We start from the raw sequence: 54,343 nt of genomic DNA on the forward strand, positions 1-54,343 counted from the left end.
ATCTCAGCCCAATCTTCCACGGCTAGCATCCCTTCGTCCTCCCTGACTCGGTGAGAGCCAGGGTGACCGACCAAGGGGGTCAGTTTTCAGATGCCACGCGGGGGTCAGTATTCACGTTCTGCCGACAGCCGGGACATCGGGCCCCTCACCGCACCGATGGTGCTCGCGGCAACGGCGCTTCGGGCGATGCGTCGAGCACAGAGGTTGGTGACTCGACAACGCGTACTCGACGCGACGGCCACAGAGTTCAGTTCACCCCGACTCCGGTCATAACCATTGGTTGTCGCACTGGTTGTTGGACTAACCGTGGCGGGAGTTACAGAGTGCAGGTGTCGACCCGAGCCGGGTCGGCCGGATCAGACCCGCGAACGGCGATCGCTCGATTCGTCGCGGCCGATACCGGCAACTGCCGCCGAATCCGTACCTCCACTGACAATCGACTTCGGTAAAGGACTATCGGGCAATGACATTCGGCACAATCGCGAACAGCGCCGACGGGCACGACCCAGCGCCGTCCTCGCGGAGCACGGCAAGGCAGTCCGGCACATCGCTGGAGCCGACTCGGCCGCGGTCGGCGGCGTCGGCCGAACGCTACCGCCGGGAGGGATACTGGCTCCAGCCCCAGCCCCTCCGTGCCCCTTACCAGGAGCTCCGCGCGGGCGGGGACCGGACCGCGCTGATCGACAACAGCAGCGCCTGGTCCTATCGGCAACTGGCCGAAATTGTCACATCGATCAGCGCGCGCCTGAGCATCACCGGGCTGCGACCGGGCGATCCCGTCCTGATCATCGCCCCCCTCACCAACGCCGCGGTAGCGGCCTATCTCGGGGTGCTCTACAGCGGACACGTCGCGGTCCTGCTCGACCGGCGCTGCGGCGTCTCCGACGTCCGCCATGCCAATACCGCGGCGCGACCACCACTCACCCTGGCAGGCGCCGCCGACGCCGAGCGACTGGCACTGCGCGATCACGGAACCGTCCTCACCTTCGATGATCTCTCGGCCACCGCCCTCACGACGGCCACCAGCGAACCCGACGACGCGGCACTGCTCGATTTCGACGCGGCGGCCGTGGTGCTGTTCACCTCCGGCACGACCGGAACCCCGAAGGGTGTTGTACACAGCCGCAATACCCTGCGCAGCGGCGCGGCCAACATGGCGAAGGCGCTCGATTTCACCTCCTCCGATATTCCATTCCTGTCCAGCCCGCTCGCGGGAATCACCGGTGTGATCCAGTTGGAGATGGCACTGCACGCGCACGCGACACTCGTCCTGGAAAACGTGTTCGAACCGGCCGCGTCATTGACGCACATTCTCGACCACGACGCGACCATCATCGGCGGAGCGCCGGTCATCATCGAGCAGCTGTTCAAGGAATGCGACAACCGTCAGCTCGATACGCTGCCGCTGCGCTCGATCGCGCTGGGCGGCACCGCGATTCCGCGTCGCCTCACCGACGCCGCCGTGGCGCGCGGCATCGCCCCGATTCGCGTCTACGGCTCCTCGGAGGTGCCGTTCTCGACCTGTAGCCCCGTCCGACGAGATGCCCCCGCGTCAGGCTCCGACGAAGGCTTTCCGCTCCCCGGAGTCGACATCGCCGTGCGCGACGACAAAGACTACGAACTCCTGGTATCCGGGCCGCACCGATTCCTCGGCTACCTCGACCCCGCACACAACACCGACGCCTTCGACGACGAATGGGTGCGCACCGGCGATCAAGCCGACATCATCGAGGGACGACTCACCATCAAAGGCCGCCTCAAGGAAATCGTGGCCCGTAAAGGCATGAAGATCTCACTGGCGGAGATCGACGAAGCCGCGAGCGTCCTCAACGATCTCGGAGAATCCGTCGCCTACGGCGTCCCGGATCCCGAAACCGGTGAGCGGCTCGTCCTCGCCCTACGCTGCGTCTCACCATCCGGACTCGAATTCTCCGAGATCATCGGCCGATTGCTGGATGCCGGACTCGCGAAGTGGAAACTACCCGAGCAGATCGTCCTCTGGCACGTACCCTTCCCCCGCACCGAATCCGGCAAGATCCAGCGCCGCGAAGTCGCGGCCCGTGCTGCGGACAAAGCCAGCCTGCTGGCACCGCGGCTGGAAGCGCCCAGCAGCCGATGACCCACCGGCCACGGTCCGCGAGAAAACTGTATTCAAATATCATGCGGAGGCAAAGATGCTCGAGGAAACTGCCGACGGCGCGGTGATCGACCGACTCTTCACCGCCCTGGGCAACGGCGACGTCGACGCGGCGATCGCCTGCCTGAGCACCGACGCGAAAGTGTGGCACGCTTTCGACCGCGTCGCGCACGACCTCGGCACCGTCCGCGCCGGCTGGGAGAAACTCATCGCCGGGACTTCGGAGCGTTCGGTCACCGACGTGCGACGCGCTCCGACACCGACCGGCTATGTTCAGCAGCACCTGATGACGATGCGAACCCTCGCGGGCACTCGCCTGGCGTGGCCGGTGTGCATCGTCGTCCGCGTCGATGACGGCTTGATCTCGCGCCTCGACGAGTACATCGACCGCGCCGGTCATTTCACGCCGGTGGACGATGAACCGACTATCACTCCCGGCCTCGACCCCGGCCTCGAGCTGTCGCGGGCATTCGACCGGTGATGTATGACTGCCACGGCATAACTACCACTCGGCGTATCCGCTACTGCCCGCCAACGTGTCACGGCAGAACCGGCGTTCGATAGTGCGTTCCGAATCGACTCGGCACCTGGAGTTCGAGGCGATGGTGTTGACGCGCCATCGTCTCGCTATCGAACGCTTCGGCGACGGCATCGATCTCGATCGAAGCGGCTACCTCGTACTGAACTGGATTCGGATGCGGGGACCGATGTCCATCGCTGAATTGAGCGAGGCGTTCGCACTGAACAATTCGACGATTCATCGTCAGACCTCGGCATTGCTGCGCCGTGGCCTGGTCGAACGCATCAGGGAACCCGACGCCGGGATCGCCCGCAAATTTCGCATCACCTCGCACGGCACGCACCTCCTCGATCATGAACGTCAACAACGGATATCGGCCCTGCGCGATGCCCTGCCGGGCTGGGAAGACGACGATCTGGCCCGCTTCGCCACATACCTTCAGCGATTCAACACCGGTATCGAGCAACACCGCCGCGCGGACCGTGTGAGCCGAACTCGGAAGTAGGGCGTACCGCCGTCGTCGTAGGTGGTGGGGTCGACCCACCACCTACGACGACGTGGTGTCACAGCACGATTACGCCGCTAGCCGATCCGAGTGCCGCATCCCGGCGCCCAATTGGGCACGGGAACGAATGCGTCGCCCTTCAAATCGACCAGGAACACGCAATCCTGGTCCGACGACAGCTGCACGAAGTCGGCCTTGCCTGCGAGCAGACCGCCCCCGTCCCAATTGCGGTCATCGCGCAGAGTCGAGAGGAAACTCGCCTGCGACGCGTCGCACCCGGCCGCCTCGAGCCCATGGATGAACAGGTCGGCAGACAACCACCCGTAGGTCTCGGAGAAGGTGGGCACCCCCGACGGTGACCCGGCGAACTGCTTCAGCGCATTCGAGAGCTTCTGCGTCGCGGGCGTATTCGATTCGACGGGCAGTGTCTGACTGACGAAGGTCATACCCTGCGCTGCCTGTACCGCGGGCGGTGACGCCAGCAGATCCGCACCGTATCCGGTCGCCGAGATGATGCTCTTCAGATTGACACCAGCTTGCCTGAGGCCGCCGACGATCGCCAGCGAAACGTCCGGAGTGATCGGCAGATAGAGTGCGTCGGCTCCGGAGTTCTTGATACCGAGTACGATCGCCCCGATGTCGGCCGAACCGAACGCCAGCGTGTCGTTCACGTACGCCCGAGGCAGGCCGGCGGCGTCGCTGGACCGCAGAACCTGGTTCATACCGTCCTGCGACGCCTTGTTGTCATAGGCGACCGAGGCGACCTTGGTGACGCCGAGGCGCTTCCAGTATTCACCGGTCGTGGTGTAGGTCTTGCTGAAATCGGGCACCTTCGCCAACGCGGCGAAGAGGTTGTTGTCGCTATCCAGCCACTGAGGCGCGGAATCGAACGCGCCGCCGATCGTCGGAGTGCCCTTCGCCGACGTCGTCAGGTACTTCGCCGCGCCGAAGAAGTATGAACTTACCTCGAGCAGGCCGTATACCTTGTCCTGCTGCACCAGCTTCTGAGCACCGGCCAACGCCCCTTGCGGACTCGACTGGTCGTCGGCGGTGACGAGCTCGAACTGCCGATCGGAGCATTTGCCGCCCTCGGCCTTGTACGCCTGCAATCGGGCGTTGACGCCCGGTTCAGCACCGACGAAACCGGCACTGGCCGGACCGCTCAGGGTCGTCAGCAATCCGACCTTGATCGGACCGCCTCCTCCGCCGGAGCCACCCGTCGCGGAATCGCCGCCGCCGCATGCTGCGACAGCGAGCATGACGGCGCACAACGTGCCCGCCATCCGAACCGCGTTCTTTCGCAATCCCCTCACCAACCTTCGTTCTCCAATGTGGCTTGAACCACTGGGGGCCGTATGCCGCATGTCACACTGCCTTAAAACTTCGAAAGTGTCACTAGTATCGAAATATTTCCTCGAGATTCGCCGGTCGACAGCAGCAGATTGCGCGCACATGCCGCCGAGACTTGACAACCCCAGTGGTTTAGGTCACATTAACTATGTCTGTTCGACGTTCAAGAAATTACTTCGAGGTTCATCACAGTATCTGCCGCCGACTTGGCGGCAGCTGTGGCACGCGGTGGAACCGTTCTGTGCAAGACAATTCCTCGGAGCTTTGGAGGTTTGGTGCTCTCGTACGTCCTGGCCGGTCTCGCGCTCGGCTCCATCTACGCGATAGCCGCCGGTTCCCTGGTCATCACTTTTGTCGCCTCAGGAATCTTCAACCTGGCCTTCGCGGCGATGGCCTTCGCGGTAGCGCGCTGTTTCTACTTCCTCGATACCGAGCAAGGCTGGCCGCTACTCCCGGCGGCGCTTGTCTCGCTCGGAGTGTTCGCGCCGGCTCTCGGCGTCGTACTCTACGGACTTCTGTTCCGCCACTTGCGACTTCGGTCGACGCTGATCAAGTTGGTCGCGACGATCGGCCTCTCGGTGGCCCTCCCCCCGCTGATCAATCTGATCTTCGGCCAACTCGTGAACGTCACCGCTCCGGGTCTCGCACCACGGCCGCTGCACGTCTTCCACGTCTTCGGCGCCGTGGTCAACGCCGATCAACTCGTCGCCTACCTCGGGCTAGTTCTCGTCCTCGTCGTGGGGGTGGGAGTGCTCCGATTCACCGATGTCGGCCTGAAGGTCCGCGCGCTCGTCGATTCGGAGGCCATGACGTCGCTGAGCGGAATCAGCCCCGGGCGCGTGTCCGTCGGTGTCTGGGCCGCGAGCGGTGTGCTGGCCGGACTGGCGGGAATCCTCGTTGCGCCGACCGCTGGACTGTCGGCGGAATCCATGACCGGTGTCATGGCGACCGCCTTCGCCGCGGTCGTGGCAGCGCGCTTGCGCAGTCTGCCGGTCGCCGTGCTCGTCGCCGTCGCCATGGGCGTGGCGACGGGAGTCGTGCAGAAGTTCATCGATCCCGAGAGCTCCTTCGCCGCGAAGGCCATTCCCAGCGTCCCCTTCGCGTTGATGCTGTTGTTCTTGCTCTACCACGCGTTCCGTGGCCAGGCGGGCGACGTCCTCGCGGGCGGCGGACTCGATCGCTCCATCGGCACTCAGAGCAACGCCCCCACATCTGTGTCGACCAGCGGAAACCGTCTTCGTCGGCTCCGCCCCGGGGTCGTCGCGGCCGGCACCACAATCGTTGTGGTGGCGGCTCTCCCGTTGCTCATGAACGACTACTGGACCGGCTTGGTGACCGCGGGCATCTGCTGCGGCATCGCGCTGTTGTCGTACACCCTCGTCGTTGGTGAGGGTGGGATGGTGTGGCTGTCCCAGATCAGCTTCGCGGGTCTGGGGGCGGTACTCACCGCCGAGTTGGCGACAAACCGCGGTTGGTCGCCCCTGCTCGCCGTTGTCGCCGCCGCCCTCATCGTGACCCCGCTCGGAATCCTGATCGGCGTCCTCACGATCCGGCTCGGCGAACTGTACGTCGCACTGGTGACGCTGAGCTTCGGCCTACTCGTCACGACACTGGTCTTCACCCAGGACGACATCTACGCCTACGGCATCGGTGTGGATATCGAACGTCCGGAATTCGCGACCGATCCCGACACCTTCGCCTACCTCGCGCTCGGCACGTTCCTGGTCATCGGACTGCTCATCGTCAATCTCCGCCGATCGACCACTGGACTGGCGATCGGCGCCGTGCGATGGAGCGAGAACGGGGCCAGGACCATCGGTCTCAGCGTGGTACAGACCAAGGTCGTCCTGACCGCGCTCGCCACCTTCGTGGCCGCGGTCGGTGGTGGCTTCCTCGCGATGAATTTCCAGTCGACACTGCCCGACAGCTTCAATCCGTTCCTCGGGCTGGTGTGGCTGGCCGTGCTGGTGAGCATCGGCTCTCGTTCGATCGTCGCCGCTCTGGTCGCGGGCCTGATGTTCTATCTCATGCCCGGTATCTTCGCGACCTACCTGCCGTCGGATTTCGCACGCGTTCCCGTCATCCTCTTCGGTCTCGGCGCGATCGCCGTCGCGAAGAATCCGGAAGGGGCGATCGCCCAGATCGGCCACGACCTCGGCGGCCTGATATCGAGACTACGAGCAGGCAACGGCACCGCCGACGCATCGTCGGCACCCGAGACAGATCCGCCACGTGCCAACGAGGTTTCACAGCAGTCCCGGTCCGAGGAGATCAAGGTCGGAGGAGGGGCATGAGCGCCGATTCGAATGTATCGATACCCGCTTTCCAGGGTGCAACGCCTCGTATCGAAGCCCGAGGCATCACAATGCGTTTCGGCGGGCTCGTCGCCTTGGACGATGTGTGTCTGAAGGTCCCGTCGCAATCGATCGTCGGGCTGGTCGGCCCGAACGGGGCGGGCAAGAGCACTCTGTTCGGAGTGCTCTCGGGGTTGTTGCCCCCGACTGCGGGCACCGTGCTGATGGACGGTGTCGAGGTGACGCGAAAGTCGGCGCAGGCACGCGCGGCCCGCGGTATGGCGCGGACCTTCCAGCACCCGGAACTCTTTCTGTCACTGACAGTTCGCGAGCACATAGTGCTGGCGGACCGGGTGAAGCACGCGAAACGCAGGGTCTGGAGCGATCTGTTGACCGGGCGCGGCTTCGGCCGGCCGGACACGGCCGAGAACGACCGAGTCGATGCCCTGGTCGACACGCTTGGCCTCGGTCCTATCCAGCATCGGTCCGTGGGTGATCTGCCTCTGGGATCCTGCCGATTGGTCGAGGTCGCCCGAGCACTCGCGGTCGAACCGTCGGTGCTGTTGCTCGACGAGCCCTCCTCCGGTCTCGATATCCGCGAGACCGCCGAACTCGCCGAGGTGCTGCAACAGGTCGTCGCCGACCACGGCGTCTCGCTGCTGTTCGTCGAGCACGATGTCGAACTCGTCCTGCGGATCTGCGATTCGGTGCACGTCCTGGATTTCGGAGTGAAGATCGCCGAGGGAACACCGGCCGAGATCCGTTCGAACCCCGCGGTCCGAGCGGCCTATCTGGGCGAGGAGATCGAAGAGTCCGCGACATCGCACACGGCGGGAATCGCACAGGAGCAGGGAGCAGTCCATTGAGTACGACTTCACCGCTGTTGCGGGTACGCGACCTCACCGTCCGGTACGGATCGGCGCACGCCCTGTTCGGCCTCTCGTTCGACGTGCCTGCCAACAGCGCGGTCGCCGTGCTCGGCCCGAACGGAGCGGGCAAGAGCACGCTCGCGCGCTCCCTGTCCGGACTCATCCCGATCGCGGACGGCACGGTCGAATTCGACGGCGCCGACATCACCGAATCATCGGCGACCAAGATCCGGCGGGCCGGGATGATTCACCTGCCGGAAGGACGAGGGGTTTTCCCACGGCTGACGGTGCAGGAGAATCTGCGGCTGGCTCTGGCCATCGACAAGTCGGATCGGGCCGCGGCCATCGAGCGCGCGTACACCTTCTTCCCCGTCCTGGAAAAACGTCGCAAGCAGGTCGCGGGCACGCTGTCGGGCGGCGAACAGCAGATGCTGTCACTGGCCCGAGCGCTGATGGTGAATCCGAAAGTCGTGATCGCTGACGAGATGTCGCTGGGACTCGCACCGAAACTCGTCGATACCGTCTTCGACGGACTCGCCGCCGCCCGCGAATCCGGAGTGGCGGTGATCATGATCGAACAGTTCGCGGGGCGGGCCATCGCCTTCGCCGATCAATGCCTCATCCTGCAGCGAGGCGGCCTGGCCTGGTCCGGCCCTGCCGATCAGGCCGGGGATGAACTCCTGCACCGGTACCTGGGTACGGCGACGGCCGCATAGGGGACCCGTGGAGGGACTGCCATCGTGCCACCGCTCCCCCCCTTCCGCGGGGAGCGGTGGCGCTGCGCTGGTCCGCCGATACTCGCGCTCAGTGACCGCGAAAACGCGGCAATCTGTTCTCACGGAACGCCAATATCCCCTCGTGGATATCCGCCGTTGTCATAGTGACCGGCTGCGCCAGGGCTTCCCACTGCAGAGCTTGCTCCAGACCTGTGAACGATTGCGCGAGACCCGCCTTGGTCAGGCGCAGCGCGATCGGCCCGGCCTGGGCGATCTCGGCGGCGACCGTCAGCGTGCGGGCCAGTACGTCCTCGGCCAGCTCGGTGACCAAGCCCCACTCGAGAGCGATATCCGGTCCCACCTCTCTACCGGTGTAGAGCAGGTCGCGTGCGCGGCTCACACCGATCGCCTCGGGAAGCAGCCAGGTCGCCCCCATGCCGCTGTGCGTGCCACGATGAGCGAACGGTGTACTGAATCGTGCGGCGGGCCCGGCGAAGCGGACATCACAGGCCAGGGCCAGACATACGCCTGCCCCGATCGCCGGGCCGTTGACCGCGGCGAGAGTGGGGATCGAGAGGTCACGAGGTCGTAGCCAACTCCGGTAGAACGGCAGCATCCGCCCGCGCAGGCGGTCGATCGTGAGGTCCTCCGGCGACCCTTGGTCGAGCCACGACAGATCCGCGCCCGAACAGAACGAACTTCCCTCGCCGGTCACGACGAGTACGCGGACCTCGCCGTCCGCTGCGACATCATCGAGTGCGGCGTCCCAGGCTTCGGTGAGTTCTGTGGTCATCACGTTCCTGACCCCGGGGCGATTCAGCGTCAGTAGGCACACACCGGGTGCCGGTCGCGTGAGGACCACCGGGTCGCGCGACTTCGCCGACATCCCCATCCCTTCCTGGTCGTGAGTAGCAGCGACGTTCAGCGATGCATTCGGAGATGGGACACTTCTACCACGTCAGGAGCTCGGTCACGGAGGCGATGCCCTCACGGTCGGCCGAATCGGCAACGGCGGTCTCGGAGGAAGCGTCCACCAATCGCAGCTCCGGCACCAAAGCCGCGAGACCGGCCAGGATTTCTGCCAATACGTCGCCACGAAGCGAATAGGAGTGGTTGCGCCCCTGCTTGTGTACATCGATGAGACCCGCCTGCGTCAGTATCTTGACGTGGTAGGAAATTGTCGGCTTGGCAACCGGGAGAAGATCTTCGAGCGTGCTGGCCGCGACCTCGATCCCACCGACCATCTGCTGGACGATGTCCCATCGGATCGGATCTCCCAACGCCTTGAAGGCGTCGGCGACCATGGTCACGTCGCGAACCATACCCATCCTCCTCCACTCCACCGCCGCCTACTCGCCCTTCCGCGGTTCCGGACGGCAACGAAGTGAATCGCTTGCCGCCGTTCACCCGGCGCGAGGACCCTCAGTGACTGTGGATCGCAGTTGAATGTACAGCCCGCTCCCGATTTATTTCGATATATTGGCAAATATGCATAAATTTGTGGTCCGTGCGACACCCACGATGGGTGTCGCACGAACGCTGGCGCGGCCGCTGTCGTGCGGCAGAACGCTGATCGTCAGGCGATCCGCTCGAAGATCGCCGTCAGCCCCTGACCGCCGCCGATGCACATCGTCTCCAGCGCGTAGCGCTGCTGGCGCCGTTCCAGCTCGCGAAGAACTGTGGCCAGGATGCGGACGCCGGTCGCGCCGACCGGATGACCCAGCGAGATTCCCGAGCCGTTGACGTTGACCCGGTCGAAATCGCTGTCGGTGAGCTTCCATGCCGCGGTGCACGCGAGGACCTGAGCCGCGAAGGCCTCGTTGAGTTCGATCAGGTCGATGTCCTCGAGCCGCAGATCCGCACGCGCCAGGGCCGCCGCGGTGGCGGGCACCGGGCCGATGCCCATGCGCGACGGCTCGACACCGGCGACAGCCCAGGTCACCAGGCGAGCGAGCGGCCGAAGTCCGAGTTGCTCCGCCTTGTCACGCGTGGTGACGATACACGCGGCGGCGCCGTCGTTCTGACCACTCGAATTGCCCGCGGTGACCGTGGATTCCGCGTCCGCCTTCAGCAGCACCGGTTTCAGCGCGGCCAAGGATTCGACCGAGACATCGGGGCGCGGATGCTCGTCCCGATCCAGCACGACCTCGCCTTTACGGGTCGACACCGTGATCGGCACGATCTCACCGGCGAATCGACCGGACTCCTGAGCGGCGATCGCACGGCGGTGCGAGATCACCGCGAGCTCGTCCTGCGCTTGCCGACTCACCGAGTACTCCCTGCGCAGGTTCTCCGCGGTCTCGAGCATTCCACCGGGCACAGGATAATATTTGCCGCCCGCGGTGACTCTGCCGCGACCGATCCGATCGGCGAGCTGGGTCGAATTCCCGCGTAGGCCGAAGCGCAGCCCCAGCGCGTAGTGCTCGGCCTGGCTCATACTCTCCGCGCCGCCCGCGACGACCAGATCACAGATGCCGGTCTGGATTCTCATAGCGGCGTCGATAACCGCTTGGAGGCCCGAACCACATCGGCGATCGAGTTGCAGACCGGGAACCGTCACCGGCAACCCCGCGTCGAGTGCGGCGACCCGCCCGATACCGGGCGCCTCACCGTTCGGATAGCACTGGCCGAACAGGACATCGTCGACATCGGCCCCGTCGATCCCGGTGCGGCGCACCAGTTCGCGCAGCACCGAGCTGGCGAGGTCCGCGGCGGGCACGTCCTTGAACATGCCACCGTAGCGGCCCACCGGGGTCCGCAGTGGCTCACAGATCACCGCATCACGCATGTGTTCACTTCTTTCGTCGGGTCATGGCTCGGTGGCCAGGATCCCCTCGCCATTCATGAATCGGCATTCCATCCGTCGTATCACCCAGTCCCCGTCGCCGGATCGGGCGACGCGAACGTCGTAGACCGCGAGCCGACGGGGAGCCGAGTCGGCGGGGAAGAAGACCAACTGCATCCGCGCGTCGGCGCCGTCGGCACTCGGCGTCACCGTCGATCTCCCGGCCAGGTGCAATCCCTTGGGCGCTGAGGCGAACATCCGCAGAATTCGAGCGCGACCGGCGAACACATGGCCGTAGGTCTCGAATTCGCCGTCCTCGGCGAACAGCGCCGAGGCGCCATCGATATCGTCGACGTCGAGCCGCAGAGCGTACGCCGACAGCAGGTCATCGATAGCTCGACGGTCCTCGGCCGTGAGCGCGGCCTCAGCCACGGCCACGGCTCATCATGCCTGCGAGATTGGCCCGGAACGCGGGCTCGTCGAAGGATCGGGTCTCGGCGGCGAGAATGTCGTCCAGGGCCGTCTCGATCCGCGCGATCAGCGGCTGATTGAGCACCCTGCGGGTCTCCCGCACGGCCTGCGGGGGCAGCGCGATCAGTTTCCTCGCCAGTTTGCGCGCCTCGGCGACAGCTTCGCCGGGGCCGACGACACGGTTCGCCAGACCGTACGACAACGCCTGTTCCGCCGACATCCGACCGCCGAGCAGCAGCCATTCCTTGGCACGTTGCAGGCCCATGTTCAGCGGCCACGTCAGCGCACCGCCGTCACCGGCCACGAGTCCGAGCATCACGTGCGGGTCCGCGAAGTAGGCGTCCTGCTCCATGACGACCAGATCGGACAGCGAGGCGAGGCTGCAACCGAGTCCGACAGCGGGTCCGTTGACGGCCGAAACGACCGGTACCGGAAAGCTCGTCAGATCGCGCACCAGAGTCGCGGCTTCGGACATGATCCGCGCGCGCAGTTCGAGATCCCGGGTCATCCGGTCGAGCAGGGGCAGATCCCCACCGGCGGAGAACGCCTTGCCCGCCCCGGTGAGGACGACCGCGCGCAGACCGGGCCGGGCGGCGAGTTCACCCCACACCGCGGAAACCGCGACGTGCAACTCTTCGTTCGCCGCGTTCAACGCGTCGGGCCGGTTCAGGGTGACAAGCGCGACACCATCGTCGTCTTGTTCGATGAGCAGGACATCACCTGCGGGCATGGGCACCTCCTCGTACCGTTGTCAGACTGCCAGAAAATATTGGTCGACGTCAATTACAAAACTTTACTCGGCGTGCGGACGATCGGACCGTGGATCGCCCGAGTCGATACCGAGGGAATTGGCCCAGAGCAATGTCAATTGCTCGACGGCCTCGTCGAGGTCGTATGAAGCACCGCCAACGAACATCGTTTCGGCGAACCGGGCGACCATCCCACCCAGGGCCATCGCCGCGTAACGTTTGTCGATCCGCGGATCCGCGGATCCGTCCGCTTGCAGGCGAGCGATCGCCGATTCGAGGCGGAGCCCCAGGTAGTCGTCGCGTTTGGTCCGCACCGCTCGCACGTCTCGGTCGTAGCGGCTGACCTCTTCGATCACCCGCATGATCTTGGCCTCTCGACGGTAGGCCAACAGATACGAGCGGTTCGCCGCGCGGATCCGCTCGACGGCACCGCCCTTGTGATCGCTCTCGTGGGTGATGTCGTCCATGGACACGAGGCGAACCTCGACCTCCTCGGCGATCTGACGGAACAGCGATTCCTTGGAGTCGAAGTAGTGGTAGAACGCACCGTGCGATACCTCGGCCTCATTCGCGATATCGGTGATCCGGGCTTGCAGGAACCCGTCTCGCTCGAACACGCCTTTACCCGCCTCCAGCAAGCGAGCACGAGTACGACGGCCCTTCGCGGAACGCGGCACGGCATCCATCGAAACTTCTCCTCTCCGGCGTGGGCTCATCCAGAGACCGCCGAACCGCAGCGTAGCGACTGCGCCGCATATCGCCACAACCCGCGACATGTGTCTTCCCGGCGTCGATCACATTCGCGATGCGAGGCGCGGATCGGCGTCGATGAAGGCGGACGCCGAGGACTCACATGAAGCGGCCACCGGTGACCTCGAGCACGGTCCCGGTCATGTACGACGACAGATCGGAGGCCAGGAACAGTGCCACAGAAGCGATTTCAGCGGGTTCGCCCGCGCGCTGCATCGGAATACCGGCCAACTTCTCTTCCCAGATCCGCTCCGGCATCGCCTCGGTCATCGCAGTCCGGATCAGCCCGGGTTGAATCGCGTTGACCCGAACGCCGTGGTGGGCCATCTCCTTGGCCGCTGCCTTGGTCATCCCGACGATGCCCGCCTTCGCGGCGGAGTAGTTGGTCTGTCCGGCCATCCCCACCTTGCCCGAGATCGACGACACGTTCACGATCGAGCCGGACTTGGCCTCGCGCATGATCGCCGCGGCCTTGCGGGTTCCGTTCCAGGTTCCCTTCAAATGCACGGAGATCACCTGGTCGAAGTGCTCCTCGGTCATCGTGCGCATCGTCGCGTCTCGCGTGATGCCCGCGTTGTTGATCACGACATCGAGAGACCCGAACGTATCGACGGCCGCCGACAGAAGCGCGTCGACGTCCGCGGACTCGGTGACGTTACAGGCCACGCCGAGTGCTGTTGCAGCGCCGCCGAGCTTCTCGGCGGCGACGGCGGCGAGGTCGCCGTCCAGATCACCGAGGACGACGCGCGCGCCCTCGCTCACGAACAGTTCGGCTATCGCATAGCCGATTCCCTGCGCCGCACCGGTGATCACCACGGTGCGGTCGGCCAGCAGTGGTCGGGTCATGTCGAACTCCATTCAGAGGAATAACTGTCACTTGGATTTCTGTTCGGCACGCACCAGTCCACCGCCGATGATCAGCCGTTGAATCTCGCTCGTGCCCTCGTACAGCCGCAGCAGGCGTACCTCGCGGTAGATTCGCTCGACCGGCACGTCACGCATATAGCCGGTACCGCCGTGGATCTGGACCGCGAGATCGGCGACGTTGCCGACCATTTCGGTGCAGAAGAGCTTCGCCACGGACGGGGCGATCCGACGGTCATTGCCGCTGACATATCGGGCGGCGGCATCACGAACGAGAGCGCGCCCAGCCATGACGCCGGTCTGCTGGTCGGCGATCATCGCCTGCACCAACTGGAAATCGCCGATCGGCGTCCCACCCTGTTCGGCCGACGCCGCGTAGGCGACGGATTCGTCGAGCGCGCGTTGCGCCGATCCGACCGCGAGCGCGGCGATGTGCACCCGTCCGCGCGCGAGTGAGCTCATCGCCGCGCGGTAGCCGACATCTTCGCTTCCTCCGACAAGTGCGGCCGCGGGCACCCGGACCCCGTTGAAGGTGACATCCGCGGTCCAGGCTCCCTCCTGCCCCATCTTCTTGTCCTTCGGGCCGACCTCGAGGCCCGCGCTCTCGGCGGGCACCAGGAATACCGCGATGCCGGGGCCGGAATCATCGGCAGGCCGCGTACGCGCGAACACGACGAACAGGTCGGCCCACGGGGCGTTGGTGATGAACCGCTTCTGACCGTCGATCACCCAGTCGGAACCGTCGCGCACCGCCCTGGTGCGCAGTCCCGCCGGGTTCGAGCCCGCGCCCGGTTCGGTCAGCGCGAACGACGCGACCACATCGCCCGAGGCGATCGACTCCAACCATCGTTGCTTCTGCTCGTCGGTGCCGTAATTGACCAGAACCTGGCCCGCGATTCCGTTGTTGGTGCCGAACATCGACCGCAACGCGAGCGAGGTGTAGCCGAATTCCATGGCGAGTTCGACGTCCTGCGTCAGATCGAGGCCGAGCCCGCCCCATTCCTGTGGGATCGCGTAACCGAACAAACCCATCTCGGCGACTTGCTTGCGAATATCGGCAGGCACCGCGTCGGTGTCGAGGATTTCCTGTTCACGAGGAACGACCCGGGTCCGGACGAACTGACGCACCTGCGCCAGGATCGGGGCGAAGTCTTCGGAGCTCACTTCCGACATGGGAATGCCGTCACTTTCTTTGTACGGAGGACGATCTGCGGCCCGGATTCACGGCTCGGGCGAACACGGGTTCCTTATTGCTCAGCCGGGCAGCGCGTAGTCCTCGAGAAGACGCCGACCCACGATCATGCGTTGTATGTCGGCAGTGCCTTCACCGATGAGCAGCATCGGCGCTTCGCGGTACAAGCGCTCGATCTCGAACTCTTTGGCGAATCCGTATCCCCCGTGGATACGGAACGAATCTTCGACCACATCGCGGCAGTACTCGGAAGCGAGGTATTTCGCCATGCCGGCCTCGAGATCGTTGCGATTGCCCGAGTCCTTGATACGGGCGGCGCGCACGACCATTTGATGCGCGGCCTCGACCTTCGTACCCATCTCGGCGAGGCGGAACAGAATCGCCTGATGTTCGGCGATCTTCTTTCCGAAGGTCCGGCGCTGCTGAGCGTAGGAGATTCCGAGTTCGAAAGCACGCGTGGCGACACCGACCGCGCGGGCGGCGACATTCACCCGCCCGACTTCGACTCCGTCCATCATCTGGTAAAAGCCCTGTCCCGGCACACCCCCGAGAATCTGTTCAGCGCCGATTCGGTGGTCGTCGAACAAGAGCTCCGTGGTGTCGACGCCCTTATAGCCCATTTTCTCGATCTTGCCGGGAACGGTGACGCCCTGTGCGGTCTCTCCGAAACCCGATTCCTTCTCGACCAGAAATGTCGTCAGGTTGCGGTGTGGCTTGTCGTGGCCCTCGGGGGTCCGCACCAGTACGGCGACCAAATTGGCCGAACCGCCGTTGGTCACCCACATCTTCTGCCCGCTGATGCTGTAGCCACCGTCTCGCGGCGTCGCAGTGGTTTTGATGGCACTCACATCGGAACCGAGCTCCGGTTCGGACATCGAGAACGCGCCTCGAACCTCACCGGTCGCCATCCGCGGCAGATAGTGCCGTTTCTGTTCTTCGGTGCCATGCTGCAGCAACAGATACGCGACGATGAAATGGGTATTGATGATGCCGCTCACGCTCATCCAGCCACGCGATATTTCCTCGACCACGAGCGCGTAGGTGAGCAGCGATTCCCCGAGGCCACCGAACTCCTCCGGAATGGTGAGTCCGAATATTCCCAGCTTCTTCATCTGTTCGACGATCTCGGTCGGGTATTCGTCCGCGTGTTCGAGTTCGGTGGCGACCGGCAGGATCTGCTCACCGACGAAGGTCCGCACTGCTTTCAGGATGTCCTGCTGGACATCGGTCAGTCCCTCTGTCGCACAGAGTTTGGGCATTTTTTCCTCCAGTGCAGCCCGGGTGGCGCTCTACGCGTCCACGGGCGAAACGTTTGCGGCTCCGGCGGACGAACTCTCGTCGCTCAGCCCGCATTCGGCCAGAATTGCCGCGGTGTGCTCGCCCAGGGCGGGTACCGGGTTCAACAGGTCGGGCCATCCGGCTCCGACGAAGGCTGGCAGCAGCGATCTCAGCGGTCCCACCGGTGAGTCGACCTCGCGCCACCTTCCGCGCTCGACGAGCTGCGGATGGTCGACGACGTCGCTGACCCGCTGGAATTCCGAGTTGCCGATACCCGCGGCGTCGGCACGTGCGCAGATCTCGTCGAGATCCAGTGTCCGGGTCCAGGCGGTGATCGCCGCGTCGAGTTCCGCGCGACGCTCGCACCGCTGGGGGTTGGAGGCGAACTCGGGGGCGGCGGCCAGGTCGGGCCGATCGAGCAGGGCCGAGAGTCGTTGCCATTCAGAATCATTGGTGGTTCCAAGGACCACGGTTCGCCCGTCACGAGTCGGGTAGGCTCCGTAGGGGGATACGACCGGCGAACTCAAACCGTTGGGCGGGCGTTCGGTGCCGGTGTAGGCCGCGTGCAGTAGCCCGAATCCCAGGAGGTCGGTTACCGAATCGAACAGGCTCACCTGGATCGCGGTACCTCTGCCCGACCTGTTCCGCGCGTTGAGTGCCGCGAGAATCGCCACCGCCGCCTGTAGGCCCGCTCCCACATCCGCGATCGGAATCCCGGGTTTCGCAGGTGCGTCAGCGGTTCCCGTCATGGCACACGAACCGGCCTCGGCCTGGACCAGCAGGTCGTAGGCCCGCCGATTGTCGAGCGGTCCGCCGGTGCCGTAACCCGAGATGTCGACCGCGACGACCGAGGGCCGCGCGGCCACCACGGTCCCCGCGTCGATACCGAGACCTCGTGCCACACCGGGTGCGAGATTCTGCACCACGACATCGGCGCGATCCAGCAGCGCCTCGAGCACGACCTTCTCCCGCGCCGCCTTGAAGTCGACCACGATCGACTCCTTGTTGCGATTCAGCCAGACGAAATGCGTTGCCATCCCGTTCGCCTCGCTGTCGTAGTCACGAGCGAAGTCGCCGGTACGAGGGCGCTCGACCTTGATGACGCGCGCGCCCAGATCAGCGAGAAGCCGGGTGCAATAGGGAGCCGCGACAGCTTGCTCGAACGAGACGACGACAGTACCGGCCAACGGCGCCGCAGCGCGAGGATCGTCCCCGCTGTCCGCACCCGTGCGCATACAACCTCCCGTGTCCATTCGGCATTGACCACCATGGTGGCAAACTATAATCTCGACGTCAATGTCAAAACTTGGAGGCGGCGGTGACAGATAACACAGGTGAGGTGCCGGAGTCGGCACCACTACTCGAATCGATGGATTCCGGTGTCCTGACGCTCACCTTGAATCGGCCCGCCCAGCGCAACGCGCTGTCACTCGAGATGCTGGACATGCTCGCGGAAGCCTTGGACAGGGCCGCCGAGAACGACCGCGTCCACGTCGTGGTGCTGACCGGTTCCGGCCGAGGATTCTGCGCGGGCGGCGACATCAAGACATTGGCGCGCGGGGAGAGCATATTCGGCCCCGTCGATGATCGTGACGGCCGAATCGCACGGCAGATCTCGAGCCAACGCGCCACCTCGGTGCGCCTGTGGGACTTTCCCAAACCGACAGTCGCGGCACTCAACGGACATGCCGTCGGAGCGGGCATGGCACTCGCCCTCGCCTGCGACCTGCGGTATTCCACCGAATCCGCTGAACTCCGTCCAGGATTCTCGGCGGTGGGACTGGCCGGAGATTTCGGCGCGACCTGGCTGCTGAACAGACTCGTCGGTCGATCGCGCGCCCAGGAGTTGCTGTACTTCGCCGAGCCGATCTCCTCGCGGCGGGGGGTCGATCTCGGCCTGGTGAACGCCGTGTTCGCCGACGGCGACTTCACCACGGGTGTGCGGAAGCGCGTCGAGGCGCTCACCGAACGCTCGCGGCCGGCGCTGGAGGCGATCAAGAGCAACATCGCGGTGGCGAACCGCGCCGATCTCGCCACCGCCGCGGACGCCGAAGTGCACTGGCATGTCCGGCTACTGGAAACCCCGCAACATCGCGCCGCCATCGATCAGATTCTGTCCGGGCGCGGCTGATATCCACGCGATCAGCTGTCCGGCCGCTGTCGTATCGACAGGGAGCGGATCGCACCGAGGAGGTGCCCGGCCGATTCGCTGCCGGGCACCGGTTTCACGATTCCGCTCGGTGATCGACTAGCAATCGTCGAGGATCTCGCGGAAGAGTCGGATATCGCGCACGGGGTCGTCGCCCACCGGCTGCACCTGGATGACAGTCACCCCGTGCTCTCGGTAGGCGGCGAGCCGATCTTTCAGATAACTCTTGTCACCGATCAACGATGTTCCCTCCAGCAGCGCATCGGGCAACTTCGCCGCCGCTTCTTCACGATGACCGGCCAGGTACAGGTCCTGAACCTCACGCGCTTCCGCTTCGAAACCGTATTTGCGGACAACGGTGTTGTAGAAGTTCTTGTCCCGGGCGCCCATTCCCCCGACGTAGAGCGCCAGGTGATCTCGATCGAGTTCGCGCTTGTGGACGACGTCGGACCCGACGGCCATCGGGCCACCCGCAACGATCTCGAGCCGACCGAGTTCAGTCGAGCGTTTCGCCGCTCCTCGTGCCATCGGCTCACCCCATACGGCGTCGGCGCGCTCCGGGATGTACAGGAACGGCACCCAGCCCTCGGCCAACTCCGCTGCCAGCTCGGTGTTGGCCGGGCCGAGCGCGGCCACATACAGCGGGATCCGGGAACGCAGGGGCGCGTCGACGATCTTGAGGGGCTTCCCGAGTCCGGTGCCGCCCTGCAGTGGGATGCGGTAGCGGGCCCCGTCGTGTTGCAGACGTTCCCGGCGCCAGACCTTGCGGCAGATCTCGATCACGTCGCGGGTCCGACCGAGCGGCGCGTCGTAGACGACCCCGTGCCAGCCTTCGACGACCTGGGGGCCGCTGACACCGAGCCCGAGAGTGAACCGTCCCTTGGACACCCGATCGAGCCCCGCCGCTGTCATCGCGGTCAGGGCGGGGGTGCGCGAGAAGATGGGCAGAACCTGTGCCATCAACTCGACGCGATCGGTGATCGCGGCGAGGTAGCCTAGCCAACTGATCGCGTCGACTCCGTACGCCTCGGGGACGGCGAGGATATCCACTCCCGCGTCCTCGTAAGTGCGTGCGAGCTGCGCTGCCTCGTCGACATCGGTACTCGACGGGAGCATGACTGCCAATCGGAGTGCGGGCACGATGATTTCACCTCGGTTCGAAGTCGCCGCGAACCGGCCTCGGGCCTGCGGCGTGGGAAATTGGACGCCCGCACGACCGGGCGGATGTTCTCTCGGTGGGTCAGCGGGCGCTCGGCAGCCGCAGCCGCCGCTTGCCGATGATGTTGCGCATCACTTCCGAACTGCCGCCTGAGATCGTCAACGCACGCGACCACAGCCACGCGTCCTGGAGCCGTTGGGCCGCGCCCGCGGCAGTGGCGGGCAGCGGTTGATGGGCGGTGGCGATCTCGACACCGAATCGCGCGATGCGGTTGTATGTCTCGCTGTACAGGATTTTCGCGATCGGAGCCTCGGCTTCACCCTCGACGCCCGCGAGCGCCCGGGTGATATGCGAATCCAGGAAGCATTTCGCGGCGGCGAACTGCGATATCAGATCGGTGATCCGCGCTGCGATGTCGGCGCGATCGATCAGTCTGTCCCCGTCCGCACCGACGTTCTCGGCGACCGTGCGGACATCGGTCAGCAGGAGTTCGAGCAGTACGACATTGGCGCCGACCGTGAAACGCTCGAGGTCGAGACCGGACATCGCCACCGACCAGCCCCGCCCGACCTCGCCGACGACCTGCTCCGGCGCGAGTACCACTCCGTCGAGGAAGACGTCGTTGAATTCGTAGGCGCCCCCGATCGTCGGTTTGGGCCGGACCTCGAGGCCCGGCGAGTCCATCGGCACGATGAAGGCGGTGATTCCGGCGTGCCGTTTCGTCTCCGTCGACGTCCGCAGCAGCGCGAGACCGAATTGCGCCCAATGTCCGTCGGTGGTCCAGGTCTTCTGGCCGGCGAGCACCCAACTGCCGTCTTCGCGCCGGGTAGCACGGGCTGTGATTCCCGCCAGATCACTTCCCGCGCCGGGCTCGCTGAACAATTGGCACCAGATATCTCGTCCCTCGCGAATGGGGGCAAGGTGTTTGCGCTTCTGCTCGTCGGTCCCGAATTCCAGCAGCACGTGGCTCGCCAGTCCGACCTGATCGATCGGCCGCGGCGCACGCGCGCGGATCAATTCCTCGGTCAGCACGAGATCCTGGCGAGGTTCCCAATCCTCGCGACCGCCCCACACCGATGGCCAACTGGCACCGAGCAACCCCTCGTCGTACAGGGTTCTGTACCAATCGCGCAGTGCGCGTTCCTGTTCCGGCGATTCCGGGGCGCGGTGTCCTTCGCGGGCCTCGTGCGGGCGGTGCCGGGCGATCACCTCGCGAACCCGGTGACGGAAGTCGGCCGGATCGCTGCCGTCATCGGTCCGTGCGGTCAGCGCACCGAGGAGGGCGACGACGTCGGTATTCGTGGGATGTTGCGCCGCGTTGACGAGAACCCTGCGCATCGCGTGATGCAGACGCCATTCCCAAGTGAATCCGATGCCGCCCGCGAGTTGGATGCAGTCGTCGAGCGCGGCGGCGCACCGACGCGCGAGATAGCCGTGCGCGAGTTCGACCAACTGCTCGGCGTGCGGCTCCCCCGCGGCGAGGGATGCCGCCGCGCTGCTGGTCAAGGCGTCGGCGGCTTCGATGAGCACCGCGAGATCGGCGAGCCGATGGGCGATCACCTGGAAGGAAGCCAACGGCTGGCCGAAGGCATCGCGGCCGGTCAGATGTTCGGTGAGCAGTTCGACGCTGCCGGAGAGCGCACCGACGCTGTCGGCACACAGCAGCAGGACCAGAGCGGCGCGCAATCTGCGCGTGTCCTCGGGGGTGAGAGTTTCACCTGCCGCGCCGTCGAGGGTGATGAAGGCCAGTTCCCTCGTGGTGTCGAGCCCGTCCGCCACCTCCTCGACCGTGAGGGTCGAAGCGTTCGGCACCACGAAGAGATCGGACGTGCCCGAGATCAGCAGAACCTCGGGACGGGCGGCCCCGACGACAGAGACTCTGCCCGAGATCGCGTTCGCGCGGGCCAGCGCGGCGGCACTGGTCCCGGCGAGCAACTCACGAACCGGCGCGACATCGTCCGATACCGCGGCGACAGCGGCGGCGGCCACCGCTGTCACGGCCCACGGTGTCCGGCTCAGCGCGCGGCCGCACTCCTTGGCGACCACCGACGCCTCCACTACCCTCCACCCGTCGCCGTCACTCGACTCGGGAGTCAACAGGCCGGTGAACCCGAGTTCTCCGAGTTCCTCGAGCCCGGCGTTGGATTCGAAGACCTTCCTCGCCGTGGTCTCCAATAGCCGGAGTTCTTCGCGATCGAGAGCTTGCGCGCTACCGCTCATGGGTTTCCGTGGTCCTTCTGTCTGACTGGCTGGTTGACTATCGGCTCAGGACCGACACCGCGGCGACACCGGGTGCCCCGTAGAGCTGGGCCACCCCCACCGAGGGGGTTCCCTCGACCTGTCGCTCCCCGGCGCGGCCCCGCATCTGGATGACCAGTTCGTAGACCTGCCGCAGGCCAGACGCGCCGACCGGCTCGCCGTTGGCGATCAGACCACCGTCGGTATTCACCGGCAATGATCCCCGCAACGAGGTCACTCCCCGCGCGATGAGATCGTTCTGCTCCCCGTCGGCGCACAAGCCGACCTCGGCCATATGGATGACCTCGGCGCCGGCGTCGGTGTCCTGTAACTGGGCGATCCGCACGTCTTCGGGTCCGATACCGGCGATCTCGTAGGCCGCCCGCGCGGCGTCGACGGTCGGGGCCGGGATGTTGTCTGTGGACGTCGCCGGAGTGTGTACCTCGTAGGCGCCGAAACGGCGGGTCCGGGTGACAACGCTGCGGAGATAGATCGGAGTGTCGGTGTACTTGTGCGCGATCGACGCGTCGCAGACGACCGCCGCGGCGGCACCTTCGTCCGGGCTGCAGAACATGTACTGGGTGAGCGGATGATTGATCATCCGCGATCCCAGTATCTCCTCGACGCTCAACGGCTTACGGCGGTGCGCGTTGGGATTGAGCACCCCGTTCTGGTAGTTCTTGGCCGCGACCGTGGCGAGTGTCTCGGGGGTGATGCCGTGATCGTGCATGTACCGGTTGATCTTCATACCGAAGAATTTCGTGGTGAGGAACAATCCGAGTTCGCCGTACCAGGCTGGACACCCGTAGTCGGTGGGGTCGGAGGTGAAGGCGCCGCCCTCGTGCTTGTCGAGTCCGACCACGAGCCCGAGGCCGTGCTCACCGAGTTTGATCGTCTGACTGGCGACCGCCAGTGCGCTGCCCGCGGTGGCACAGCCGTTGTAGACATTCGTGAAGGGAATCCCGGTCACGCCGAGCTGGGCGACCACGGCATCGGGCTGGTCGACCTCGAAGCTGCCGCCGACTGCGAATTGGATATCCGGCCAGGTGACCCCCGCGTCGGCGAGGGCCATACGCGCGGCGTACGCGCCCATCTCCAGTGCCGGTTTACCGGGGAAGCGGCCGAAGGGATGCAGGCCGACCCCGATGATCGCGACGTCAGGCATTGGTGACCTCCATGGTTTCCGCGGCGTCGCCCGCGGGCTCGAATGCGAAAGTGACGATCGTGTCGCCCGATTCCTCCTCGCGGAAGGGAATCACGGTCAGACGTAGGGGCATCCCGATCTCGAGATCCTGCTCGGTGACATTGCTCAGCAGGCTCTCGACCCTGATCTTGCCGCCGATCTCGACCAATCCGACATACCAGGTGTCGGTGCCGCCGCCGAGCAGATTGCCGGAGAAGGGCGCCTTGGGACGGAAACCCTGAGACGTCCAGGACCAGAGGATGCCTTCACGTTCCAGCAGTTCTTTTCCGATCGCGGTCCGGCCGCACCGCGGGCAGCTGTCCCGGAATGGGAACGCCACGGTATCGCAATCCGAGCAACGCCCGGCGATGAGCGAAGGGCTCTCGGCAGGCCAGGTGAACAGATCCTCGGCAATGGGTTTCCGGCTCTCCATGAGCGCGCCTTTCTCACCGGTATGCGCCGTGCGCTCATCCGGGAACTGTCGTCGGAACTGGCGGCGAACTCCGTGTTCTCGTTCGCCTTGTGCAAGCAGTTATCCAAATTCTACACTGACGTCGAAATCAATGAAAGTGGCACACGAACAGTGGAGGATTCTTGGGTACCGACGGCGTCTACGCCCGCGTGCACGAATCGAGTCTCCGCGACTTCGTCGACCGGTTCCGCGACTGGATGGCGGCAAGCGAATCCGATCTCGCTCCCCTGCTACCCGCCTGCGCGGACTACGACGCGCGCGTCGATAAGGCACGGCGACTTCGCGAACTTCTCTACGAGGCGGGTTGGGGTCGCATCGGATGGCCGGAGGAGGCCGGGGGTCACGGTGGCACGATCCTGCACCGCGCCGCGATGTACGACGAACTCTTCCGCGCCGGGTGGGGTGGCCCGACCGTCTTCGAACATCTCGAGATCGTCGCGCCGACCTTGGTCCGTTACGCCGACCCCGAATTCACGCGCGCGGTCCTGCCCACCTTCCTGGAAGGCAGCGAGTCGTGGGCGCAAGGGTTTTCGGAGCCGGAAGCGGGGTCGGACCTCGCTTCACTGCGGACACGCGCCGAATTCGACGGTACCGATTGGATAGTGAACGGCGCCAAGATCTGGACCAGCTGGGTGAAGTACGCGCGGTGGTGTCTGGCACTGGTACGTACCGGCACTCCCGAGGAGCGTCATCGCGGATTGACCATGATGGCGATCGACCTGCGCGCACCCGGCGTCACCGCGCGCCCGATTCGCCAGGCCAACGGCAACGACGAACTGGGCGAGGTGACCTTCGACGGAGTCCGCGTTCCACCGCATCAGATAGTCGGCGAGGTCGGCGGAGGCTGGCGCGCATCGATGTATCTGCTGGCCCATGAACGAGGCACGCTGTCGTGGGTGCGGCATCTCGGTTTCCGCGAGAACCTGAAGTCCTCGTCGAAATCGATGAGCGAGAACTCTGATCGGCAGGTCGGTGAGGCCGCGCTGCAGTTGCTCGGGGTGCGTTCCACGGCGATCAACCTGCTCGCGCGCGAGGCGAGCGAGCAGGAACTAGGCCCGGATTCGGCGTTCAACAAGCTGCTTACCACACGCACCGAGCAGACCGTATACAACGCCCTGCGCGATATCGACAGCGCACGCGTGGCATTCCCGCACGATTCCGACGAAGACTCGGTTCTCCAGCAGGAGTACCTGTTCTCACGGATCGTCACGATCTACGGAGGATCTCAACAAATGCAGTTGATGACCATCGCACGTCATATCTTGGGACTCGGAAATGCTTGAGACACTTCGGCCACACGAGTATGTCGCCTTTCGGGAAGCGGCGCTGCCGATTTTCGGTCGCCTCGACGGCGACGCTGCGGTCGAGGCGTTCGGACTGGACGAATTGCTCGTGCCACATTCCGGCCAGGGCGATCCGCGGCCCGTCCTGGCCTTTCTCGAGGCCCAGGGCTACCACGGCGGCCGGACCGATGTCCTCGGCCGGTTCGCGCTGACAGGCCCGCGACCGGCGTGGGGCGGAGTTTCCGACGAACGTCGCGTTGTCGCCGGATTCTCTTTGAGCACAACACGATTCGTTGTTCCTGGAGCAACCGCGCGAACCGATGCGGTCGCCGATATCCCCGGCACCGGACTCGTCCTTGTCACGGATCCGTTCGGCGCGGGCCATCCCGCGGACGAGGCCGATGACTATCTGACGATCATCGATCTCACAACCAACCCCGGCACCGTCCTCGCGCCCGAACCTCTCGCCTCCGAGTTCCGCGCCGATCTCCTGGCGCGCGCCCGGCTCGGCGCGGCCGCCGAGATCCTCGGCGTGTGCGACCGCCTACTCGACGACGCGGTCGCCTACGTGCAAACCCGCCGACAGTTCGGGCAATCCATCGGAAGCTACCAGGCGATCCAGCACATCCTCGCCTGGGCGGCCGCCGACCGATACCAATTGGCGTGTTTGTTCGATCAGGCGGTGCAGCGCGCCGTCGACGGCGAACTCGATGCCGCACTGGCGCGAGCGGTGAAGGCGATGGCCGGACGCGTCGGGCACACCGTGGTCCAGGCGATTACCCAGGTGACCGGCGCGATCAGCTTCACGTGGGAATACTCGGTGAACCAACTGCACCGCAGAGTTCTCACCCTCGACTCCGTCGCGGGATCGTCAGCCGATCTGGTCGCGGCCATCGGGCGTGAGCTCCGCACCGGAAACGACAGCACCGAACTGCTCGAACTCATGGATCTGGTGTGAAGGCGTCTCGATCACGAACGGCGCTGTAGCAGCACCGCCTGCTGGATACCGGCCACGGGGCCGTGCTGGTCGAACAGGGTGCCGATCGTCGCGCCGACCCCGTCGGGTCCATAGCCCACATCGGCACGGATCCCGATCCACTCCCCCTCCGGTACCCGGTAGAGGTGGATGGTGATGTCGGTATTGAGGAAGGTCCACCGACGGATGTCGGCTTTCGAGCCGACTCCGTTGGCATTGTCGGCCACCGCGAACAGCTTCTGCAGCGGTGACATCTTCTCTCCGTGGACGAGATCGACCGTCGATCGAAGCCAGGACTCGCCCTCGCCCTCGCTGTCGTTGGGCTTCGTCAGCCATCGCCAGTCGAGAGTGCTGACATAGCCGGTGGTGAAGCGCTGGGTCCCGGCCCACGTCGCTGCTTCGACCACGGGACGCAACGGCTCATCGAAGGACCGCTGGATCTCGGTGGTGTCGGTCCGGCGCATACGCCAGGCGGATGCGCGCGCCACCGGGCGCAACTCGCCCGTGCGGTCCACCGAACTCATCACCGCCGCAAGCAATTCGATTTTCGACCCGGGACGTTCCACTCGCGCGGAGACCCATACCGGAGCCACCGGAACCGGGCCGAGCAATTCGACGACGATCCGGCTCAGGCGCGCATCCGGGCGAGGTTCGCAGTTCTCCAGCGCGCGTACGAGCAGGGCGCAGGGTGGAGCACCGTGCTGCATATCACCCCAGGTACCTCGGGTCAGATCAGCCGATGAAAGATGTTCACCGTGCTCGCCTGTTTCCAGCAGTTCATAGTACGCATCGCCCATCAGTGATACCTCTCGGAATGTAGATCGTTCTGCACCAAGGCATCTCACGTACACCCGGTGGCGGCATCGCCCGATCCGAAGCTAGGATTCTCGCCGAATACTATCAAGAACTCGATTCTAGTTTTCGGTCCCGCCGTCGGCGCTCGTCACTATCAACGTCGCGAAGACCTCAGCCACTCTTCTTGCCTCCGGAAAGGTCCTGTTATAGGAGACGACACCCGTGGTGAGCGAACCGAGCAGCGACCACAGCATCGTCGCGGCATCGGCCGGATTCGGCACACCGAGCGCGGACAGGTCGCGAATGAACATCGCTCGCGCAGAGGCGATCACCTCTCCCAGGACCGGCTGGACGAGTTCGTCGCCGATCGAGTGGAGCAACACGTTGACCCTGAAGAATTCCGGATCGGCTTCGAAGGCATCGAGAGCCACCCGGATTCGCACCCGTACTCGCGACTCGGCCGGCAGATCGTCCAACGAGGACGAGAATCCACTGCTGGAGAACCAGTCACGGATCACTTCGGCGTAGAGAGCTTCCTTCGACGGAAAGTACCGATACAGGGTTCCAAGTGCGACATCCGCGTCCTGGGCCACGTTCGATACATGGATCTTCTCGTAGGGATTCGCACGCAGAGACTCCTTCGCGCAGTCCACGATCTGCTGTCTACGTCGCCTCTTGAACGCGGGCATCTCGGCGGACATCGCCACGCGCGCGCCAGTGTTGACTACGTGATCGCCCGCAGTGGGCGAGACCGGAGAACCGACGACGAGCCGGACGACCTGGTCCACGAGGTGGTGGGCATCGGCGAATGCGGCGCCGTGGTAGACGGCGGCCATCACGGCCGAGTGCACTATCGCTTGCATGATGATCGCGGCGTCGTGAGGTGTCACCCTGGTCAGATCAGCGAAATCGTCACGAAAATAGTGGTACGTACGTGCACCGACACTCGAGAGTTCGGCCTTCACCACGGCATCGGAACTCGAGAAGAGCGCGACGGCAAGGCGAAAGAACTGCTGACTGTCGGCGAAGGCGTCGATCTTGGAGTGCGCGCGCATCCTGGCCCGCTCGGGACCGGCGGCCGAGGTCGTCCTCAGGTCGTGCGCGTCCGACCACTCACGGAGCACGATCGAGTACAGCGCCTCCTTGGACGCGAAGTAGCGATACAGCGTCGCCTTCGCCAGACCTGCCGTACGCGCCACATCATCGATCTTGATCCGGTCGAACTCTCCGACGGCCAGGCATTCGAACGCGGCGTCCACGATCTGCTGACGGCGACCGCGCCGATGGACCAACTCGCCATCGAAACGAGGAACCTCGGTCTTGTCCGGACGCCCCGCACGCACCGAAGCCATCTTCACACCCTCCGTCTCGCAGCCCGGCGATTTGCTCGACGACCGCCCCCGGGCGAACCGGGGAATCCTCGACTTGGACACATGATATCCCTTCGATCCATCGAACAGGCCAGTCAGGCCCTTCCCAGGTCCACCAGAGGGTCGACACGGCGCTCGATGAATACGCGAGGGCGCGCGTAACCGCACGACGCATGCCCATTTACAGTTAACAATCAGCGACGTATTGAAATGAGAACCTAAGTCTTGTTAGTCTCTGTGAGCGGCATCACCGATTCACTCACTCGCAGGCCGGGCTCACGTCATTGCCCCGCTGCGCGGTCGCGCGATCAAGGAGACCCCATTGCCCTCCCTCGGAATGCTCATCGATGGCGAGATAGTCAGCGGCAAGGCCACTTTCGCCGTCGACGATCCTTCGACCGGTGAGCCGTTCGCAGAAGCGCCCGAGTGCACGGTCGAACTACTCGATCGCGCGATGCACGCCGCCCAGCAGTCGCTGACCTCGTGGCGGCTCGACGACGATTACCGCCGATCCGCTCTGCGGGCCGCCGCCCGGGCCGTCCAAGCCGACTCCGAGCGCATCGCCGCCCTGCTGACCGCCGAGCAGGGCAAACCACTGGCCGGGGCGCGGCTCGAGTTGCGCGGCGCGGCGTCGTGGTTCAACTATTTCGCGGACCTCGAGGTTCCCCGACAGGTCGTACAGGACGATGCCCGCGGTCACGCCGAGGTCATCCGCAGGCCGCTGGGCGTCGTCGCGGCGATCACACCGTGGAATTTCCCCATCGCACTCGCCTCCTGGAAGATCGCGCCGGCGTTGCGAGCGGGCAACACGATCGTACTCAAGCCCTCTCCGTACACTCCGCTGTCCACGCTCGCATTCGCCGAGGCGCTCGCGCGGGCACTGCCCCCCGGCGTGCTCAATGTCGTCACGGGCAGCGACCCGCTGGGAGCGATGATGGTCGCGCATCCGGTGCCCCGCAAGATCAGCTTCACCGGGTCGACGCCGACAGGAAAAGCGATCGCGGCGAGCGCGGCGACCGACCTGAAGCGGGTCACGCTCGAGTTGGGAGGGAACGACCCGGCGATTCTGCTCGATGACGTCGACCTCGTCACGGCCGCACCGCGCCTGTTCTGGGGGGCGTTCGACAACAACGGTCAAGTCTGTCTGGCCATCAAGCGTGTCTACGCACCGGAACGGATATACAACGATGTCGTCGATGCCCTCGCCGAATACGCCCGTGGTGTCCGCGTCGGCTCGGGCACAACGCCCGATGTGCAACTCGGCCCGATCTGCAATCTTCCCCAATACGAACGGGTTTCCGCACTGGTCGATGACGCCCTGAAATACAGTGCGCGGGCCGCGGCCGGAGGCGCGCCGATCGATCGGCCCGGGTACTTCTACGCGCCGACCATCCTGGCCGACATCGAGGACGGCGTCCGAGTCGTCGACGAAGAGCAGTTCGGCCCCGTGCTGCCGATCGTCGCCTATCGGGACATAGACACCGCCATCGCGCGAGCGAACAACTCCCCGTACGGACTCACAGCGTCGGTATGGTCCGCGGACACCGAGCATGCGCTGCAAGTCGGCGGACAACTCGACTGCGGCCAGGTGTCGATCAACGCACACGGCAGTGGCGTGCGACCCGACATGCCGTTCGGCGGCACCAAGTCGAGCGGGATCGGCGTCGAGAACGGCCCGTGGGGACTCGACGAATTCACCCAGTTCCAGGCGGTCACGGTCTCGGCCCGAACGGGCTGAGCACCACGGAGCCGCATCCACGTAACCACGACACCGCAGCCTGAAAAGAAAGATGATCATGGAGCTGTTCCGTACCAGCCATCCGTTCACGACCGATATCGACATCTCGTCGACCGCGTTCTGGGCTCAGCCGTTCGCCGAACGCGAGAAGTCCTTCGCCAGGCTCCGCGCCGAGGCGCCGGTCAGCTGGCATCCGCCCGCCGACTACCACTCACCGCACGACCAGCAGGGTTTCTGGGCGGTGACGAGCGCGGCCGACGTGACCACCGTCAGCACGAACAGCGAAGTGTTCCAATCGAAGTACGGCACCACCATGGACCCCGCGGATCCCGCCGGCGCGGCCGCCAGCTTCTTCCTCGGCATGGACCCGCCGGAACACACCCTCTACCGCGGGCTCGTGAACGCGGCCTTCACCCCGAAGCAGATCAAGGGCATCGAGGCCAGTATCGTCTCGAACTCCGAGGCCATCGTCGACGACCTGATAGGCGCGGGCGATATCGATTTCGTGGAGCACTGCTCGTCACGCCTGCCGATGGAGACCATCTCCGACATGGTCGGCGTTCCGAAATCCGAACGCAAGCGCGTTGCCCGCGCGGCGGAGAACCTCGTCGGCGGACTCGACGTCGCCGGACTGGAGGGTGAAGCGAAGCTCCTCAAACTCATGGAGGAGGCCGGCTATCTCTTCACCATCGCCAAGGATCTCGCGGTTTTCCGTCGCAAGAACCCCGGCGACGATCTGATGACGAATCTGGTCGAGGCCCGCATCGATGGGCAAGGTCTGACCGACGACCACATCGGCGCCTTCATGCTGCTCATGAGCGTGGCGGGTAACGACACCACCAAGCAGACCACGACCAGGACCATGCTGTCGCTGAGCGAGAACCCCACTCAGCGCGACTGGCTGATCGACAATCTGGACAGCGCGCTCGGCCAAGCGGTCGACGAATTCGTCCGGCACGCGACCCCGGTCATCCAGTTCTCGCGCACTGCGGCGGTGGACGTCGAACTCGGCGGACAGCAGATCGCCGCAGGCGACAAGGTCGTCATGTTCTACTGCTCCGGCAATCGCGACGAGACCGTCTTCCCCGATCCCAACGTGTTCGACGTGACCAGACCGCGCACCCGCCACGTCGGATTCGGCGGCGGCGGCGTGCACTACTGCCTCGGCCACAACGTCGCCAAGGTCCAGCTGCGCTCGATCATCGGCGAACTGCTCCGCCGTGTCCCGAAGATCGAGTTCGGCGAACCCGTCCAGTTGGTCAGCAACTTCATCAACGGCATCGAATCCCTTCCCGCGCGCATCAGCTGAACCTGTCCCGGCTCTCGCACACCGAATACCAAAGGAACGCCAGTGACCACGTCGCTCTCCGCCGTACTCCGCGACCCCGCGGCACCGTTCTCGATCGAGTCGATCCACCTCGACGACCCCGGTCCACTGGAAGCGCTGGTCCGCATCGTGGCCACCGGCTTCTGCCACACCGACCTGATCGGGCGCAGCGGACTGCTCGGCGAGCAGTTCCTGCCCGTGGTCCTGGGCCATGAAGGCGCGGGCATCGTCGAGAAGGTAGGGCTCGGCGTCACCTCCGTCGAGCCGGGTGACCACGTGGTGCTCAGCTTCGATTCGTGCGGCAATTGCACGGCCTGTCGCGGCGGACGCCCCACGGACTGTGAGGCATTCGAGGCACGCAACCTCGTCGGCCTGACGTCGGATGGCCGTCGCACAGCACACGACACCGCGGGCGAACCGGTCACCAACCGGTGGTTCGGGCAGTCTTCGTTCGGGCAATACGCGCTGGCGACCGAACGTAATCTGGTGAAGGTTCGCCGCGACGTCCCACTCGAGAAGCTCGGCCCGCTCGGATGCGGCGTACAGACCGGCGCGGGGTCGGTACTGAACGTGATGCGCCTGAGCGCGGGGCAGTCTCTGGCTGTTTTCGGTGCTGGGGCCGTGGGACTCTCGGCGATCATGGCGGCCAAACTCTCCGGCGCGGGCGAAATCGTGGCGGTCGATCTCAACCCGGAACGGCGGGCCCTCGCCCTGGAATTCGGCGCGACGCGTGCGGTCGACGGCGCGACAGACGATGTCGCGACGGCCGTTCGCGGCGATACGAGTGGACTCGACTTCAGTTTCGACACCACGGGCGTCGCCACGGTGATGGCCAACGCCGTCCGGGTCCTGCGCCGCCCCGGCACGTGTGTCCTCGTCGGATCCGGCATGGAAATGCTGACGCTGCACCCCTCTGAACTGACCGGCAAGTCGGTGACTTTCAACTACGAGGGCGGTGCCGTGCCGCAGAACTTCATCCCCCGCCTGATCGAGTTGTGGCAGCAAGGCGTTTTCCCGTTCGATCGGATGATCACCACCTACGATCTGTCCGACATCTCACGTGCCGAGGCCGATGCGGTCGCGGGAGCCGCGGTCAAACCGATCATCGTCATGCCCTGATCGAGTACCGCCCCAACTATCGCGAGGCAGCTATGTCGGATATGACCAGCCCGAAGTGGCCCAGCTCCCGAGGCGATGTGCACGTGCGGATCTGGTTGGCAGGCGTGGTCTTCGACTACGCCGCCGCCGCGGCGGCGGTACAGAACCTGATCCGCGATTGGCGGCATCATTGTTGGTACACGATAGAATTGGTCTGCGACGGCCTGGGGGATTTACAGCTACTGCCGCGCCTGCCGTGCGAGCGACTGTTCCTTGGGCCGTGACGACGGTTTCGTGGTCCGGCGGCACGGAATGATCGGCGCCCGCACTTCCCGCGACGATACCGATATCCGGACCGCGAACCCTTTCACATAGTGCAACGTCCCCGGCTCTCCTCGGAGAGCCGGGGACGTTGTCGGGTAAGGTCCCAGCGACGTCAGGACACCGAGTCGGCCGACTCTGTGCGAGCGTTCACCAGGGCGTCCCTAACCTGGTTGCGACGCATCTTCCCGGTAGCCGTACGCGGCAGAGTTGATTCGAAAACGATCGCGCGCGGCACCTTGGGACCCGCGAGCCCTTCCTTGCAGAAGGCGCGGATCTCCTCGGCGAGCGAATCACTCGCCGTAAAACCGGGATCGAGCTGAACAGCGGCCACGACATTCTGGCCCCACTCCTCGTCGGGCACCCCGACCACCGCGACATCAGCGACGGCCGGATGCTCCGCGAGCAACTGTTCGACCTCGGCCGGATAGACATTGACGCCACCGGTGATGATCAGGTCCACCCGCCGATCCTGGATGTAGAGGTAACCGTCCTCGTCCAGATAGCCCAGATCCCCGCAATTGATGAAACCGTCCGAGCTCACACTTTTCGCGGTCTTCTCCGTGTCGTTGTGATAGTCGAATGTGCCACCGAGAGACTTGAAGTGGATCGCCCCGCTGTCGCCGACCGCGGCGACTTCGCCGTTCTCGGCGAGGATGCGGATCGATTCCGGATCCGGTCGACCCACCGTTCCTGGACGTTCGAGCGCTTCCTGGGGACTCACACAACACACGAAACCTTCGGTGGCAGCGAAGGATTCCCACACCACAGGGCCGAAGTACTCGATCGCGCGCGCCTTGAGCGGCGGCGCGAACTTCGCACCCGCGACCAGGATCTGGCGCAGGCTGGACAGATCCAGTCCGGCGCGCAGATCCTCCGGCAGTGCCAGCATGCGATGGATATGCGTCGGCACCGCGTTGATCAGCGTCACCCCGTACTTCGGAATCGAACGCAAGACGTGTTCGGCGTCGAATTTATCGAGGACTACGACCGTGAAACCTCTGTTGAGCGCGTTCCACGTGTTCGCGCCGGGCGCGGCGTGGTAGCCCGGTGAAAACAGCATCGCGACACCGGGATCGCCCTCGACCCCGAATTTGGCGAGGAAGAACGCCGCGCCCGTCGCCAGAACCTCCGGTGAGATTCGCAGCAGGGCACGCCGGACACCCTTGGGCCGCCCCGTCGTGCCCGAGGTGTAATACATGAACGAACCGGCCATGCGCTCGTCGGGCGCATCGACGGCACCGGAATCACGCAACTCCGGGTACGGTCGCCAGCCGTCCACGGCATCGCCCTCGACAAAACGCCTATCGGCCGATATCGCACCGGTCGATTCGATGTTCCCCGCCAGATCGTCGGAGGCGACCAGCAGCTTCGCACCGGAGTCCCGCAAGATGTACTCGGCTTCCGCGCCGGTCAGATGAGTGCTGATCGGAACCACGAGCACGCCGAGTTGCAGTGCACCCGCGAAGAACTCCCATTGCGCGATGCCGTTGTTCTGCCAGCTGGCGACGGTGTCGCCCGGGCCGATCCCCATCGAGCGCAACTGGTTGGCGATGCTGTTCGCACGCCGCAGCAACTGCCCGAACGACACTGTCTCACCGGTGGTGTCGCTGATCAGCGCCGTCCGCTCGGGGTGATGTCTACCCCAAGCGTAGACACCGTTGTCGCGAAGACTCGGATCATCGTAAATGGGTTCCACCTGTGTCATTTCGCCTGTCCCCGCGCTCCGGATACGGCCTTTCCGGAATCGGGACCCGACACTTCGCCCGTGGCCCCGGGTGATACGACAGCGTTCGCTCCGTAGAACGACTGACCGTTCTCCGCCATCCGACGCAACAGATCAGGTACGGCGAACTTCTCACCGTGGGCACCACGCAGCCGATCCAGTTCGGCGACGACCTCGGCGATACCGATCTGATCCATGGCGACGAACGGACCTCCGAGATGTGCGGGGAATCCGACGCCGAGGGTAGCCCCCAGATCACCGTCGGCGGGACCGAGCAGCACACCCTCGGCAAACGCACGGGCGCCCTCAGCGAGCTGGGCGTACAGGATGCGGGACTTGACCTCGCCGATGGACGGCTGCTCGGCGAGCGGCGGGATCGCTTCGGACAGACCGGCCCACAGCCGCTTCGACCCGTCGGCCTGGTAGTCGTAGAAGCCCTTGCCGTTCTTCCTGCCCAGGCGGTCGTACTTGCCGACCATGTAGGCACCGAGTTCGTAGTCGGTGGCCGCCGCGTTCTCGTCGGCACGGACCTTCGCGATCAGCGGTGCGCGACCCACATCGAGTCCGACGGCATCGGCGACGGTCAAGGCTCCCTGAGGCATCCCGAGCATGCGTGCGCCGTTTTCCACGAGCGCGGGAAGCACGCCCTCCTGCACCATGCGCATGCTCTCGGTCAGGAACGACCCGATGAAGCGGCTGGTGAAGAACCCCCAACTGTCGTTGACGACGATCGGGGTCTTGCGCAGGATCTGCGCGAGATCCAGCGCGTGCGCCAAGGTCTCGTCGGAGGTCGCTCGGCCACGGATGATCTCGACCAGCGGCATCCGCTCGGCCGGGGAGAAGAAATGGGTGCCGACGAATTTCTCTGCCCTGCCGGTGAGATCGGCGAGACCCGTGATCGGCAGCGCCGAGGTGTTCGAGGCGAGAACCACCCCCCGCGGCAGATGCTTCTCGATCTCGGCGTACACCTCACGCTTGACACTCTCGGACTCGAACACCGCCTCGACGACGAAGTCCACGTCACCGAAACCGCTGAAATCGGCGGTCGCCTCGATACGGCCGAGGATCGCATCGCGCTTCTCGGGGGTCGAGCGTCCTTTCTCGACATCGCGATTCAGCCGCTTCTCGGCATAGCTCTTGCCCGCCAGCGCCTTATCCTCGGTGGAATCCAACAGCACGACCTGCAAGCCTGCCTTGGCCGCCGCGAGCGCGATACCCGCGCCCATGGTTCCGGCGCCCGCGATTCCGAGCCGCTTGATATCCGCCTTGGGAATCCCCGCCGGACGAGCACTGAGTTTATCCGCGGACTTCTTGCTCACGAACATCGTCCGGATGATCGCCTTGGATGTGGGGTCCTCGAAAATGCGCTGGAAGTACTTGCCTTCCAACCGCACCGCGGTGTCGAACGGCAGCCGGATACCTTCCCACACCGCCGCGAGAATGGCGGTCTGCGCCGGTGAGTTCCCGAAAGTCTTGGCCCTGGTCACGGTGTTACCGAGAAAGAAGACGCGGCCGACGTTCGGCGACGTGGTGGGAAGGCCGCCGGGGACCGCGAACCCCTTCTTGTCCCACGGCTGAACCGGATCGCCGTCCTCGAGGAGCCACCGCCGGGCCTCGGCGCGCGCCTCGGCGCGCGGCAGCACCGCGTGAACGATCCCGAGTTCCTTCGCCTTGGCGGCCGGGACGAGAGTCCCCTGAAGCATCAGGGGCACGGCCTTCTCGACGCCGATGAGCCTCGGCAGGCGCTGCGTGCCACCACTGCCGGGGATCAGCCCCACCTGGGACTCCGGCAGTCCGAGCAACACGCCGCGGTCATCGATGGCGACACGATAGTGGCAGGCCAGCGCCAGTTCCAGGCCCGCGCCCGCGGCGACACCGTTGATGACGACGGCGACGGGTTTTCCGAGGGTTTCCAACGTGCGCAGCGCGTTCGACAACGACTGCTGCAGATCCAGTCGTTGCGCTGGGGTCAACGTCGTCGACAGCCGAGCCTTGCCGTTGTCCATTTCCTTGAGATCGCCTCCGGCGACGAACCCGTCCTTGCCGGAGACCAGAAGGATTCCCTTGGCGGTGTCGTCCGCCACCACCCGGGCGATCGCGGCGGCGAGGTCCGCCATGAACCGGCCGCCGACAGCGTTGACGGTCGCACCCTGGTCATCCATCGTCAAAGTGCAGACACCGACCTCGTCGACGTCGTATGCGATGCTATTGGTCATAGTCGTCATTTCTGTGTGCCGTCCTGGTCAGACTCGTTCGATGACTGTCGCGATGCCCATGCCACCCGCCGCGCACAGCGACGCCACACCCGTGGACAGCTCCCGGCGCTCGAGTTCGTCGAGCAGGGTGCCGAGGATCATCGCCCCCGAGGCTCCCAGCGGATGGCCGAGCGCTATCGCTCCACCGTTGACATTGAGGCGATCGTGCTCGACGCCCATTTCGTCCATGAAGACGAGCGGGACGACGGCGAAAGCCTCGTTCAATTCCCACAGGTCGATGTCGGCGACTCCCATGCCCGCCCGCTTCAACGCCCGACGGCAGGTCTCGGGCGGCGCGTCGAGGAACAACAGCGGATCCGACGCGTAGGTCACCGACGATTTGATCACCGCGCGCGGGCGCAGGCCATTGCGGACGCCGAACTCGTGATTGCCGATCAGCACACCCGCGGCGCCATCGACGACCCCGGAACTCGAACCAGCGGTGTGGACATGGTTTATCTCGGTGAGGTGGGGATATCGCTGAATAGCGACGTCGTCGTATCCGAGCTTCTGGCCCTCGAGGGCGAATGCCGCGGGTAGCGCGGCCAACCCCTCCGAGGTCGCGTCGGGACGTAGGTGCTCGTCGCGGTCCAGCACGACCGTGCCGAGGATGTCGGTGATCGGCACGAGCGCGTTGTCGAAGAATCCGCCCGCCTGGGCCTTGGCGGCGCGTTCCTGGCTGGCGAGACTGTAGGCGTCGAGGTCGGCTCGGCCGACTCCGCGCAATGTCGCCAGCAGGTCGGCCGCGACACCCTGCATCATGAACGGGTGCGCTGCCGAGAACGCGGGATCGACGCCCCACGCACCGCCGCCACCGGTGCCCGGTGGCACTCGGGACATGCTTTCGTAGCCGCCGCCGATGGCGCCGTCCGCCCATCCGGCACGAATCTTGGCAGCCGATACGATGACGGCCTCCATGCCCGAGGCACACGCCCGATTGAGGTGGAGCCCGCCGACCGAGTCCGCGAAACCCGCTGCGATCGGCGCCATTCGCACCGTGGTCGCGCCGGCCTCGGCCGCCGGACTGACCACACCGAGCACCACGTCGTCTATGGCGTCGGCGGCCAGTCGATTCCGCTCCTTCAGCGTCGCGAGAACCTGGGTGATGAGGCTGATCGAGGTGATCTCGTGCAGAGACCCGGTCGATTTGCCCCGTCCGCGGGGCGACCTGGCGTGGTCGTAGATGAAGACTTCGTCCATGAATCTCTCCGTTGTTGTCAGGAATCGGCGCGGGCGGAGTAGGGAACGCACGCGCGGACCGCTGTGCGACCGGCTCGGCCGACACCCGCCTGAGCGGTCCGTCCACCGAGTAGAATTAGACTCTAACTTCAGATATTGAGTAAGTCCACCGTTCACATCGACTCGACCACCACTATCGTGACTACAACGAACCGTCCACACCGGATGGCAATCGAAACGGGGAGCCCATGGCCGGCCGCAATGCGTCGAAGACACCGCCGGAAGCGGCGGCTCTACCCGACTGGCAACTGGCCCGCCGTGGACAAATCGTCACCGCCGCGATCGAACTACTCGTCGAACGGAGCTACGAGCAGATCCACATTCGCGATGTCGCCCAGCGCGCCCAGGTCGCCCTCGGAACGCTGTACCGCTACTTCGAGTCGAAGGAACACGTCTACGCGGTGGCCCTGATCGAATGGGTGCGGCCGATGCGCGAACCGTCACCACATCCGGGCAAGGACGCGGTGACGCGGCTGCGTTCGAAACTGCATCTGCTGGTCGCGGCGAACAAGAGATATCCGCATTTTCTCGCCATGCAGCACTCACTGCACGCGAGTAGCAACCCGCTCGTCCATCAGTTGATCACCGACTATCAGCAGACCGGCTTCGATTGGCTGGTCAGCGAACTCGACATCCTCGACGAGGAACGCGCGCGGGATATCGGGCTGATGCTGTCATCGATCAACAGCACACTGTTCGGCCGGGTACGACTCGCGTCCGGATCGTACGAGGACGTCCGACGGATCGGCGACAAGTTCATCGACCTCATCGCCCCGGAGCTCCACGCCGCCGAGTCGAAGCTGTCCACGACGCAGGCCGACGACGCCGAGTCAGGAGCCTAGATGCCCAGCTTTTTCGCGATCCCCCCGGAGCGGTAGATGTCACCCGGTGATCGGTTACCACCGGTGACTGCGGACGACCTCGACCGCTCATTCGACGCGCTGGACGAACTCGTCGAGTCCGGCGCCGAGCTGGCCGCTCTGATCAATCGGTGCGCCGAGATCTTCGGGTGCCGCATCGGGGTGCAGACGGCAGACGGCGCGTCGATCATCGCCTACCCCGAACACGACGTTCCCCAGCAGCCGACTCCGCGCACGGCACATCACAGGCCCCTTCCCGACGGAACTTCGGCGTGGATCGCACCCACCCACGGCGGCGACTTCCCCGCCGCATTCGCCGGTGATATGGGGCGAGCGCGGCGCGAGCGCCTGCTGCGGCGGCTGGTCATCGCGGTACGCGCCACCGCACCCCCTCTCGGCGCGGACCACACCCGGACCTCCGACCTCCGATCCGTCATCGATCCCGCACTATCCGAGCAGGATCGACGAACGGCGCACCGCAGGCTGCGACTCGCGGGCGCCACCGTAACCCCTGTCGCCCTGGCGGGACCGGGTGAGGGTGTCACGTCCATGCTCGATCAATTGCGCGCACGGTCGACATCGCTGCACCATCTCCCTCAGGATCGTGTGCACATGGTGCTCGCGCAGGACCTGGAGTCCCTCAACGGGCTGAATATCCCCGAGGGAATTCGTTGCGCGTACAGCCCCGAGTGCCCGGTCGAACTCGTGCCGGCGGCATGGCGCAAAGCCCGCAACGCGCTGCGCTTCACCATGGCGAGTACCCATCCGACCGAGCCCTACCTGGCGGAAGAGGCCGTCATCCTCAACTCCAGGGCCGTCGGCCCCTACGGCATCCTCGCCGAGCAACTCACCGCCGATCAGATCGCGCAGGTAGCCGATGTTCAGCTGCTCGACAAGCTCTACCAGGAGACCGGGCCGGAGATGCTGCACACGCTACTCGCGGTGGCGGCGACCGAATCCTTGAGGCAGGCCGCGCGAGTGGTGCACATGCACCACAACTCGGTGACCTACCGGGTCCAGCGCGCCGAGAAGATGCTCGGCTTCAGTTGTACCAAACCGTACGGACGATCACGCTTGATGTTCGTTCTCACGCTGCATCGCATTCTGGATTCCTGGCGATACTTCTGAGGTATCGACGACGATCGGACCATCGGCACGGCACGGCCTCCAGGAATTCTCCACAGCGCCCGAGAGTGATCGGTGTGGCCACTGAATTCACCCGCGCACGGAATCGCTAGCCAATCGGCGCGCGATTCGCGCTAGTTGACCGGTGACCCGGAACCCGAGTTCTTGCAGCATGAGGTGGGCGGCTCGACAGTTCCCCGGATTCGGCGATCCGCCGATATCCGCGACGCGGCCCACGAGTAGAAGGAGCCTTCTTCCATGTCAGACGTTCAGCGGTGCGACGCCATCGTCATCGGCGCGGGTTTCGCGGGCATGTACGCACTACACCGCCTGCGCGACGACCTCTCATTGCAGGTCCGCGTCTTCGAACGCGGCACCGACGTCGGCGGCACCTGGTATTGGAATCGGTATCCTGGCGCGCGATGCGATGTCCCATCGATGTTCTATTCCTATTCGTTCTCCGACGAACTGGAAAAGGAATGGGAATGGACCGAACTCTATCCGGCCCAGCCGGAGATCCTCGCCTACGCCAACCATGTGGCCGATCGCTTCGATCTGCGCAAGGACATCACCTTCGAGACCTCGGTCCTCGCGGCGGACTTCGACGAGAGTTCGCAGGAGTGGACGGTAACCACCGACCGCGGCGAACGCGTCACCGCACGCTTCCTCATCACAGCCCTCGGCTGTCTGTCGGCATCACGCATTCCCCCGTTCCCCGGATTGGAAAGTTTCGAGGGCGAGATCCACCACACCGGGCGATGGCCGCACGAGGGCGTCGATTTCAGCGGTAAGAAGGTCGCGGTCATCGGCACCGGATCATCGGGTATCCAAGCGATTCCGCAGATCGCGCAGCAGGCCGACCATCTCACGGTCTTCCAACGGACCCCCGCGTTCACACTGCCCGCGCGCAACCGTCCACTCACCGCCGAGGAGATCGCCGACTTCAAGGCCAACTACCCGGAGCGGCGTGCGCTGGCCAGGGCAACGCCGTCGGGCGTCCCGGGAATCCCCGCTGTCGGCAGCGCGTTCTCGGTGACCGACGAACAGCGGGAGGAACTGCTGACCCAGCGGTGGAATCGCGGTGGTACGTCGTTCTTGAGCCTGTTCAACGACACCGTCGTGAACCTCGAGGCCAACGAATTCTCCGCCGAATACGTGCGGGAACGAATTCAGGACCTGATCGATGACCCGGCTGTCGCTGACACGCTTCTCCCCCACGACTACCCCATCGGCGCGAAGCGTATCTGCCTCGACACCGACTACTACGTCACCTACAACCGCGCCGACGTGGATCTCGTCAGCGTCCGCGAAACGCCCATCGAAGAGATCACACCTCGTGGCGTGCGTGTGGGCGATACCGAGTACGAGTTCGATGTCATCGTCTTCGCCACCGGCTACGACGCCATGACCGGACCACTCAACGCCATCGACATCCGCGGCGTCGACGCAGAACTGTTGCGCGACAAGTGGGCTGCTGGACCACGAACCTACCTCGGCATCGCGACAGCGGGCTTCCCGAATCTGTTCCTGCTCACCGGGCCGGGTAGCCCGTCGGTACTGGTCAACATGATCATTTCGATCGAGCAGCACGTCGACTGGGTGACCGACCTCATCGCCCATCTCCGGGACAACGACTACACCCGCGTCGAAGCGGTTGTCGACGCGGAGGACAAATGGGTCGAGCATGTCAACGAGGCGGCGTCGCACACACTCTTCCCGCAAGCCGATTCGTGGTATCTGGGCGCCAACATTCCGGGCAAACCGCGAGTATTCATGCCCTATGTCGCAGGCGCCGGACGATACCGCGCGATCTGCGACGAGGTCGCCGCGGACGACTATCGGGGCTTCACACTCGCGACCGCGACCGCCGAGGCCGCCCCCCGGTCGGCCGTCGATGCCGTCTCGGTTCCCAACTAGAGACAGGAATCAATGATGAACTCCGCTTCTCCGTCCAGCCGTCATCTACTCGACCCGGAGATCGCGCCCGCGATCGAGGCGTTCCCCCTGTTCGAGCTGAGCCCACAGACCATCGCCGCCGTGCGGGAACGGCTGCGCACGCGGATGGCCGCGGCACCCGATGGCGCGCAACTCTTTCCGACCATCATCCGTACCGAGCGTCACGTGCTCGGCCTCGACGGCGAACCCGCCGTACGCGTCCTGTACTACGAACCACAAGAGCGCACGAAGCGTCCTCCGGCCCTGGTCTGGCACCACGGCGGCGGTTACGTGATGGGGACCGCGGACGACGACGACCTGACCTGTCGGCGGATCGCCGCCGAGACCGGTGCGATCGTCGTGTCGGTCGACTACCGGCTGGCGCCGGAAACCGCCGCGCCGGGGCCGCTCAACGACAGCTACGCCGTGCTGAAGTGGTTGCACAGCAACGCCGACGAACTCGGAGCAGACCCGACACGCATCGCGGTCGGCGGGCAGAGCGCGGGCGGCGGACTGGCTGCCGCGCTGGCGATCCGCGCGCGCGACGAGGGCGAGTTCCCCGTCTCGTTCCAGCTGCTGATCTATCCGATGCTCGATGACCGCACGGCCAGCACGGCGGCACCGCACGCGCACACCGGTGAATTCGTCTGGACCGCGTCCGACAATGTGTACGGCTGGACGTCCTATCTCGGACACCAGCCGGGAGGCGACAACGAATCGGCCTACGCCGCTCCCGCGCGGGTCGAGGACGTCACCGGTCTGCCACACGCTTTCATCTGTGTCGGCGCACTCGACCTGTTCGCGGGCGAGGACATCGCCTACGCGAAACGGTTGCTGGAGAATGGCATTCCGACCGAACTGCATGTACACCCCGGTGGACCACACGGCTACAACATGGTCCCCGAAACTCGGCTGACCGTGGCCCACGCACGTGATTTCATCGACGCCCTCGACCGCCACTACCGCGCGACCGCACCGGCCGCCGTCTGAAACGAGATATTACCGAATGAGCGAGAAGGCGTTGGATTACACGGGACGGGTCGCCATCGTGACCGGTGCGGGTCGCGGGATCGGGCAGGCGTACGCCGATCTGCTCGCCGACCGCGGCGCGAAGGTCCTCGTCAATGATCTCGGCGTGGCGATGGACGGGGATTCGGACGCGGAATCACCGGCCCGGACCGCGGCGGACGCCATCTCGGCGCGGGGTGGAACCGCCGTGGCGAACACCTCCGACGTGTCGAGCGCCGACGGCGCTCGCGCGCTCGTCGCGACCGCGATCGACACTTTCGGCCGTCTGGACATCGTTGTCAACAACGCGGGAATCTTCACCAACGACGCGTTTCCGGAGATGGACGCCGAGTGGCTGCGTCGGCAATTCGCGGTCCATATCGAGGGCTCGTTCAATATGACCCAGGCCGCGTGGCCGCACATGACCCGGGCCGGGTACGGCCGCGTAGTCCTGACGACGTCGACCAGCGCGCTCGGAGCCTACAACACCATCGCCTACGGCACCGCGAAGGCCGCGGTGCTCGGACTGGGGCGCGGCCTGGCCCAGGTGGGCAGAAAAGCCGGGATCAAGGTGAATATGGTGGCGCCGATGGCGTTCACCCGCATGATGGTCGCCGGAATGATCGATGCCGGGATCGACGTGCCCGATGACATCATCGACCGGGGGCCCGACCTGGCGGCACCGCTGGTCGCCCTGCTCTGTCACGAAACCTGCCCGGTCAGCGGCGAGGCGTTCGTCAGCGGATTGCGGCGGGTGTCACGCCTGTTCATCGGCGAAACAGTCGGATACACCCACCCCGGAACAGATCTCACTCCGGAGGTCGTCGGGGACGAGTGGGACTCGATCGTCGACACCGACGAGTTCCGTCTACTGACCGACACCATGCGGTGGACCGTCATCAACGAGAAAGAACTCGCCGACAATCCGTTGTACGCGCCGCGCGGTTAGGTGTCGGCCGTCTCCCAGCCGACACGATGCGACGGGGTTTCTACCGATCCGCGCCACCCGCGATGCGCCACGCACGAGGCGGCCGAACAGATCGCACTGCCCAGCCGCCACATTTCAGAAGACCGTCGCTCCGCCGTCTATCGAGATTCGCGAGGCGGTGATGAACGTGGACTCGTCCGAGGCCAGGAACGCGACGACATTCGAGACTTCCTCCGGTTCGGCCACGAACTGATTGAGGAAGGTCATCCCCATCCCCGCCAGCCGGGGATTCGCCGCAAAGGTCTCCTCGAGACGTTGCTGCATACTGCCCGATCCCATCGGCGTGTTCACGCCGCCCGGGTGAATGGTGTTGACCCGGATGTTGTGGTTGCCCAATTCGGCCGCGAACGCGCGCGCCATGCCGACGAGCGCGTGTTTGCTGGTGGTGTAGTGCACCATGAATGGCTGCATCTTCACCCCCGCCGCCGAACTGGTCAGGATGACCGACCCGCCGCCGCGCGCGATCAGGTGGTCCGCACCCGCCATCACCGTATTCCACACACCGGTCACATTGATGTCGAGGACATCGGCGAAGCTCTTCGGGGTGATCTCGTTCCAAGTCTCCGGGACACAGATCCCGGCGTTGGCCACGATCACGTCGAGACCACCGAACTGTGAAATACCCTCCTCGACAACCGATTTCAACGCGTCGAGATCACGCACGTCGCCCTGGGCGAGGTGCGCCTTTCCACCTTCGGCTTCCACCAGACGACGTGTCTGCTCGAGGTCGCCCGGTGTGGCCGAGTCGTAGGGCACCGCGCCGGGCAACGGACCCGCCAGGTCGATTCCGATGATCCGAGCGCCTTCGCGCGCCAACCGGACCGCGTGTGTGCGTCCCTGCCCGCGTGCCACGCCGGTGATGAACGCGACCTTGTCGTCGAGTCGTCCCATTCCTATTCTTCGCCTTCTCTTCGTTCGATATCGATCTTTCGGTCCGGTCGGCCGAGATTGCGCGCGAGCAACTGCGCCAGATGGATCCCGTCCTTCGCCGCGAGATCCACAGCCTGTGTGCGACAGGAGAATCCGTCGGCGAGAAACACGTCGTCGGGTTCCGCCGAATTCAACGCGGGCAGCAGTTGGTGGGCTGCCACAGCCGTCGAGACCTCGTAGTGTCCGATCTCGACCCCGAAGTTGCCTGCCAGGCCGCAGCAGCCGCCCAGTCGCACCAGTTCCGCGCCCGCGTCGGTGAGCAACCGTTCGTCCGCCTCCCAGCCCATCACCGCGTGGTGATGGCAGTGCGGTTGCGCGATCACTCGGATACCTTCGAGCGACGGCATTTTCCACGACGCGTCGCGTGCCAGCAGTTCCGCGAGGGTATAGGTCGAAGAAGCGAGCTTTCGGCTCTCGTCGGTGTCGAGGATTTCGACGACGTCGCTACGCAGCACACCGGTACACGAGGGTTCGAGTCCGACGACGGGAATCCCCTCGGTCAGGGCAGGCCCGAGTTGCTCCACCGTTCGCGCGAGGATCCGGCGCGCGGCGTCGAGTTGACCGGTAGTGATCCAGGTGAGTCCGCAACAGGTCTCGCGTTCGGTGATCCGGGGCCGATATCCGGCCGCTTCGAGCACACGGACCGCGTCGATCGCCACCTGCGGCGCGAAATGGTTGGTGAAACTGTCCACGAACAGTACGACCGGTCGCCCTTCGGTGCGGCGCTCACCCGCGGTCGCGGCGAACCATCGCCGGAAGGTCTGATCGGCGAAGGTCGGCAGCGACCGGCGAGGATCGACTCCCGCGAGGCGCAGTCCCATACCGCGCAGCGCCGGAACTCCCATCGCCCAGTTGACGAGTCGCGGTGTTCTGGAGGCGAGTCGGGACCAGCGGGGAAGCCACCCCAACGCGTAATGGGACCGTGGACGTAGCCGCCGACGATACGATTGATGCAGGACCTCGGATTTGTAGGCGGCCATGTCGACGCCGGTCGGGCAGTCCGAGGCGCATCCCTTGCACGACAGGCACAGATCGAGCGCGTCGTGCACCGCCTCGGACCGCCAACCATCGGCCAGCTCGCCGTCGATCATCTCCTGCAGCACTCGGGCGCGCCCGCGCGTGGAATCCTTCTCGTTGCGCGTAGCCAGGTACGACGGACACATGACACCACCCGACGCGGTCGAATCCGCCCTGCACTTCCCGACTCCGGTACACCGGTGCACCGCCTGGCCGAAGTCACCGTCGTCACCGTGATAGGCCAGCGCGAGTGGTTGGCGTATCGCACGGGCGGTCACGACGCGGATACCGGCATCCATCGGATCCGGATCGACCAGGACACCGGGATTCAACAGACCGTCCGGGTCGAACGCGGCCTTCACGGCGGCGAACAGGCCGATCGCCTCGGGCGAGTACATCCGCGGCAGCAGTTCGCTTCGCGCACGCCCGTCACCATGTTCGCCGGACAGGGAGCCCCCGTAGCTCACCACGAGATCAGCGGCGGCGGTGAGGAATTCGCGGAACCGTCGGGTTCCGTCGCTGGCGGTGAGGGGGAAGTCGAGCCGTACATGCACGCAGCCGTCGCCGAGGTGGCCGTACGGCATCGCGGTAAGACCGTGTTCATCGACCAGTTCGTCGAAGGACCGAAGGTAGTCTCCGATGCGTGCGGGTGGCACGGCGGCATCCTCCCAGCCCGCGTGCGCCGGGAGACCCGACGGAGCCCGGCCTGCCAAGCCGGCCCCGTCCTCGCGAATCCGCCACAGCGACGCGGCCAGCCGCGGGTCCTCGACCACCCTCGTGTCGATCGCCTCGCATTTCGCGACCAGCGCCGCGGCGCGATCGTGGACGGATTCCCTGGTCTCGCCGGATAATTCGACGAACAGCCAGGCACGACCACCGGGTAGCGGCGGCACCGATCCCGGGCCCCGCTTGCTGGTGACGATATCGACGATCCTGGCGTCGATGCCCTCGCACGCGGTAGGAGTGAAGGCCAGAATCGCCGGAACAGCGTCACCGGCGGCGCCGAAGTCTTCGTATCCGAGTACGACGAGCAGACGATAGTCCGGTTCGGCGACAAGCCGCACGGTCGCCTCGGTCACGATCGCCAGCGTCCCCTCGCTGCCGACCAGAAGTCCTCCGACGTCGAAACCTCGCTCGGGCAGCAGATTGTCGACCGCGTATCCCGACACCTGCCGCCCGAATGTCGCGAACTCCGTCCGCGCCACGGCGAGATGCGCGCCGATCACCCGTTGCAGTTCGTCTGTCACCCGAGGGGCTCCGGTGACCTTCGGCTTGCCGACGACCCGGGTGGTCGCGGTGATCTGTTCCCCGCGCATCGTCAGTGCGCTCAGCTTCTCGATATTGTCCACCGTGCGGCCGTATCCGAGGGTGCGCGAGCCGCAGGCGTTGTTGCCGATCATGCCGCCGATCGTGCACCTGGTGTGGGTCGACGGATCGGGGCCGAAGCGGAGTCCCGCACCCTGCGCCACCGCCTGTAACGTCGCGTGCACTGTGCCGGGTTGCACTGTCGCACTGCGTGTTTCGTCATCGAGATGGAGCACCCTGTTCATATGCCTGCTGAAGTCGATGATCACCCCCGGACCGACCGCGTTTCCCGCCACCGACGTCCCGGCTCCCCGTGCCGTGACCGGAACCGCGAGCGTTCGGCAGACCTCCAGAGTCGCCGCGACCTCCTCGGCGTCATGTGGGCGCACGATCGCCCGCGGAGCGACGCGATACAGCGAGGCGTCGCTGCTGTACGCCGAGCGGTCGGCCGGGGAAGTGAGGACGTCGCGAACCCCTGCACGGGCCAGACCTCGCGCGAGGTCGACTGTTCTGACCTCCTCGCGCGAGACCGACATCGCGGCAACGTGCGCGATGGTCTCGGCGAGTTCCGGTGTCACCATGCGCTCGCCGCCCGCGTGTCGGCTGGCCGGGTCATGCCATATCGATCGAGATCTTGAACTGTCCGGTCTGTGGCGCGACGGCCGCACGGAACGCAGCCTCGACATCGCCGACCGGGAACACATGGCTCACGTACACATCACGGAGTTCGGGATTCTTCGCGAGATAGATACCCGCGTCCTCGAGCACACGCTGACGCTCGATCGTCGCTCCCGAGCGCAACGTGAGATTCTTGCGCAACAGCGTCATCATCTCGATGGGATACACCTGATCGTCGGGGATACCGAAGTAGTAGATCTCACCGCCGAACGCGACCGCGTCCAGACAGTTCTTCATGGTGGTCACCTGGTGACCGACCGCCTCCACGACCACCTCGGGACGGTCACCAGCGCCCAGCGACGCCGCCCACAGGTTCGCGCTCGCGGTAACCACCTCGTCGACGCCGAAGATGGTGCCCACGTCGCCGCGATCGACGCGGTCCACGCCGACCACATGCCTGGCACCGCGACTCTTGAGCACATGGCTGAACAACAGGCCGATGGGCCCCTGACCGACCACGGCGACCGTCTTGCCGGTCACGTCGTCGAGCTGATCCACGGCATACAGCACGCACGCGAGCGGCTGTAGCATCACCGCGGTCGAAGGCGCGAGTTCGGTATCGAATCCGGCGAGCCCGGCGCCGTCGCTCACAATGACTTCGGCGATGGCATCGAACCCCGATGCCCAGCCGACGACGAGATCACCTTTCGTATGCTCGGCATGGTTCGAGGCGATGACCTCACCGACCACCTCGTGCATGGGAAACCCCGGAGCGCTGGTGACCCATTTGCCCTGGTTCTTGGGATGGGGGAAGGGCGCGCCCTTGAAATTGGGCAGGTCGCTTCCGCAAATGGCCCCCGCCTTCGTCGCGAGCAGCACCTGCCCCGGCGCGAGAGCGGCAGCGTCCGGAGCCGGAACCTCGATGGTTTCGAATCTACCTGGCGCGCTGAGCATCTGAGCCCACATAACTATCCTCTCTCACACTGTAGTGACGCCGGTCGGGCCGCTCCCCGGCTGGACGGCACACCGCGCGATCAACTCATCACCGGCCCGGTCAGCTCGGCCTTCGCCAGCGCGTCGGTCCACAACACCGGTTGGGCGAGCATGCGGCGATACCGCGTGACCAACTTCGCCTGGTTGAAGCCGACCGCGGCGACAAGGTGCTCACCACGCCGGTACAGCGCGACGAAGCGTTGCTCCTCAGCGGAACCGTGCGCGATCACGGCTTCCTCGAACCCGAAGGTCGAGCCGACCACCTGAAGTTTGTTCTCGTACTGATTCGACCAGACCCACGGCACCGTGGAGAACGGCTCGGCCGTCCCGTGCCCGTGCTCGGCCAACAGACGCAAGGCGGCGTGTCGGCCTTGTCGAATCGCGTTGTCCCAGTGCTCGACCCGCCGAAACTCACCGAACCGGTGATTGGGCCACCGGGCCACGTCGCCGGCGGCGACCACCCGAGGTCCGGCCAGCAGCGTCGCATCGCATTCCACACCGTCCCCCACGGTGACTCCGCTGCCCTCCAACCATTCGACGCACGGAGTCACGCCGAGTCCGAGCACGACCACATCCGCGGGAAGTACTGTGCCGTCGGCGAGTTCGACGCGCTCGACGCGATCCGAACCTCGCACGGCCGCCACGGCCGTTCCGGTCCGAACATCGACGCCTCGACGTCGATGTTCGGCGATGACGGCCTCGCCCACTTCGGCGCCGAGTACTCGCTCGAAGGGCGCCTCCTGGGTTTCCAGCAGAGTCACCCGCAGCCCACGTTCCACGCACGCCGCGGCTACCTCGGCCCCGATGAATCCGCCGCCCACGATCACCACGTGCGAGGGGCGGCGGTCGAGATCCGTGCGCAGACCCACCGCGTCGTCGAGTGACCGGACCATGTGCACACCGGTCAGTTCCGCACCGGCCAGTGTCCTCGGCGCGGCGCCCGTCGCGATGACGACGCCGCCGGGAAAGTCATGGACGGCGCCATCACGCAGGCGAAGCCGAGGCCCCGACAGATCCGACGTGTCCAGGCCGACGACCTCGGTGCCCACATTCCAGGTGACCCGATCGTCGTCGACGAGTTCCAGGTCGCATCGCTGCACCTCCCAGACGCCTTTGAGCACCTCTTTGGACAGCGGCGGCCGATCGTAGGGCAGGTGTGGTTCGGCCCCGAACACCGTGACGCGGGTGACCGCACCGGACTCCACCAGAGTCTGTACGGCGGTCAGCCCGGCCAGCGACGCTCCGACGACCGCGATCGCCGCGACGGTGTCAGCGGTCTCGGCGGGGGCGGTCACCGACGGATGCTGTCGAACAGCGACGCGGGCGCGGACACCATCATCGTGTCGATGTCGGCGTCGGAGACGCCGCGTTCGCGCAGTCCGGGCACGACGACGTCGGAAACGTGCGTGGGCACCCAGGTCGGGAATCGTTTGAGCGCCGCGCCGGGCGGGCTCCAATCGGAGTACAGCACCGCGTCGTGGGACAGACCGATACGGTCGGCGTATCCCTCGCCGCACAGAGTCGCCACGGTGTCCAGGCGCTCCTCCAGCGTGGCGGTCCCGGGCATGTACAGTCCGAATCGATCGAATCCGGCCATCGAGCCCGCGTCCATCAAACCGCGGAGGTAGTCGAGGTCGGACGTGTCACCGCTGTGGCCGATCACGACCTTGGTCAGATCCGCACCGTACTCGGACAAGATCTTCTGGATGCTCGGCCCCAGCTGGTCCGCGGGATGGGTGTGCACGGTGATCGGCGCGCCGGTCTGAGCCGAAGCGGAGGCCGCGGCACGCAGTATCCGCTCGTTGTTGGGGGTGATGCCCGCGAGATCGGTGGCCACCTTGATCGACTGGGCCTTGACTCCGGAGTCACCGACCCCGACCGTGATGTCACGGACGAACATCCGCGTCAGCATGTCCTTCTCCACCGGATCCGACGGGCGGTGCGACACGCTGTACGGCAGGAAATCGAAGGTGTAGATCCCCGACGAGACGATGATGTTCATGTCGACGCGGTCGTTGACCTCCTTCACGAATTCCATGTCGCGGCCGTGGAAGAACGCGGTGCAGTCGAGGATCGTGGTGATCCCACGCTCACGCACTTCCTGGAGTGCGGCGGCGACCTTGTCCACGACCTCTTCTCGCGGAAGGCTCCACGCCAGTTCGGGATAGAACTTCTCGAACTCCGCGGAGATCATGATGAGGTGTTCGTGGATCAGGGTGGGCCCCAACTGATCCAGTGGTACCGGACCGCGAACGGTGTCAACGGTGGACATCTTCTTCCTTTCGCCACGGCGTGCCGATACGTGTCATGGCTGGTGTCGGATTCGGTAGGTGGTTTGCGGATCAGGACTCGAGCCGCAGCGCCCGTTTGGGGCACACGCGAATCGCCGAGTCGACCGCGCCGCGTTCGACGTCGCTGATCTCGTCTTTGAGCAACTGCAATTCGTCGTCGTCATCGATCTCGAAGACGGTCGGAGCCTCGATCGCGCAGACGCCGTTGCCGTCGCAGAGACCCCAGTCGACAATCACCTTCATGGAATTTTCCTCGTCATTTCGCTTGATGGGGGGATGTGGCGTCGCCGCCCGCTGCCGCGGTGGCCGTGCGGAACTGCTCGTTCCACCGTTCGATACGACGTGCGTCCGCGACGAGACCCGCACGCAGGTAGCCGCCATCGCTGCCGAGCGTGACCAGCCGCGCGCCGGCTTTCAGCAGTGCCTCCGCGTGATCGGGCCCCATACCGGCGACTCCGACGAAGATTCCGTTGGCCTCGGCGGCCGCGACGACCTTGGCGATGGCTTCGGAAACGGTCTCGTTCGCCGGATCAGTGCCGTTGAGGCCGACACCGAGCGCGAGCCCGAGATCCATCGGTCCGACGAACAGTCCGTCGACCCCGGGTGTCGCGGCGATCTCCGCCACGTTCTCCAGCCCCTCCGCGGTCTCGATCATCACCAGGCATGTCACCGACGCGGCGGCCGCCTCGACGCCGTAGAAGTTGCGAATGGGACCGAACGAGCGGGTTCCGTGCGGTGGATACCGGACCGCCGCGGCGGCGGACCGCGCCTGCTGCGCGGTGGAGACCATCGGCACAACCACACCGATCGCGCCCAGATCCAGGGCGCGAGTGATCAAACTCGACTCGTTCGTCGCCACTCGCACCAGCGACGCGCCACCGCCCAACTCCACCGCTTGGATCATCGGAAGCAGGTTGCTCGCGTCGATGCCACCGTGCTGCATATCCAGCAACACCCAATCGAGCGGTCCGCGACCCAGCGCTTCGGCCGCGAGCTGCGACGGCCCAGCGACCCAGATGCCGTAGGACGGGCGACCTTCCGAGAAAGCGCGCTGGATGACATTCACTGGCATGACCCCGATCTGGGTTTTCGATGAAACCGTCATTTGCTGGCACGACCACACCCGATCGCGCTCCGACGTGCTTCCCAGTGTGTGACCGCAACCACGGAGAACGCCAATACCTCTAGCCATGCCAATCGGTTATCAGCACCGTGCCCTTCGCTCGCCGGGCGATCACGCACCACCGACCGCCCATAACCGACAGTTATGAGCCCGGTTCTTGGACAGATTTGTCGTGTACGCCACATAGTGAGCGGTGCGCCGACGTACCCGCGGCGGATGTCTGACGGTAGGAGCCACAGATGAATATCGATGAAGCGATGCGGGCCGACGGTATATCCTCCGAGACGACGTTTCCCGGAACCGTATTCGCGATTCGCTGCCTGTGCGGCTTGGAAATCGCCGCGGCGAATAGCCGGATCCTCGTCCATGATGTGAATCGGCACCTCGATACGGAACATCCACGGGTGGCCGGGCACTACGACGACGACGACATCCTGGCTCTCGCCTACCTGCGACCGGCAATCGCGACCAAAGACGATGACAAGGAGCGACGAGTTGAACACAGCCGTCGATGAGTTCGTGTACGACCCGTTCTCGCCGGAGGTGATGAGTAATCCCCTCCCCTATTACGAGGTCCTGCGCGAACACTTTCCCGTGTACTACGCGGAACGGTATGACACGTTCTTCCTGTCGCGGTTCCAGGACGCGCTGGACTTCCTTTCCCAGCCCACCAACGTGTTCGTGACCAACGAGGGTTCGGTATTCAACAAGTCTGTCCTTCTACAGCACAACAGCGGTCCGACCTTCGATCCCCCCCATGATCCGATAATGGGATCGCATCTGAACTACGGCGCCCCGACCTACGAGTTCATCCGGCAGGCGCACGGCAAACAACTCCGCCCGGGCCACGTCAAGAAGCTCGAACCATTCATTCGCACGCTGGTGCGCGAGAAACTCGACGAACTCGTTCCGCGCGGGCGTTTCGACCTCGTACACGAGTTCGGCGGCGTGATCTCGGCTTCGACGATATGCCATCTGTTCCATATCCCGGTCGAGAACGCCTCCGAGGTCTTGGACAATATCAATGCCATGACGCGTACCGATAGCGACGGATTCGTCGAGGCGCGCGAATTCCAGATGCGGCAACTGGAATTCGTGCGTCCCCTGGTCGCCGCGCGCCGGGCCGAGGGGGCGGACGGCAGCTGGCCGCTCGTCGACGGGATGATCGATCTTCGTGTGGCGGGCCGGGAACTCACCGACATGGAGATCGCCATCAATCTGATGTGCGTCATGGTCGGAGGAACCGAGACACTGCCCAAGGTCGCTGCGCATGGACTGCTCGAGCTGGCGCGCCATCCCGATCAGCTCGCCGAGGTCCGGTCCGATCTCGCGAACAACTGCGCGGTCGCCGCAGAGGAGATGAATCGGTTCTGCGGTCCCGCCCAATGGTTCGGGCGCACCGCTCGTGAAGAGACGACAGTCGCGGGTCAGATCGTCGAACCCGGTCAGCGCGTCGTCTACCTGACTCAGTCCGCCAACCGCGATCCTCGCGAATTCGATAATCCCGACGACTTCCGATGGAATCGCCATATCCCACGGACTCTGGCATTCGGATATGGCCAGCATTTCTGCGTCGGTGTGCACCTGGCCCGCCTCGAGGAGAGAATCATCCTCCAGGAATTCCTCTCACGGGTCGATGACTACGAGATCGACGTCACGGAAGCCACCCGCGCACCCGCGACCTTCCAATGGGGATACAGCCATATGCCGGTAGTCGTGAAGAGCAGTTTTTGATCAGAGGACCGTCGGCCCTCACATCACCGCCATCCGCACCAGAGGAGTAGCCAGCGTGGGCATCGTCCAGGTCAGTTCCGAAACAGCCTTTCAGAACGACGCCGAAGAGATCTACGATTTCGTGACCGATCCACGAAACTGGGTCAAGGTCTATCCCGGCACCGAGATCATCGAAGGTGTCGACGAACTGCCCCTGAAAGTGGGCGATATCTGGCACGAGGCCGGCAACAGTCCGCAACGCTACTCCTGGCGGCTCATCACCGCGGAGCGACCATGGCGCTGGGTCTTTCAGTCCCACGGAGCACTCGCGCACAATCGAGAGGACGGCAGCGGGGGCTACGCCGGCATCATGACCATCTCGTATTCGTTTCTGTCTCCCGGTGTGGGCGTCACACTGTTCCACCGAAGCATGACTGTCGAAGTCCCCAAAGGCGCCGAATTGCCACCCGGTTTGATCCGCAACTTCGAACCGAAGTACATCGACCAATACCATGCGGCGGTCGGGAAGGCGCTCAACAGCTGACCTCCAGCACCACCGCAGGTCTCGACAATATTGATCCGGGTGGGCTCGGCACGATGGAGAACAGCATCGGCCGCGCCCACATCC

48 protein-coding genes and 1 pseudogene are annotated in these 54,343 nt (G+C 65.1%); 21 read left to right on the plus strand and 28 right to left on the minus strand.

Going from position 1 to position 54,343, the window contains the following annotated elements; translation table 11 throughout:
- Nucleotides 1–463 precede the first annotated feature (463 nt).
- The 3 genes from JZ792_RS22875 (at nt 464) to JZ792_RS22885 (ending at nt 3,162) form a co-directional block, all read left to right on the plus strand.
- Nucleotides 464–2,119, plus strand: coding sequence for a class I adenylate-forming enzyme family protein (locus JZ792_RS22875; RefSeq protein WP_216913163.1), 1,656 nt, complete (start codon nt 464–466; stop codon nt 2,117–2,119).
- 55 nt (nt 2,120–2,174) lie between these two features.
- A complete protein-coding gene (locus JZ792_RS22880) occupies nt 2,175–2,618 on the plus strand; it encodes a nuclear transport factor 2 family protein (RefSeq protein ID WP_216913165.1) in 444 nt (147 codons plus the stop codon).
- A 226-nt stretch (nt 2,619–2,844) separates the two neighbouring features.
- Entirely contained in the window at nt 2,845–3,162 is a 318-nt protein-coding gene (locus JZ792_RS22885) for a helix-turn-helix domain-containing protein (RefSeq protein WP_254190198.1), read from the plus strand.
- Between the two features lie 77 nt (nt 3,163–3,239).
- Here JZ792_RS22885 and JZ792_RS22890 read toward each other — a convergent pair whose 3' ends face one another.
- On the minus strand, nt 3,240–4,445 hold the full coding sequence (locus JZ792_RS22890) for an ABC transporter substrate-binding protein (RefSeq protein WP_254190192.1): 1,206 nt from the start codon (nt 4,443–4,445) through the stop codon (nt 3,240–3,242).
- 342 nt (nt 4,446–4,787) lie between these two features.
- Here JZ792_RS22890 and JZ792_RS22895 point away from each other — a divergent pair, with 342 nt between their 5' ends.
- From JZ792_RS22895 to JZ792_RS22905, 3 genes are all read left to right on the plus strand, one after another.
- Nucleotides 4,788–6,806 (plus strand): ABC transporter permease, encoded by a 2,019-nt coding sequence (locus JZ792_RS22895; protein ID WP_216913169.1) that lies wholly within the window; start codon nt 4,788–4,790, stop codon nt 6,804–6,806.
- A 71-nt stretch (nt 6,807–6,877) separates the two neighbouring features.
- Nucleotides 6,878–7,672: an ABC transporter ATP-binding protein gene (locus tag JZ792_RS22900; protein ID WP_254190193.1), complete on the plus strand. Its 795-nt coding sequence runs from the start codon at nt 6,878–6,880 to the stop codon at nt 7,670–7,672.
- Nucleotides 7,669–8,391, plus strand: coding sequence for an ABC transporter ATP-binding protein (locus JZ792_RS22905; RefSeq protein WP_216913173.1), 723 nt, complete (start codon nt 7,669–7,671; stop codon nt 8,389–8,391). The genes JZ792_RS22900 and JZ792_RS22905 overlap by 4 nt, the downstream gene beginning before the upstream one ends.
- Nucleotides 8,392–8,479: 88 nt before the next feature.
- On the opposite strand, the gene JZ792_RS22910 is transcribed toward JZ792_RS22905, so the two are convergent.
- The 10 genes from JZ792_RS22910 to JZ792_RS22955 form a co-directional block, all read right to left on the minus strand.
- Nucleotides 8,480–9,283 carry an enoyl-CoA hydratase/isomerase family protein gene (locus tag JZ792_RS22910; protein WP_308165409.1) on the minus strand — a complete coding sequence of 268 codons (804 nt, stop codon included), beginning with the start codon at nt 9,281–9,283 and terminating at the stop codon, nt 8,480–8,482.
- Between the two features lie 58 nt (nt 9,284–9,341).
- The gene (locus tag JZ792_RS22915; RefSeq protein WP_216913177.1) at nt 9,342–9,713 is read right to left on the minus strand and encodes an ArsR/SmtB family transcription factor; all 372 of its coding nucleotides are present in this window, start codon (nt 9,711–9,713) and stop codon (nt 9,342–9,344) included.
- 254 nt (nt 9,714–9,967) lie between these two features.
- Nucleotides 9,968–11,179: an acetyl-CoA C-acetyltransferase gene (locus JZ792_RS22920; protein WP_216913179.1), complete on the minus strand. Its 1,212-nt coding sequence runs from the start codon at nt 11,177–11,179 to the stop codon at nt 9,968–9,970.
- A 21-nt stretch (nt 11,180–11,200) separates the two neighbouring features.
- Entirely contained in the window at nt 11,201–11,608 is a 408-nt protein-coding gene (locus JZ792_RS22925; RefSeq protein ID WP_216913181.1) for a nuclear transport factor 2 family protein, read from the minus strand.
- Nucleotides 11,601–12,377 (minus strand): enoyl-CoA hydratase/isomerase family protein, encoded by a 777-nt coding sequence (locus JZ792_RS22930; protein WP_216913183.1) that lies wholly within the window; start codon nt 12,375–12,377, stop codon nt 11,601–11,603. The genes JZ792_RS22925 and JZ792_RS22930 overlap by 8 nt, the downstream gene beginning before the upstream one ends.
- A 63-nt stretch (nt 12,378–12,440) precedes the next feature.
- Nucleotides 12,441–13,082, minus strand: a complete 642-nt coding sequence (locus tag JZ792_RS22935) for a TetR/AcrR family transcriptional regulator (RefSeq protein WP_216913185.1) — start codon at nt 13,080–13,082, stop codon at nt 12,441–12,443.
- Nucleotides 13,083–13,245: 163 nt separating this feature from the next.
- The gene (gene fabG / locus JZ792_RS22940; protein ID WP_216913187.1) at nt 13,246–13,992 is read right to left on the minus strand and encodes a 3-oxoacyl-ACP reductase FabG; all 747 of its coding nucleotides are present in this window, start codon (nt 13,990–13,992) and stop codon (nt 13,246–13,248) included.
- Nucleotides 13,993–14,019: 27 nt separating this feature from the next.
- The gene (locus JZ792_RS22945; RefSeq protein WP_216913189.1) at nt 14,020–15,183 is read right to left on the minus strand and encodes an acyl-CoA dehydrogenase family protein; all 1,164 of its coding nucleotides are present in this window, start codon (nt 15,181–15,183) and stop codon (nt 14,020–14,022) included.
- A gap of 81 nt (nt 15,184–15,264) precedes the next feature.
- Nucleotides 15,265–16,461: an acyl-CoA dehydrogenase family protein gene (locus tag JZ792_RS22950; protein ID WP_216913191.1), complete on the minus strand. Its 1,197-nt coding sequence runs from the start codon at nt 16,459–16,461 to the stop codon at nt 15,265–15,267.
- 30 nt (nt 16,462–16,491) lie between these two features.
- Nucleotides 16,492–17,715: a CaiB/BaiF CoA transferase family protein gene (locus tag JZ792_RS22955; RefSeq protein WP_216913193.1), complete on the minus strand. Its 1,224-nt coding sequence runs from the start codon at nt 17,713–17,715 to the stop codon at nt 16,492–16,494.
- Nucleotides 17,716–17,798: 83 nt separating this feature from the next.
- Here JZ792_RS22955 and JZ792_RS22960 point away from each other — a divergent pair, with 83 nt between their 5' ends.
- On the plus strand, nt 17,799–18,611 hold the full coding sequence (locus tag JZ792_RS22960; RefSeq protein ID WP_216913195.1) for an enoyl-CoA hydratase-related protein: 813 nt from the start codon (nt 17,799–17,801) through the stop codon (nt 18,609–18,611).
- Between the two features lie 117 nt (nt 18,612–18,728).
- On the opposite strand, the gene JZ792_RS22965 is transcribed toward JZ792_RS22960, so the two are convergent.
- From JZ792_RS22965 to JZ792_RS22980, 5 genes and pseudogenes are all read right to left on the minus strand, one after another.
- A complete protein-coding gene (locus JZ792_RS22965) occupies nt 18,729–19,745 on the minus strand; it encodes an LLM class F420-dependent oxidoreductase (RefSeq protein WP_216913237.1) in 1,017 nt (338 codons plus the stop codon).
- Nucleotides 19,746–19,869: 124 nt separating this feature from the next.
- Complete coding sequence (locus JZ792_RS43525) at nt 19,870–21,126, minus strand: acyl-CoA dehydrogenase family protein (RefSeq protein ID WP_438804364.1); 1,257 nt, start codon at nt 21,124–21,126, stop codon at nt 19,870–19,872.
- Nucleotides 21,118–22,008 (minus strand): annotated as a pseudogene (locus JZ792_RS43530) (acyl-CoA dehydrogenase family protein); the annotation flags it as partial. The gene JZ792_RS43525 and the pseudogene JZ792_RS43530, both read right to left, overlap by 9 nt.
- 37 nt (nt 22,009–22,045) lie before the next feature.
- Nucleotides 22,046–23,191: a thiolase family protein gene (locus JZ792_RS22975; protein WP_216913199.1), complete on the minus strand. Its 1,146-nt coding sequence runs from the start codon at nt 23,189–23,191 to the stop codon at nt 22,046–22,048.
- Nucleotides 23,184–23,642 carry a Zn-ribbon domain-containing OB-fold protein gene (locus JZ792_RS22980; protein WP_216913201.1) on the minus strand — a complete coding sequence of 153 codons (459 nt, stop codon included), beginning with the start codon at nt 23,640–23,642 and terminating at the stop codon, nt 23,184–23,186. The genes JZ792_RS22975 and JZ792_RS22980 overlap by 8 nt, the downstream gene beginning before the upstream one ends.
- Nucleotides 23,643–23,803: 161 nt before the next feature.
- Between JZ792_RS22980 and JZ792_RS22985 the strand changes: the two genes are divergently transcribed.
- Nucleotides 23,804–24,964 (plus strand): acyl-CoA dehydrogenase family protein, encoded by a 1,161-nt coding sequence (locus tag JZ792_RS22985; protein ID WP_216913203.1) that lies wholly within the window; start codon nt 23,804–23,806, stop codon nt 24,962–24,964.
- Entirely contained in the window at nt 24,957–25,922 is a 966-nt protein-coding gene (locus JZ792_RS22990; RefSeq protein WP_216913204.1) for an acyl-CoA dehydrogenase family protein, read from the plus strand. The genes JZ792_RS22985 and JZ792_RS22990 overlap by 8 nt, the downstream gene beginning before the upstream one ends.
- An 11-nt stretch (nt 25,923–25,933) precedes the next feature.
- On the opposite strand, the gene JZ792_RS22995 is transcribed toward JZ792_RS22990, so the two are convergent.
- Nucleotides 25,934–26,737, minus strand: a complete 804-nt coding sequence (locus JZ792_RS22995; protein WP_216913205.1) for a thioesterase family protein — start codon at nt 26,735–26,737, stop codon at nt 25,934–25,936.
- Nucleotides 26,738–26,854: 117 nt separating this feature from the next.
- Nucleotides 26,855–28,087: a TetR/AcrR family transcriptional regulator gene (locus tag JZ792_RS23000; RefSeq protein WP_216913207.1), complete on the minus strand. Its 1,233-nt coding sequence runs from the start codon at nt 28,085–28,087 to the stop codon at nt 26,855–26,857.
- 340 nt (nt 28,088–28,427) lie between these two features.
- Between JZ792_RS23000 and JZ792_RS23005 the strand changes: the two genes are divergently transcribed.
- Genes JZ792_RS23005 through JZ792_RS23020 form a run of 4 tightly spaced genes read left to right on the plus strand, consistent with a single transcriptional unit; the run spans nt 28,428 to nt 32,552 of the window.
- Nucleotides 28,428–29,843: an aldehyde dehydrogenase family protein gene (locus JZ792_RS23005; RefSeq protein WP_254190195.1), complete on the plus strand. Its 1,416-nt coding sequence runs from the start codon at nt 28,428–28,430 to the stop codon at nt 29,841–29,843.
- Nucleotides 29,844–29,901: 58 nt separating this feature from the next.
- Nucleotides 29,902–31,152 carry a cytochrome P450 gene (locus JZ792_RS23010; protein ID WP_216913209.1) on the plus strand — a complete coding sequence of 417 codons (1,251 nt, stop codon included), beginning with the start codon at nt 29,902–29,904 and terminating at the stop codon, nt 31,150–31,152.
- A gap of 42 nt (nt 31,153–31,194) precedes the next feature.
- Complete coding sequence (locus JZ792_RS23015; protein ID WP_216913211.1) at nt 31,195–32,289, plus strand: NAD(P)-dependent alcohol dehydrogenase; 1,095 nt, start codon at nt 31,195–31,197, stop codon at nt 32,287–32,289.
- 41 nt (nt 32,290–32,330) lie between these two features.
- Nucleotides 32,331–32,552: a hypothetical protein gene (locus JZ792_RS23020; RefSeq protein WP_216913212.1), complete on the plus strand. Its 222-nt coding sequence runs from the start codon at nt 32,331–32,333 to the stop codon at nt 32,550–32,552.
- A gap of 152 nt (nt 32,553–32,704) precedes the next feature.
- Here the strand turns inward: JZ792_RS23020 and JZ792_RS23025 are convergent, their stop codons facing one another.
- Genes JZ792_RS23025 through JZ792_RS23035 form a run of 3 tightly spaced genes read right to left on the minus strand, consistent with a single transcriptional unit; the run spans nt 32,705 to nt 37,770 of the window.
- On the minus strand, nt 32,705–34,288 hold the full coding sequence (locus tag JZ792_RS23025; RefSeq protein WP_216913213.1) for an AMP-binding protein: 1,584 nt from the start codon (nt 34,286–34,288) through the stop codon (nt 32,705–32,707).
- A 5-nt stretch (nt 34,289–34,293) separates the two neighbouring features.
- The gene (locus JZ792_RS23030; RefSeq protein ID WP_216913214.1) at nt 34,294–36,531 is read right to left on the minus strand and encodes a 3-hydroxyacyl-CoA dehydrogenase NAD-binding domain-containing protein; all 2,238 of its coding nucleotides are present in this window, start codon (nt 36,529–36,531) and stop codon (nt 34,294–34,296) included.
- Between the two features lie 27 nt (nt 36,532–36,558).
- Entirely contained in the window at nt 36,559–37,770 is a 1,212-nt protein-coding gene (locus tag JZ792_RS23035; RefSeq protein WP_216913215.1) for an acetyl-CoA C-acetyltransferase, read from the minus strand.
- 227 nt (nt 37,771–37,997) lie between these two features.
- Between JZ792_RS23035 and JZ792_RS23040 the strand changes: the two genes are divergently transcribed.
- The 5 genes from JZ792_RS23040 to JZ792_RS23060 all read left to right on the plus strand — a co-directional run bounded on the left by JZ792_RS23040 (nt 37,998) and on the right by JZ792_RS23060 (nt 43,686).
- Nucleotides 37,998–38,651, plus strand: a complete 654-nt coding sequence (locus JZ792_RS23040) for a TetR/AcrR family transcriptional regulator (RefSeq protein ID WP_216913216.1) — start codon at nt 37,998–38,000, stop codon at nt 38,649–38,651.
- Between the two features lie 63 nt (nt 38,652–38,714).
- Nucleotides 38,715–39,797 carry a helix-turn-helix domain-containing protein gene (locus tag JZ792_RS43015; protein ID WP_216913217.1) on the plus strand — a complete coding sequence of 361 codons (1,083 nt, stop codon included), beginning with the start codon at nt 38,715–38,717 and terminating at the stop codon, nt 39,795–39,797.
- A gap of 255 nt (nt 39,798–40,052) precedes the next feature.
- A complete protein-coding gene (locus tag JZ792_RS23050; RefSeq protein ID WP_216913218.1) occupies nt 40,053–41,711 on the plus strand; it encodes a flavin-containing monooxygenase in 1,659 nt (552 codons plus the stop codon).
- A gap of 15 nt (nt 41,712–41,726) precedes the next feature.
- Nucleotides 41,727–42,719, plus strand: a complete 993-nt coding sequence (locus tag JZ792_RS23055) for an alpha/beta hydrolase (RefSeq protein ID WP_254190197.1) — start codon at nt 41,727–41,729, stop codon at nt 42,717–42,719.
- Nucleotides 42,720–42,735: 16 nt separating this feature from the next.
- Nucleotides 42,736–43,686, plus strand: a complete 951-nt coding sequence (locus tag JZ792_RS23060; RefSeq protein WP_216913221.1) for an SDR family NAD(P)-dependent oxidoreductase — start codon at nt 42,736–42,738, stop codon at nt 43,684–43,686.
- 114 nt (nt 43,687–43,800) lie between these two features.
- Here JZ792_RS23060 and JZ792_RS23065 read toward each other — a convergent pair whose 3' ends face one another.
- From JZ792_RS23065 to JZ792_RS23095, 7 genes are all read right to left on the minus strand, one after another.
- Nucleotides 43,801–44,616 carry a mycofactocin-coupled SDR family oxidoreductase gene (locus JZ792_RS23065; protein WP_216913223.1) on the minus strand — a complete coding sequence of 272 codons (816 nt, stop codon included), beginning with the start codon at nt 44,614–44,616 and terminating at the stop codon, nt 43,801–43,803.
- Nucleotides 44,617–44,618: 2 nt separating this feature from the next.
- A complete protein-coding gene (locus tag JZ792_RS23070) occupies nt 44,619–47,513 on the minus strand; it encodes an FAD-binding and (Fe-S)-binding domain-containing protein (protein ID WP_216913239.1) in 2,895 nt (964 codons plus the stop codon).
- Between the two features lie 76 nt (nt 47,514–47,589).
- Nucleotides 47,590–48,561, minus strand: a complete 972-nt coding sequence (locus JZ792_RS23075; protein ID WP_216913225.1) for a zinc-binding dehydrogenase — start codon at nt 48,559–48,561, stop codon at nt 47,590–47,592.
- Between the two features lie 68 nt (nt 48,562–48,629).
- Nucleotides 48,630–49,883 (minus strand): NAD(P)/FAD-dependent oxidoreductase, encoded by a 1,254-nt coding sequence (locus JZ792_RS23080; protein WP_216913227.1) that lies wholly within the window; start codon nt 49,881–49,883, stop codon nt 48,630–48,632.
- Nucleotides 49,880–50,860 (minus strand): phosphotriesterase family protein, encoded by a 981-nt coding sequence (locus tag JZ792_RS23085; protein WP_216913229.1) that lies wholly within the window; start codon nt 50,858–50,860, stop codon nt 49,880–49,882. Before JZ792_RS23085 ends, JZ792_RS23080 begins: the two co-directional genes overlap by 4 nt.
- Before the next feature lie 70 nt (nt 50,861–50,930).
- Nucleotides 50,931–51,122 (minus strand): ferredoxin, encoded by a 192-nt coding sequence (locus JZ792_RS23090; RefSeq protein WP_216913231.1) that lies wholly within the window; start codon nt 51,120–51,122, stop codon nt 50,931–50,933.
- 13 nt (nt 51,123–51,135) lie between these two features.
- Nucleotides 51,136–51,951: an HpcH/HpaI aldolase family protein gene (locus JZ792_RS23095; RefSeq protein WP_216913232.1), complete on the minus strand. Its 816-nt coding sequence runs from the start codon at nt 51,949–51,951 to the stop codon at nt 51,136–51,138.
- A 290-nt stretch (nt 51,952–52,241) separates the two neighbouring features.
- On the opposite strand from JZ792_RS23095, the gene JZ792_RS23100 reads away from it, so the two are divergent.
- Genes JZ792_RS23100 through JZ792_RS23110 form a run of 3 tightly spaced genes read left to right on the plus strand, consistent with a single transcriptional unit; the run spans nt 52,242 to nt 54,259 of the window.
- Nucleotides 52,242–52,517, plus strand: a complete 276-nt coding sequence (locus tag JZ792_RS23100; RefSeq protein ID WP_216913233.1) for a hypothetical protein — start codon at nt 52,242–52,244, stop codon at nt 52,515–52,517.
- Nucleotides 52,498–53,736 (plus strand): cytochrome P450, encoded by a 1,239-nt coding sequence (locus JZ792_RS23105; RefSeq protein WP_216913234.1) that lies wholly within the window; start codon nt 52,498–52,500, stop codon nt 53,734–53,736. The genes JZ792_RS23100 and JZ792_RS23105 overlap by 20 nt, the downstream gene beginning before the upstream one ends.
- A gap of 55 nt (nt 53,737–53,791) precedes the next feature.
- The gene (locus JZ792_RS23110) at nt 53,792–54,259 is read left to right on the plus strand and encodes an SRPBCC family protein (RefSeq protein WP_216913235.1); all 468 of its coding nucleotides are present in this window, start codon (nt 53,792–53,794) and stop codon (nt 54,257–54,259) included.
- Nucleotides 54,260–54,343 lie beyond the last annotated feature (84 nt).

It is taken from the genome of Nocardia noduli, assembly GCF_019038455.1.
Classification (GTDB): domain Bacteria; phylum Actinomycetota; class Actinomycetes; order Mycobacteriales; family Mycobacteriaceae; genus Nocardia; species Nocardia noduli.

Excerpts from the sequence above, each read along its gene's own strand:
- JZ792_RS43525 (WP_438804364.1), bottom strand. The coding sequence starts at position 21,126 with ATGCGCAGGGTTCTCGTCAACGCGGCGCAACATCCCACGAATACCGAC.
- JZ792_RS23020 (WP_216913212.1), top strand. The coding sequence starts at position 32,331 with ATGACCAGCCCGAAGTGGCCCAGCTCCCGAGGCGATGTGCACGTGCGG.
- fabG (WP_216913187.1), bottom strand. The coding sequence starts at position 13,992 with ATGACCCGACCACTGCTGGCCGACCGCACCGTGGTGATCACCGGTGCG.
- JZ792_RS22965 (WP_216913237.1), bottom strand. The coding sequence starts at position 19,745 with ATGCTCCCGTCGAGTACCGATGTCGACGAGGCAGCGCAGCTCGCACGC.
- JZ792_RS23000 (WP_216913207.1), bottom strand. The coding sequence starts at position 28,087 with ATGGCTTCGGTGCGTGCGGGGCGTCCGGACAAGACCGAGGTTCCTCGT.
- JZ792_RS23090 (WP_216913231.1), bottom strand. The coding sequence starts at position 51,122 with ATGAAGGTGATTGTCGACTGGGGTCTCTGCGACGGCAACGGCGTCTGC.
- JZ792_RS23060 (WP_216913221.1), top strand. The coding sequence starts at position 42,736 with ATGAGCGAGAAGGCGTTGGATTACACGGGACGGGTCGCCATCGTGACC.
- JZ792_RS23085 (WP_216913229.1), bottom strand. The coding sequence starts at position 50,860 with ATGTCCACCGTTGACACCGTTCGCGGTCCGGTACCACTGGATCAGTTG.
- JZ792_RS23050 (WP_216913218.1), top strand. The coding sequence starts at position 40,053 with ATGTCAGACGTTCAGCGGTGCGACGCCATCGTCATCGGCGCGGGTTTC.
- JZ792_RS22920 (WP_216913179.1), bottom strand. The coding sequence starts at position 11,179 with ATGCGTGATGCGGTGATCTGTGAGCCACTGCGGACCCCGGTGGGCCGC.
- JZ792_RS23010 (WP_216913209.1), top strand. The coding sequence starts at position 29,902 with ATGGAGCTGTTCCGTACCAGCCATCCGTTCACGACCGATATCGACATC.
- JZ792_RS23035 (WP_216913215.1), bottom strand. The coding sequence starts at position 37,770 with ATGGACGAAGTCTTCATCTACGACCACGCCAGGTCGCCCCGCGGACGG.
- JZ792_RS23095 (WP_216913232.1), bottom strand. The coding sequence starts at position 51,951 with ATGCCAGTGAATGTCATCCAGCGCGCTTTCTCGGAAGGTCGCCCGTCC.
- JZ792_RS22885 (WP_254190198.1), top strand. The coding sequence starts at position 2,845 with ATGTCCATCGCTGAATTGAGCGAGGCGTTCGCACTGAACAATTCGACG.
- JZ792_RS23030 (WP_216913214.1), bottom strand. The coding sequence starts at position 36,531 with ATGACCAATAGCATCGCATACGACGTCGACGAGGTCGGTGTCTGCACT.
- JZ792_RS22930 (WP_216913183.1), bottom strand. The coding sequence starts at position 12,377 with ATGCCCGCAGGTGATGTCCTGCTCATCGAACAAGACGACGATGGTGTC.
- JZ792_RS22935 (WP_216913185.1), bottom strand. The coding sequence starts at position 13,082 with ATGGATGCCGTGCCGCGTTCCGCGAAGGGCCGTCGTACTCGTGCTCGC.
- JZ792_RS22945 (WP_216913189.1), bottom strand. The coding sequence starts at position 15,183 with ATGTCGGAAGTGAGCTCCGAAGACTTCGCCCCGATCCTGGCGCAGGTG.
- JZ792_RS23065 (WP_216913223.1), bottom strand. The coding sequence starts at position 44,616 with ATGGGACGACTCGACGACAAGGTCGCGTTCATCACCGGCGTGGCACGC.
- JZ792_RS23040 (WP_216913216.1), top strand. The coding sequence starts at position 37,998 with ATGGCCGGCCGCAATGCGTCGAAGACACCGCCGGAAGCGGCGGCTCTA.
- JZ792_RS22875 (WP_216913163.1), top strand. The coding sequence starts at position 464 with ATGACATTCGGCACAATCGCGAACAGCGCCGACGGGCACGACCCAGCG.
- JZ792_RS22955 (WP_216913193.1), bottom strand. The coding sequence starts at position 17,715 with ATGCGCACGGGTGCGGACAGCGGGGACGATCCTCGCGCTGCGGCGCCG.
- JZ792_RS23100 (WP_216913233.1), top strand. The coding sequence starts at position 52,242 with ATGAATATCGATGAAGCGATGCGGGCCGACGGTATATCCTCCGAGACG.
- JZ792_RS22900 (WP_254190193.1), top strand. The coding sequence starts at position 6,878 with ATGCGTTTCGGCGGGCTCGTCGCCTTGGACGATGTGTGTCTGAAGGTC.
- JZ792_RS23070 (WP_216913239.1), bottom strand. The coding sequence starts at position 47,513 with ATGTCGGTCTCGCGCGAGGAGGTCAGAACAGTCGACCTCGCGCGAGGT.
- JZ792_RS22915 (WP_216913177.1), bottom strand. The coding sequence starts at position 9,713 with ATGGTTCGCGACGTGACCATGGTCGCCGACGCCTTCAAGGCGTTGGGA.
- JZ792_RS22980 (WP_216913201.1), bottom strand. The coding sequence starts at position 23,642 with ATGGAGAGCCGGAAACCCATTGCCGAGGATCTGTTCACCTGGCCTGCC.
- JZ792_RS22995 (WP_216913205.1), bottom strand. The coding sequence starts at position 26,737 with ATGGGCGATGCGTACTATGAACTGCTGGAAACAGGCGAGCACGGTGAA.
- JZ792_RS22975 (WP_216913199.1), bottom strand. The coding sequence starts at position 23,191 with ATGCCTGACGTCGCGATCATCGGGGTCGGCCTGCATCCCTTCGGCCGC.
- JZ792_RS23055 (WP_254190197.1), top strand. The coding sequence starts at position 41,727 with ATGAACTCCGCTTCTCCGTCCAGCCGTCATCTACTCGACCCGGAGATC.
- JZ792_RS22910 (WP_308165409.1), bottom strand. The coding sequence starts at position 9,283 with ATGGGGATGTCGGCGAAGTCGCGCGACCCGGTGGTCCTCACGCGACCG.
- JZ792_RS22880 (WP_216913165.1), top strand. The coding sequence starts at position 2,175 with ATGCTCGAGGAAACTGCCGACGGCGCGGTGATCGACCGACTCTTCACC.
- JZ792_RS23075 (WP_216913225.1), bottom strand. The coding sequence starts at position 48,561 with ATGTGGGCTCAGATGCTCAGCGCGCCAGGTAGATTCGAAACCATCGAG.
- JZ792_RS22990 (WP_216913204.1), top strand. The coding sequence starts at position 24,957 with ATGCTTGAGACACTTCGGCCACACGAGTATGTCGCCTTTCGGGAAGCG.
- JZ792_RS22950 (WP_216913191.1), bottom strand. The coding sequence starts at position 16,461 with ATGCCCAAACTCTGTGCGACAGAGGGACTGACCGATGTCCAGCAGGAC.
- JZ792_RS22890 (WP_254190192.1), bottom strand. The coding sequence starts at position 4,445 with ATGGCGGGCACGTTGTGCGCCGTCATGCTCGCTGTCGCAGCATGCGGC.